This is a genomic window from Verrucomicrobiota bacterium, from assembly GCA_016200005.1.
GTDB lineage: Bacteria > Verrucomicrobiota > Verrucomicrobiia > Limisphaerales > PALSA-1396 > PALSA-1396.
Genome location: JACQFP010000064.1, coordinates 115,344 through 167,989, shown reverse-complemented (window position 1 = coordinate 167,989; position 52,646 = coordinate 115,344). Strand labels below are relative to the sequence as shown.

Annotated in this window: 55 protein-coding genes and 1 tRNA gene (1 of these 56 only partly in view); 26 read left to right on the top strand and 30 right to left on the bottom strand. The window is 57.9% G+C overall.

Annotated features, from left to right (window positions below):
• Nucleotides 1-175: 175 nt before the first annotated feature.
• The 9 genes from HY298_22110 to HY298_22070 form a co-directional block, all read right to left on the bottom strand.
• Complete coding sequence (locus HY298_22110) at nt 176-448, bottom strand: redoxin domain-containing protein (protein ID MBI3852958.1); 273 nt, start codon at nt 446-448, stop codon at nt 176-178.
• A 39-nt stretch (nt 449-487) separates the two neighbouring features.
• On the bottom strand, nt 488-1,324 hold the full coding sequence (locus tag HY298_22105; protein ID MBI3852957.1) for a redoxin domain-containing protein: 837 nt from the start codon (nt 1,322-1,324) through the stop codon (nt 488-490).
• Nucleotides 1,325-1,363: 39 nt separating this feature from the next.
• Nucleotides 1,364-3,385, bottom strand: a complete 2,022-nt coding sequence (locus tag HY298_22100) for a SelB C-terminal domain-containing protein (GenBank protein MBI3852956.1) — start codon at nt 3,383-3,385, stop codon at nt 1,364-1,366.
• Entirely contained in the window at nt 3,382-4,785 is a 1,404-nt protein-coding gene (locus tag HY298_22095; protein MBI3852955.1) for an L-seryl-tRNA(Sec) selenium transferase, read from the bottom strand. Before HY298_22095 ends, HY298_22100 begins: the two co-directional genes overlap by 4 nt.
• The gene (selD, locus tag HY298_22090; protein MBI3852954.1) at nt 4,782-5,834 is read right to left on the bottom strand and encodes a selenide, water dikinase SelD; all 1,053 of its coding nucleotides are present in this window, start codon (nt 5,832-5,834) and stop codon (nt 4,782-4,784) included. The genes HY298_22095 and selD overlap by 4 nt, the downstream gene beginning before the upstream one ends.
• 122 nt (nt 5,835-5,956) lie before the next feature.
• Nucleotides 5,957-6,053, bottom strand: a tRNA-Sec gene (locus HY298_22085).
• 158 nt (nt 6,054-6,211) lie between these two features.
• Nucleotides 6,212-6,385: a SelT/SelW/SelH family protein gene (locus HY298_22080; protein MBI3852953.1), complete on the bottom strand. Its 174-nt coding sequence runs from the start codon at nt 6,383-6,385 to the stop codon at nt 6,212-6,214.
• 275 nt (nt 6,386-6,660) lie between these two features.
• Nucleotides 6,661-7,752: a hypothetical protein gene (locus HY298_22075; protein ID MBI3852952.1), complete on the bottom strand. Its 1,092-nt coding sequence runs from the start codon at nt 7,750-7,752 to the stop codon at nt 6,661-6,663.
• Entirely contained in the window at nt 7,736-8,740 is a 1,005-nt protein-coding gene (locus HY298_22070; protein ID MBI3852951.1) for a DUF3179 domain-containing protein, read from the bottom strand. Before HY298_22070 ends, HY298_22075 begins: the two co-directional genes overlap by 17 nt.
• A 226-nt stretch (nt 8,741-8,966) precedes the next feature.
• On the opposite strand from HY298_22070, the gene HY298_22065 reads away from it, so the two are divergent.
• The gene (locus tag HY298_22065; protein MBI3852950.1) at nt 8,967-13,553 is read left to right on the top strand and encodes a ThuA domain-containing protein; all 4,587 of its coding nucleotides are present in this window, start codon (nt 8,967-8,969) and stop codon (nt 13,551-13,553) included.
• Between the two features lie 66 nt (nt 13,554-13,619).
• Here the strand turns inward: HY298_22065 and HY298_22060 are convergent, their stop codons facing one another.
• The 6 genes from HY298_22060 to HY298_22035 all read right to left on the bottom strand — a co-directional run bounded on the left by HY298_22060 (nt 13,620) and on the right by HY298_22035 (nt 17,073).
• A complete protein-coding gene (locus HY298_22060; protein ID MBI3852949.1) occupies nt 13,620-13,778 on the bottom strand; it encodes a hypothetical protein in 159 nt (52 codons plus the stop codon).
• Nucleotides 13,775-14,314 carry a zeta toxin family protein gene (locus HY298_22055; protein MBI3852948.1) on the bottom strand — a complete coding sequence of 180 codons (540 nt, stop codon included), beginning with the start codon at nt 14,312-14,314 and terminating at the stop codon, nt 13,775-13,777. The genes HY298_22060 and HY298_22055 overlap by 4 nt, the downstream gene beginning before the upstream one ends.
• Before the next feature lie 124 nt (nt 14,315-14,438).
• Nucleotides 14,439-14,729, bottom strand: a complete 291-nt coding sequence (locus tag HY298_22050) for a hypothetical protein (GenBank protein ID MBI3852947.1) — start codon at nt 14,727-14,729, stop codon at nt 14,439-14,441.
• Between the two features lie 161 nt (nt 14,730-14,890).
• Nucleotides 14,891-15,325, bottom strand: coding sequence for a TPM domain-containing protein (locus tag HY298_22045; protein ID MBI3852946.1), 435 nt, complete (start codon nt 15,323-15,325; stop codon nt 14,891-14,893).
• A gap of 4 nt (nt 15,326-15,329) precedes the next feature.
• Nucleotides 15,330-16,094, bottom strand: a complete 765-nt coding sequence (locus tag HY298_22040; GenBank protein MBI3852945.1) for a TPM domain-containing protein — start codon at nt 16,092-16,094, stop codon at nt 15,330-15,332.
• Nucleotides 16,095-16,428: 334 nt separating this feature from the next.
• Nucleotides 16,429-17,073 (bottom strand): LemA family protein, encoded by a 645-nt coding sequence (locus HY298_22035; GenBank protein ID MBI3852944.1) that lies wholly within the window; start codon nt 17,071-17,073, stop codon nt 16,429-16,431.
• A gap of 232 nt (nt 17,074-17,305) precedes the next feature.
• Here HY298_22035 and HY298_22030 point away from each other — a divergent pair, with 232 nt between their 5' ends.
• Nucleotides 17,306-18,043, top strand: coding sequence for a hypothetical protein (locus HY298_22030; GenBank protein MBI3852943.1), 738 nt, complete (start codon nt 17,306-17,308; stop codon nt 18,041-18,043).
• A gap of 132 nt (nt 18,044-18,175) precedes the next feature.
• Here HY298_22030 and HY298_22025 read toward each other — a convergent pair whose 3' ends face one another.
• Nucleotides 18,176-18,475 carry a hypothetical protein gene (locus HY298_22025; GenBank protein ID MBI3852942.1) on the bottom strand — a complete coding sequence of 100 codons (300 nt, stop codon included), beginning with the start codon at nt 18,473-18,475 and terminating at the stop codon, nt 18,176-18,178.
• Between the two features lie 8 nt (nt 18,476-18,483).
• On the opposite strand from HY298_22025, the gene HY298_22020 reads away from it, so the two are divergent.
• From HY298_22020 to HY298_21995, 6 genes are all read left to right on the top strand, one after another.
• A complete protein-coding gene (locus tag HY298_22020; GenBank protein ID MBI3852941.1) occupies nt 18,484-18,810 on the top strand; it encodes a putative toxin-antitoxin system toxin component, PIN family in 327 nt (108 codons plus the stop codon).
• A 91-nt stretch (nt 18,811-18,901) separates the two neighbouring features.
• Nucleotides 18,902-19,138, top strand: coding sequence for a ribbon-helix-helix protein, CopG family (locus HY298_22015; GenBank protein ID MBI3852940.1), 237 nt, complete (start codon nt 18,902-18,904; stop codon nt 19,136-19,138).
• A gap of 150 nt (nt 19,139-19,288) precedes the next feature.
• Entirely contained in the window at nt 19,289-19,642 is a 354-nt protein-coding gene (locus HY298_22010; GenBank protein ID MBI3852939.1) for an AbrB/MazE/SpoVT family DNA-binding domain-containing protein, read from the top strand.
• A complete protein-coding gene (locus HY298_22005) occupies nt 19,639-19,830 on the top strand; it encodes a hypothetical protein (GenBank protein ID MBI3852938.1) in 192 nt (63 codons plus the stop codon). The genes HY298_22010 and HY298_22005 overlap by 4 nt, the downstream gene beginning before the upstream one ends.
• The gene (locus HY298_22000; protein ID MBI3852937.1) at nt 19,808-21,214 is read left to right on the top strand and encodes a hypothetical protein; all 1,407 of its coding nucleotides are present in this window, start codon (nt 19,808-19,810) and stop codon (nt 21,212-21,214) included. Before HY298_22005 ends, HY298_22000 begins: the two co-directional genes overlap by 23 nt.
• Before the next feature lie 15 nt (nt 21,215-21,229).
• On the top strand, nt 21,230-21,883 hold the full coding sequence (locus tag HY298_21995) for an isoprenylcysteine carboxylmethyltransferase family protein (GenBank protein MBI3852936.1): 654 nt from the start codon (nt 21,230-21,232) through the stop codon (nt 21,881-21,883).
• 39 nt (nt 21,884-21,922) lie between these two features.
• Here the strand turns inward: HY298_21995 and HY298_21990 are convergent, their stop codons facing one another.
• Nucleotides 21,923-22,735, bottom strand: a complete 813-nt coding sequence (locus HY298_21990) for a DeoR/GlpR transcriptional regulator (GenBank protein MBI3852935.1) — start codon at nt 22,733-22,735, stop codon at nt 21,923-21,925.
• Between the two features lie 85 nt (nt 22,736-22,820).
• Here HY298_21990 and HY298_21985 point away from each other — a divergent pair, with 85 nt between their 5' ends.
• The 6 genes from HY298_21985 (at nt 22,821) to HY298_21960 (ending at nt 26,347) form a co-directional block, all read left to right on the top strand.
• Nucleotides 22,821-23,501, top strand: coding sequence for a phosphate propanoyltransferase (locus HY298_21985; GenBank protein ID MBI3852934.1), 681 nt, complete (start codon nt 22,821-22,823; stop codon nt 23,499-23,501).
• Nucleotides 23,502-23,799: 298 nt separating this feature from the next.
• The gene (locus tag HY298_21980) at nt 23,800-24,087 is read left to right on the top strand and encodes a BMC domain-containing protein (protein MBI3852933.1); all 288 of its coding nucleotides are present in this window, start codon (nt 23,800-23,802) and stop codon (nt 24,085-24,087) included.
• A 41-nt stretch (nt 24,088-24,128) separates the two neighbouring features.
• Nucleotides 24,129-24,410, top strand: coding sequence for a BMC domain-containing protein (locus tag HY298_21975; protein MBI3852932.1), 282 nt, complete (start codon nt 24,129-24,131; stop codon nt 24,408-24,410).
• Between the two features lie 27 nt (nt 24,411-24,437).
• Entirely contained in the window at nt 24,438-25,625 is a 1,188-nt protein-coding gene (locus tag HY298_21970) for an acetate kinase (GenBank protein ID MBI3852931.1), read from the top strand.
• Between the two features lie 43 nt (nt 25,626-25,668).
• Complete coding sequence (locus HY298_21965) at nt 25,669-25,953, top strand: BMC domain-containing protein (protein ID MBI3852930.1); 285 nt, start codon at nt 25,669-25,671, stop codon at nt 25,951-25,953.
• Between the two features lie 82 nt (nt 25,954-26,035).
• Nucleotides 26,036-26,347 (top strand): EutN/CcmL family microcompartment protein, encoded by a 312-nt coding sequence (locus tag HY298_21960; GenBank protein MBI3852929.1) that lies wholly within the window; start codon nt 26,036-26,038, stop codon nt 26,345-26,347.
• 89 nt (nt 26,348-26,436) lie between these two features.
• On the opposite strand, the gene HY298_21955 is transcribed toward HY298_21960, so the two are convergent.
• Nucleotides 26,437-26,649, bottom strand: a complete 213-nt coding sequence (locus HY298_21955; GenBank protein MBI3852928.1) for a hypothetical protein — start codon at nt 26,647-26,649, stop codon at nt 26,437-26,439.
• A 65-nt stretch (nt 26,650-26,714) separates the two neighbouring features.
• Here HY298_21955 and HY298_21950 point away from each other — a divergent pair, with 65 nt between their 5' ends.
• From HY298_21950 to HY298_21915, 8 genes are all read left to right on the top strand, one after another.
• The gene (locus tag HY298_21950) at nt 26,715-28,214 is read left to right on the top strand and encodes an aldehyde dehydrogenase EutE (protein MBI3852927.1); all 1,500 of its coding nucleotides are present in this window, start codon (nt 26,715-26,717) and stop codon (nt 28,212-28,214) included.
• 3 nt (nt 28,215-28,217) lie between these two features.
• Complete coding sequence (locus HY298_21945; protein ID MBI3852926.1) at nt 28,218-28,496, top strand: EutN/CcmL family microcompartment protein; 279 nt, start codon at nt 28,218-28,220, stop codon at nt 28,494-28,496.
• A 139-nt stretch (nt 28,497-28,635) separates the two neighbouring features.
• Complete coding sequence (locus tag HY298_21940) at nt 28,636-28,938, top strand: ethanolamine utilization protein EutN (protein ID MBI3852925.1); 303 nt, start codon at nt 28,636-28,638, stop codon at nt 28,936-28,938.
• The gene (locus tag HY298_21935; protein ID MBI3852924.1) at nt 28,935-29,999 is read left to right on the top strand and encodes a class II aldolase/adducin family protein; all 1,065 of its coding nucleotides are present in this window, start codon (nt 28,935-28,937) and stop codon (nt 29,997-29,999) included. The genes HY298_21940 and HY298_21935 overlap by 4 nt, the downstream gene beginning before the upstream one ends.
• Before the next feature lie 145 nt (nt 30,000-30,144).
• Nucleotides 30,145-31,071 carry a lactate/malate dehydrogenase family protein gene (locus HY298_21930; protein MBI3852923.1) on the top strand — a complete coding sequence of 309 codons (927 nt, stop codon included), beginning with the start codon at nt 30,145-30,147 and terminating at the stop codon, nt 31,069-31,071.
• 97 nt (nt 31,072-31,168) lie between these two features.
• A complete protein-coding gene (locus HY298_21925) occupies nt 31,169-32,461 on the top strand; it encodes a hypothetical protein (protein MBI3852922.1) in 1,293 nt (430 codons plus the stop codon).
• Between the two features lie 175 nt (nt 32,462-32,636).
• Nucleotides 32,637-33,401 carry a DUF4197 domain-containing protein gene (locus tag HY298_21920; GenBank protein ID MBI3852921.1) on the top strand — a complete coding sequence of 255 codons (765 nt, stop codon included), beginning with the start codon at nt 32,637-32,639 and terminating at the stop codon, nt 33,399-33,401.
• 157 nt (nt 33,402-33,558) lie between these two features.
• Nucleotides 33,559-34,659, top strand: a complete 1,101-nt coding sequence (locus HY298_21915; protein ID MBI3852920.1) for a response regulator — start codon at nt 33,559-33,561, stop codon at nt 34,657-34,659.
• A gap of 19 nt (nt 34,660-34,678) precedes the next feature.
• Here HY298_21915 and HY298_21910 read toward each other — a convergent pair whose 3' ends face one another.
• The 8 genes from HY298_21910 to HY298_21875 form a co-directional block, all read right to left on the bottom strand.
• Entirely contained in the window at nt 34,679-35,551 is an 873-nt protein-coding gene (locus HY298_21910; protein ID MBI3852919.1) for a YggT family protein, read from the bottom strand.
• An 85-nt stretch (nt 35,552-35,636) separates the two neighbouring features.
• Complete coding sequence (sucD, locus tag HY298_21905) at nt 35,637-36,536, bottom strand: succinate--CoA ligase subunit alpha (GenBank protein ID MBI3852918.1); 900 nt, start codon at nt 36,534-36,536, stop codon at nt 35,637-35,639.
• Between the two features lie 54 nt (nt 36,537-36,590).
• Complete coding sequence (locus HY298_21900) at nt 36,591-37,085, bottom strand: hypothetical protein (protein ID MBI3852917.1); 495 nt, start codon at nt 37,083-37,085, stop codon at nt 36,591-36,593.
• 8 nt (nt 37,086-37,093) lie between these two features.
• A complete protein-coding gene (locus HY298_21895; GenBank protein ID MBI3852916.1) occupies nt 37,094-37,465 on the bottom strand; it encodes a VOC family protein in 372 nt (123 codons plus the stop codon).
• Nucleotides 37,466-37,474: 9 nt separating this feature from the next.
• Complete coding sequence (locus HY298_21890; GenBank protein MBI3852915.1) at nt 37,475-37,852, bottom strand: hypothetical protein; 378 nt, start codon at nt 37,850-37,852, stop codon at nt 37,475-37,477.
• A 125-nt stretch (nt 37,853-37,977) separates the two neighbouring features.
• Nucleotides 37,978-38,358 carry a retroviral-like aspartic protease family protein gene (locus HY298_21885; GenBank protein ID MBI3852914.1) on the bottom strand — a complete coding sequence of 127 codons (381 nt, stop codon included), beginning with the start codon at nt 38,356-38,358 and terminating at the stop codon, nt 37,978-37,980.
• 12 nt (nt 38,359-38,370) lie between these two features.
• Nucleotides 38,371-39,576 (bottom strand): ADP-forming succinate--CoA ligase subunit beta, encoded by a 1,206-nt coding sequence (sucC, locus tag HY298_21880; protein MBI3852913.1) that lies wholly within the window; start codon nt 39,574-39,576, stop codon nt 38,371-38,373.
• A 26-nt stretch (nt 39,577-39,602) separates the two neighbouring features.
• Entirely contained in the window at nt 39,603-40,742 is a 1,140-nt protein-coding gene (locus HY298_21875) for a citrate synthase (protein MBI3852912.1), read from the bottom strand.
• A 201-nt stretch (nt 40,743-40,943) separates the two neighbouring features.
• Here HY298_21875 and HY298_21870 point away from each other — a divergent pair, with 201 nt between their 5' ends.
• Nucleotides 40,944-41,942, top strand: coding sequence for an N-acetylmuramoyl-L-alanine amidase (locus HY298_21870; protein ID MBI3852911.1), 999 nt, complete (start codon nt 40,944-40,946; stop codon nt 41,940-41,942).
• 179 nt (nt 41,943-42,121) lie between these two features.
• Here HY298_21870 and HY298_21865 read toward each other — a convergent pair whose 3' ends face one another.
• Complete coding sequence (locus HY298_21865; GenBank protein ID MBI3852910.1) at nt 42,122-43,102, bottom strand: hypothetical protein; 981 nt, start codon at nt 43,100-43,102, stop codon at nt 42,122-42,124.
• Between the two features lie 192 nt (nt 43,103-43,294).
• Between HY298_21865 and HY298_21860 the strand changes: the two genes are divergently transcribed.
• Entirely contained in the window at nt 43,295-43,837 is a 543-nt protein-coding gene (locus HY298_21860) for a cob(I)yrinic acid a,c-diamide adenosyltransferase (GenBank protein MBI3852909.1), read from the top strand.
• 84 nt (nt 43,838-43,921) lie between these two features.
• Here HY298_21860 and HY298_21855 read toward each other — a convergent pair whose 3' ends face one another.
• From HY298_21855 to HY298_21845, 3 genes are all read right to left on the bottom strand, one after another.
• A complete protein-coding gene (locus HY298_21855) occupies nt 43,922-46,255 on the bottom strand; it encodes a right-handed parallel beta-helix repeat-containing protein (GenBank protein ID MBI3852908.1) in 2,334 nt (777 codons plus the stop codon).
• A 22-nt stretch (nt 46,256-46,277) separates the two neighbouring features.
• Nucleotides 46,278-48,638 (bottom strand): hypothetical protein, encoded by a 2,361-nt coding sequence (locus HY298_21850; protein ID MBI3852907.1) that lies wholly within the window; start codon nt 48,636-48,638, stop codon nt 46,278-46,280.
• A gap of 296 nt (nt 48,639-48,934) precedes the next feature.
• Nucleotides 48,935-49,864 (bottom strand): prolyl oligopeptidase family serine peptidase, encoded by a 930-nt coding sequence (locus HY298_21845; protein ID MBI3852906.1) that lies wholly within the window; start codon nt 49,862-49,864, stop codon nt 48,935-48,937.
• 358 nt (nt 49,865-50,222) lie between these two features.
• Between HY298_21845 and HY298_21840 the strand changes: the two genes are divergently transcribed.
• On the top strand, nt 50,223-50,651 hold the full coding sequence (locus tag HY298_21840) for a hypothetical protein (GenBank protein ID MBI3852905.1): 429 nt from the start codon (nt 50,223-50,225) through the stop codon (nt 50,649-50,651).
• Nucleotides 50,594-52,646, top strand: the 5' portion of a protein-coding gene (locus HY298_21835; GenBank protein ID MBI3852904.1) for a hypothetical protein. It continues 266 nt past the right edge of the window; only the first 2,053 of its 2,319 coding nucleotides appear in the window; it begins with the start codon at nt 50,594-50,596; its stop codon lies beyond the right edge, outside the window. The genes HY298_21840 and HY298_21835 overlap by 58 nt, the downstream gene beginning before the upstream one ends.

Genomic DNA, 52,646 nt, shown 5'->3' with positions numbered 1-52,646 from the left:
TCTCCTTAACGGGCTCGCAAGCACCAAGCCTTAGACGGTCACGCTGCGTCCGCACAGCCAAGATGAGCGTCACCCTACCAGGTTCATGGCGCCGAAGCTCCAACTTTGCGTTGGTGGAGTTCTCCTTACGTCGGCTGCTACCATTCCCGTACAATCAGTTTGATCACGTCGCCGTTCAACGTCTCATTTCCTTGAGCAGTGCGTCCACGGCCTCGTCCATTTCTTTCTCGCGGACATCCTTGAAACGGATGACGCCCTTGGCATCGAGAACGTAGGTCGTCGGCCAACTGTGCACGTTCCATTTGCTGGCAATCGGGCCGCTCGTGTCGCCACCGTCCCACCAGGATCGCCAGGTCATGTTCTCCTTCTTGATGACCTGCTTGAGATGTTGCTTGGGATCGCTGTTGACGCCGAGGAGCGCAAACGGTTTGGCTGCCAGTCGTTTCACGAGCGACCGCTCGTGCGGGTACATGGCCCGGCAAGGCCCTCACCAATCGCCCCAGAAATCAATCACCACCACCTTGCCGCGATACTCGCTCAGTTTGAAATGCTTGCCCTCAACATCTTCGCCTTCAATCTCGGGCGCCACCTTGCCGACGCCGAGATTGCGGATTTCAAACAACTCCGCCGTGGCGAGATCAGCCAACGTGCCGCGATAGCCTTTAACGTCGGCATATTTCGCAACCACCAATTCAAACAGCTTCTCGGGTTCCTTGCTCTCAGCTACGGAAGCATTCATTTTTGAGCGGCGATTGAGAAACTGCCCCAGACTCAACGTCGCCTGCCCTTGCGCTTCGTGATGAGTATTTTCTTCCATCACGCCGCGCAGCAGTCGTTCCGCGGCCTTGGAATCGGAGTAAACCAGACTCTGGCAAACCGTGCCGATCTTCTCGCTCTGCAGGTGTTCGCGATTCAGGATGTCCAAAGCTTTATCGAATGCCGGGCCAGCACGGCCCCGCGTGGCGACCCAAACCAGCGCGTCAACGGCTGCCGGGTCCTTGGGATTTTTCTCTGCCAGCTCCAAAAAACGTGCGGCAAACATCTGCGAATCCGGATATTTCACCGCCACCTGCTGGCGCTCTGCGTCGGTCTTGGCAGCGCCATACGCTTTGAAGTACTCCTGCTGTGCTGCTTGAAACTCTTTTTCCAAAGTCGCATACGCCGCGCCCGCAGGCGAGGCATTGACTGGCGTCAGAAACACCAGCCAAGTAGCAAGGGCGAGAAGCGACAAGAGCCTCCCCAAAGCTGGCCCGGATAACGAGCGAACATTGTTTCGGGTATTGAAGCGGAGATTGCGAAGGCTGATGGAATGTGTGGCTTCCATGTGCACGACCCTAACCAACCGCGAATAGAAGGCAAACCCTCATTTCGAAATGTTTTGCGGCCGCAACACGCGTTGATCACCCTGTCGCTGGGTTAATCCGTCGCGGTCCAGTTTCTCCAGGAGCGGCACGACGACGCGGCGGCTGGTGCCGAGCGCCTGACGCAGTTCACTCACAGTTGCTTTGTGGTGTTCGCGCAAATAATTTCGGATGATCTCCGTCGCCCCAGCCACTGCCTTAGCGCCCATCACGAGTTCAGCGTTCACTTCAATCGCTTCGCCACTTTGAATGAGGAAACGCAGCGCTTGTTGTGTCGGCGCGTCCTGGGCCAATTCTTTGCGCGACGGCGGATCCAATGGTCTGTCCTCCAGGACCGCTCGCAACTTCGCGCCGGCGGCTTGGAGCGCCGGTGGCAACGCGGGCCGATGCGTCGCACGTTTGATGGCGACGCCCACCGGTACAAATTCTGTCCGGCACAAATCCGCCACGAGCGCGTCGAAAACTTCCGGCAAAGGAAGTTCACCCCCTAGCGCAGTCCGAAGCGAACTCAGCGGCAGGCCAGCATGGTCGGAATGCGCCTTGTGCTCGCCGTCAATCGCGGTCGTGGCTCGTTGGCGGATCGCATTCCACCATCCGGCGTCCGCAACCAGTTCACCGGCTGGAATAATGTCACATTTGGCTGCCAGCTTCTCGACCGCCCCGGCGATTTCCGCTGTACTGAAGCGTGATTTGAGCAGGAGGGAGGAGCGCCGCGCCACACCGTCCCGCTTGAGTTGCGTTTCGACACTCGCGGCAACGTCGCGCCACGATTCTGCCCGCCTGGCCAAAAACTTTCGCTGCCTCTCGCTGCGACCATTACTCCGGCTGGCGTCGGCGTCGAGCACGACCCCGCCTGCAAGTGTCGCTTGCTCCGCCCAATCCCGCACAATGAAACGATCGCCTAGGAAGGCGAACACCGGCGAATCAAAGCGGAGTTGAGCCAGTGCGCGTTCACCGGGCGATAATTGCTTCTGATCGGGAAAGTAAATCCGCGCCGACCCCTGGCCGCTTCCGTGATGAACGCGCACCAGGGCGCCATCCTTGAGAGGCCGCTTGGCCAGACTCTTGCCGTCGGTCAGCCGCGACGATTTTTCCAGCCACACATCGAGCGTATCGTTGGTTGCGCCCAGTTCCGGCAGGGTAATCACGTCGCCGCGGCGCACGTCTTCGATGCCGACGTCTACCAGGTTCAAGGCCGTGCGCGTGCCCGGTTGGCTGGATTCAACGTCGCGATTGTGACTTTGAATGGTGCGAATGCGCGCCGGTTTACCGGCGGGTTGGATGACCACCATCTGCCCGCGACTCAATGCGCCGCCCGTGAGCGTCCCGGTCACCACCGTGCCGACGCCGCGCAAGGTGAACACGCGGTCCACCGGCAGGCGCGGCTTGCCGATGTCGCGTTGAGTTGGTGTCTCGGCCAGCACCCGAGGCAGTGTTTCCTTCAACTCGTCCAACCCGCGACCCGTCACAACAGAGGTGGGAACAACGGGCGACTCAGCGATGGGCGTGGCGTGAAGCTTTTCGCGCACTGAATTGATGACCCCAGCTTCGTTCGACTCTACCAAATCAATTTTAGTGAGAGCGACAACAGCGCGGGTCACGCCGAGATACGTGAGGATTTGCAAATGCTCCTCCGTTTGCGGCATCCAGCCGTCGTCCGCCGCGACGACGAGTAGCGCGAGGTCAATCGAGCCGACGCCCGCGACCATGTTCTTCACGAAATCCTCGTGGCCGGGCACATCGACGATGCCGCAGGAGAAAGTTGAGGGTTGAGAGTTGAAGGTCAGGCCGTTTGGAGTTCCGCTTTTAGGTGGTTCTGCGGACGGACCGCCTGAAGGCGGAACTCCAAACGTGAGGTTGAGAGTTGAAAGTTCCAGGTGTGCGAAGCCGAGGTCAATCGTGATGCCGCGCGCCTTTTCCTCCGGCAAGCGCTCGGGATCGGTTCCCGTCAGCGCCTCGACCAGCGCGCTCTTGCCGTGATCCACGTGTCCGGCGGTGGCAAGGATGAAGTGTTTTCCAGTCATTGACTCGGACTGCTCGCAACGGCACGAGGTGCTTGCACAACTTCGTCATCCTGCCGAGGAAAAATTGTCCGTAGATCGAGTTTGAATCGTCCGCCCGAAATGTAGCCGATGACGGGTGGTGTGCCGGTGCGAAGTCGCGCGGCGAATTCCGGCAACGCCATGTTGACCGGCACAAGATCAATCGTGACGGACGGAATGACCGAGCGCGGCAACGTGCCGCCGCCGATTTGCGCTTTGCCTTCACCGATACTTACCTTGAGCGGAAGACCGTTGAGCGCGGTGATGATTTTCTCAGCGCGAGCGCGCAGTTCGTCGTTCGAAACCTGGAGCATGGCCAGCACGGGTAGTTGGAGTTCAGGCTTCAGCCTGTCCGGACAAGCTGAAGCTTGAACTCCAGCGGAAAGATAAACATCCACCGTCGTTTGTAGCGCGGCTAAGATGAGCTTGTCGCAACGCAACGCGCGGAAGAACGGCTCGCGTTTGAGCGCCGCGACCAGCTTTGCTTTGCCCGCGATGACGCCAGCCTGCGGGCCGCCTAGCAGTTTATCGCCGCTGAACGTGACGAGGTTCACGCCGCGTTTCAACACTTCAGCGGGCGTCGGCTCGTGCTCGATGTCTGCCAGCTTTTCCGTCTCGATCACCGCGCCGCTGCCGAGGTCTTCGACAAAGGGCAGACGTTTCTTGCGCACCAGTGCGGCGATCTCTTCGGTCGAAGGCGAATCCACAAAACCGCCCATGAAGAAATTGCTGCGATGAACTTTGAGGATCATGGCAGTTTCACGACTGATGGCTTTGGCGTAATCGCTGAGCGTCGTCTTGTTCGTGGTGCCGACCTCGCGCAGCGTTGCGCCGCTGGCTTCGAGAATTTCGGGAATCCGAAACCCGCCGCCAATCTGAATCAATTCGCCGCGGGAGATGATGACTTGCTTGCGCTCACCCGAAGTGAAATGGCGGAGAATGAGCACCAGCGCCGCGGCGCAGTTGTTGACGACGGTGGCGGCTTCCGCGCCGCAGAGCAACGCGAGATTGTGTTCGAGATAAGCGGCGCGCCCGCCGCGTTCGCCGCCGGTGAGGTCGTATTCCAAATTGTTGTAATTGGCGGCGATGGTTTGAAGAGTCTCGACGACTGCCGGGCCGAGCGGTGCGCGTCCCAAGTTCGTGTGGAGGATGATGCCCGTGCCATTGATGACGGGTTGAATGCGCGCCGTGCGTAAAGTGTCGAGAGCGGAGCGGACACGCGCAAGCACGGCGTCGAAGTCAGGGATTTTTTTCTCCGCGCGCAGTGCATTCAGTTCCCGGCGAACCACGCAGACGACCACAGGACGCGGCAGGTCGGCATCGACGAGCGCTTGGAGGACCTTCTCGACGGCAGGGATGGCACGCAACAACGATGCCTTCATGATTTGACGTGAACTCTGCATCTTGCAGTGGGCACGATTTTCCCGATGACGACGGCGCACGGCGCGCGGCGTGACTTCAAGAGTTTAAGCACCTTCTCCAAATGTCGAGGTGTCACGCAGAGCAACAAACCTCCGCTGGTCTGCGCGTCGGTAGCGAGAAACTTTTGCTCGTCGCTGACGCCATCCCATTCGGTGAATTCATTGGCTGCTTTCAAATTTTCGTGGCTGCCGCCGGGAATGCAGTCTTTCGCAATCAAATCAAAAACTTCCTTGCCAATGACCGGCAATTGGGCGGCGTCGATTTCTGCGCCGACACCGCTGGCTCGGCACAATGAACCGAGATGACCCAGCAAACCGAAGCCGGTCACGTCTGTGCCGGCGCGAACCAAGCCGCGTTCGGCAAGCTCGGTACCGATGGTATTGAGCCGGCACATGGAGCGGATGGCTTTGTTCGCAAGGGCAGGGGAGGTCAGGTTTCGTTTGATACCGGTGGTCACGATGCCGGTGCCGAGCGGTTTGGTGAGCACGAGCAGGTCGCCGGGTTGCGCGTTGGCATTGGTGATCATGCGTCGCGGCGAAACCATGCCGGTGACCGACAATCCGTAAACGGGTTCGGGATTGCGAATGCTATGGCCGCCGACGAGCACGCAGCCGGCTTCTTTTGTTTTCGCCGCCCCGCCGCGCAGAATGGCGTTGATAATCTTTGGCGGAACAAAATCAGTTGGAATGCCCATAATGTTCAATGCCGTGAGCGGACGGCCTCCCATCGCATAGACATCGGAAAGCGCATTGGCCGCGGCAATCTGTCCGTACACAAAAGGGTCGTCCACGATGGGCGTGAAAAAGTCCACCGTTTGCACGAGCGCGCGATCGCGGTCGATGCGATAGACGCCCGCGTCATCGGCGGTGGCCGCGCCGACGAGCAGGTTCGGATCGCGCAACTGCGGAAGCTGACGCAAAACTTGCGCCAGAGCCTTTTGGCTGAGTTTGGAAGCTCAACCGGCACAGGACGAAAGCGAGGTCAGTTTGAGAATCTGTTCACGCGACATGCGGCTCACCTCCCTTCGGATTTACGATTTGTGATTTGTGATTTACGATTTGAAGAGTCAGAGGAGCCGCTGACCCGAATTTTTCAAAACGGCAATCGCAAATCGCAAATCGTAAATGAAAATGGCGGAGAGGGAGCGAATCGAACACTCCTCCCGACGCGCAGCGCCGGAACGACGGTTTTGAAGACCGCGAGGGCCACCAGGCACCCTTCACTCTCCGGGAACGCAGGCTGAACATCCAACATCCAACGTCCAACGTCCAACTTCGAAGTTCGCGCAACTTGTTTGGTTGAACATTCGATGTTGGATGTTCGGTATTCGATGTTTCTTTTTCGACTGCAAATAGGCCGAACTTTGTGGAACGGAACGGAAAAAAATCACCGCATGGCGCGGACGGCTTTGACGATGGCGTCGGGGTCGGGGAACTGCCCCGTCTGCGACTTGGAATGGATTTTCTTGCCATTGACAATGACCTCAAACACACCGCCACCGGTCGGCACCAGTTTCAACGAGCGAATGTCCTGCTTGAGCCGCAGAAGCTTTTCCGTCAGACCGACGGCTTGTGGCTCGTAGTTTCAGACGCTGCAATATTCGATTGTAATCTCCAGGCTCATGATTCTTTAACTGGCGAAAAACTAGGTCAGTCTGCAACGGTCGTCAAGAACCGCGACGGTGGACGACGTGTTCAGGGTCACATCCCAATTCTGCCACCGTAGCGCCGACTTCCAAGTCCGCTGTGTCGCGGGTTTCCAAACCCGCAGGCTGTGCGAGTGCTTGCGCCCTGCCGACTGGGAGGTCGGCGATACAGCCGGTTTGGAAACCCGCGCTACTGGGCGGCCGCGTTCGCGTTGACGATTCGCGGCTCCCAACTTTGATCGATCTTCATCAACGAGACAACGTAGCCGGCGGCACCGGCTTCTTGGCTGCGGGCGACCTGCGCACTTATTTGTTCCGGGGTCACGTCCCAACCTTGCAGGACGGCGATCAAATGATTTTCGGGAACAGCAGTGCCGTTGCGTTTGGGTGGCATTTCCGAAAACGAATTCAACGCGTGTTTGATCCACCCGGCGGTCGGACCGTAGAGCGGCAGGTCGCGTTGGAATTCACGATAGGGCAGCAAGGCGCCGATGCTTTCGGCTGCTCGCGCGAGCGGCATGAGTTGCGTGGTGAATTCGCGCCAGCACGTGCCTTTGAAGCAGCCAACGCCCGCGCACAACCCGTCGAGGTCGTGTTCCTCGCACTCCGGCGTCCAGACGGGAACGATCTTTGCCTTGGGCAAGAGTTTTTTCACCGAGGCAACAAACCGCGCGGCCGCATCGTTGGGGAGACGGGTTGCGGTTTTGATCGGGCCATAATCCGTCGTCCAACGACAAAGGGGATGCCCGCAACCGCACGCCGATGGCGCGCCTTGAAGGTCGTTGAGGAAAATTCCTGTCGGCGTCGGTTGGTCGGCGAGCAATTGCTTCACGCGTTCCAAGTGGACCGGGAAAGTTTCCTGATAAAGCATCGGCACCCACGGATAGTTTTTGACCACCTCGTTCGTCTTAGTCGCTGGCAGCTTCGGAAAGAAGCGTCGCCATTCCGGATGGCCTTGCAGACTCGCCATCCATTCGGGATGCGCATCAGCAAGCGTCGGATTGCGAGCGATCTCGATCCAATAGTAAAGATCGAGACCAGATTTTTCGATTCGCCGCGCCGCTTCTTCTTCTGGCTGGCCGCTCCCATCGACCAGATTGAGCGCGGCGGCGTTGTATCCGTCGCGCTTGAGGTTGCGCAATCGTTCAGAACTGGCTTGGGCCGCGCTGATGAGAACAGCCTTGAGTTTGGTGGGCGTTGCAGGCGCTCCGTTGACTGCGCTGCTCAGAAACGCGAGAACGAGAAGACCAGCAAACGCGCTCTTGCTACTTCGATGGAACATAAACCAATGTGTCCGGATATTCGGCGACCCACGCGAACCAATTGCACTGCACGCTCCTCACCCACAGCAGCTCCTGACCCTTCAGTGGCCCGTCCACTGCGCGCCCGGCCAGTGTCCAACGCGTTCCGGTTTCCTTGTCCTTGAACGGCGCCGTTTCCGGCGAAACTGAATCCGCATAGAAAGTCAGTTGCCGATCCTGGAGCTTGGCATTGAACGCGATGGCGCTCTTCGTCGGTTCATACCAAAACACGGCGATGGATTCGCCGCCGAGTATGTCAGTGAAACAAGCGCGCTCGCCGGCGCCGTCCAACGGGTAAGCTTTCGTCAGTTCTCCAAGTTCCACGCCCAGAACGCGCATCTGTGGTTTTAGACGTGCATCCACTGTCCCCATCGTTTCCTTTGCTTCGGCGCTCAAAGCGGATGGAAGCTCAGCGGCGGGATATTTCTTACCGTCGAACAAATCATAAGCCGTCGATTCCGGATGAAGCATCAACCAGTAACCCCAATCCGTCAGCAGGCTGGGAATGCGCTCCAGCCGTTCGCCCTTCTTCGGTCCATCAATTGCGCGTCCGCTCAAGGCCGACCACAATGTGCCGTCGCGGCCCTTGACGATCATCGCGCCGCGCCGCCAGCCGTAAAATTCGTAACCGTAATCTTTCTTGAACGCGCTCACGTAGCCGCCATCCGGATCGTAAAAGAAAAGTCCGTAGGTGTCGTTGATCACGCGCGGCGCGGAGAGAAAAAGGCGGATGGGAATCGCGCCGCCGTTGTGGGCACCACGAATCCAAGCGATAACACGATCATCGTTCCGAATGAATCCTTTGCGGTTTTGGGTCGAAGCATAGGAGCAGGGTGGTTCCGTCAACGACTTGAACAGGCCGGGTTTGGGAAGAACTCCTGGCAACGATTCAGCGGCGAGCGCGGACATTTGAGCGAGGACTAACGAAACCAAAACGGCTGACCGAAAGAGAAAACGTCCGGATTTCATGGGCCAACTTTACGACCAATCATGCGGTGTTTCAAGGTTATTGCGGGACAGAAACAGGCGAGCTTGTTCGCCAAAATTAATTACCGGATGGCCCCTCACCCCTTCGCTCTCCCCATCCGATGGGGAGAGGGTGAGGTGAGGGGTTGGTCGATCAGCATCGTTAGGGCCTGGAGATGGATTGCAAGCTATCAGTGCTTGCGCTAAGGTTGTTGGCATCCGGGAACAAATGAAGTGCCGCAGTTTAATGGTGGTCGGTTCGCCTCTGGTGCAGACGCACAGGCTTCTTCTTTGCCAAGTCAATTGGGTTGCGCTGCTCTTTTTTCTCTTCTTCGGCTCGATACGCGCGCAGGCGACGCCTTACAAAGTTCTAGTGTTTTCCAAGACCGCGGGCTTCCGGCACGATTCGATCACCAATGGCATTGCCGCCATTCAAACTCTGGGCGCGACCAATAATTTTTCTGTCGATGCATCCGAGGATTCAACCGTCTTCACCGGCGCGAACCTGGCGCAATTCAAGGCGGTCGTTTTCCTCAGCACGACGGGAGATATTCTGGATGCGAACCAGCAGGCGGCGTTCGAGCGTTACATCGAAGCGGGCGGCGGCTTTGTAGGAATTCATGCCGCGGCGGACACTGAATATGGTTGGCCTTGGTACGGCGGATTGGTCAGCGCATATTTTGCCAGCCATCCTGCCGGCACGCCCGTGGCCACGATCAAGGTGGCGGATCAGATTCATCCTTCGACGACGTCGTTGCCGAAGCGTTGGGTGCGGACGGATGAGTGGTATAATTTCCAGACCAATCCGCGCGGCACTGTTCACGTGCTGGCCACAGTGGACGAGACCACCTATTCCGGCGGCACCATGGGCTTCGATCATCCCATCGCCTGGTGTCATGAATACGACGGCGGTCGCGCCTGGTACACGGCGGGAGGCCATACACCGGAGAGTTTCTCCGAACCCTTGTTTCTCGCGCACATCGTGGGCGGAATTGAATTCGCCGCGGGCGTGAAGCCGGCGGATTGTGGCGCGACAATTGATTCGAATTATCAAAAGGTCATTCTCGACGCCACTCCCGCCGACCCGATGGAACTGGCCGTCGCGCCGGACGGCCGCGTGTTTTACATCGAGCGTGGCGGCAAACTTAAAATTTACAAACCGCAAAACTCTTCCATCGTGATCGCCGGACAGATCGCTGTGTCCACAACGATTGAGGACGGCTTGCTGGGCTTGACGCTTGATCCCGGTTTCGCGACGAACAACTGGCTTTATCTTTTCTATTCCCCGGCAGGCTCGACGCCCGAACAGCACATCTCGCGTTTTACGATGGTGGGCGACACGCTGGACTTGAGTTCCGAGAAAATCCTGCTGATCGTTCCCACGCAACGCGACGAGTGCTGTCATTCCGGCGGCTCGCTGACCTTTGGGCCGGGCGGCAATCTGTTTGCCTCGGTTGGCGATAACACGAATCCATTTGATTCAAGCGGCTACGCACCGATTGACGAACGGCCCGGTCGTTCTGCCTGGGACGCGCAGAAGTCTGCGTCCAACGCCAACGACCTCCGTGGAAAAATATTGCGCATTCATCCGGAGACGAACGGAACTTACACAATCCCTGCGGGCAATTTGTTTCCCACTAACGGATCATCCGGCAAGCCCGAAATCTATGTCATGGGCAACCGCAATCCGTTTCGCATCGCCGTCGATTCAGCTACCGGGTGGCTGTATTGGGGTGAGGTCGGTCCGGATGCCAACGTTGCCAATGCGTCACGAGGCCCGGCGGGTTTGGATGAATGGAATCAGGCGCGGAGTGCCGGCAATTACGGCTGGCCCTACTTCGTCGGAGACAATAAACCCTACATCGATTACAACTTCGATACCGGCGTCTCCGGCGCTGCGTTCAATCCCAGCGCGCCCGTGAATAATTCTCCGAACAACACCGGCGCGACCAATCTGCCGGTGGCGCGGTCGGCCTGGATCTGGTACCCGTACGCTGCGTCCACAGAATTTCCTGAAGTGAACGGCGGGGGAGGGCGCACGGCCATGGGCGGCCCGGTTTATCTCTATCAATCCAATCTCGTCTCCTCCCGCAAATTGCCGCGCTATTACGACAACACCGTTTTCATCTACGAATGGTCGCGTAACTTCATCAAGGAAGTGAAGCTCGATGACAGCGGGAATGTTCTGAAGATCAATCCGTTCCTGCCGAGCTTCACTTTCACGCGTCCGATGGACATGGAGATCGGCCCGGACGGCGCGATTTACATGCTGGAGTGGGGCAACGGCTTCGGCGGCGGGAACACCGATGCCAAAGTCATCCGCATTGATTACGTCGGCGGCAATCGCGCGCCGGTGGCCGTGGCGAGCGCAACACCCGACAACGGCTCCGTGCCCTTGATGATCCAGTTTTCCAGCGCTGGTTCGTTTGATCACGATACGAACGATGTCATCACGTTGGCCTGGAGTTTCTTTGGCAATGGCTCAACGAATTCGACCGCCGCCAACCCGGCCTTCACCTACACAAATGCGGGCAACTACACTGCTCAACTCACCGTTACTGATTCACAAGGCAGTCAAACCATCGCCAATGTTCCAATCTGGGCTGGTAACAACAAACCGGTGGTGACGATTCAACAACCGCCGAACGGCGCGTTCTTTAATTGGGGCGAAGCGATCCGTTACCAGTTGGCTGTCTCCGATGTTGAGGACGGCAGCACGACCAATGGAACAATTCCCTGTTCGAGCGTGATTCTCGAGCCGTCGCTGGGCCACAACGATCACGCGCATCCGCAAGGTCAGTTCTCCGGTTGCGCCGGTCAAATCGTTGCGCCGATCAACACCGATTCCGACGCGGATAATCTGTTTCTTGTGCTGGCCGGCAGCTACACCGACAACGGTGCGCCGAATGTGTCGCCCCTGACTGGGCGCACGACTTATGTTCTCCAACCCAAACACAAACAGGCTGAGTTCTTCACGACCGGCAGCGGCGTGCTCACGCAACCGACGAGCGACCCCAATGGCGGCGGACTGGATATCGTTGGCATCGATCACGGCGATTACATTTCGTTCTCGCCGATGAATCTGACTAACATCAACGCCGTCATTTATCGCGTCGCTGCGGGCGGACTCGGTGGACGCATCGAGGTCCACATGGATTCGCCGGGCGGCGCACTGATCAGCACAGCAAACATTCCCGTCACCGGCGGCAGTTACACCAACGTGACCGCTGCCATCACCAATTCCGGCGGAACACACGAACTCTTCTTCGTTTTTCTCCGTAATTCCGGTGACGCCGGCTTGTTCGTCTTGAATTGGCTGGAATTTCAAGGCAACGGAGTCTCATTGAATCAAACTCCTTTCAGCGGAACGCCGTTGCCTATCCCCGGCACAATTGAAACGGAGAATTTTGACAACGGCGGCGAAGGCGTCGCCTACCACGACAACGATCCGTCGAACAACGGCGTCGAGTATCGCCTTAGCGACGGTGTGGACATCCAGAGCACTACCGATGTCGGCGGCGGTTACAATGTGGGTTGGGTCGAAGGCGGTGAGTGGATGGAGTACACCGTCAATGTCGCCACGTCGGGCCTCTACACGCTTGAAGCGCGGTTTACCTCGACGGGCGATGGCGGGATTGCGCACGTCGAGTTCGACGGCGTGGACAAGACCGGCCCGTTGGACTTTCCCGACACCGGCGGCTGGCAGAACTGGTTCACGATGGTAAAACTCAATGTGCCATTGAATGCGGGCCAGCAGGTGACGCGGCTGGCCATGGACAGCAACGGCGGCAGCGGTCTGGTGGCCAATTTCAATTACCTGCGTTTTACCTTCATCAGCAGCAATAACCCGCCGTCCGTCACCATCACCAATCCCGCAAACAGCGCGACCTTCTCTGCGCCCGCGAACATCACGCTCAACGCCACCGCCACGGACGCCGACGGTTCGGTCAGCAAGGTTGAGGTCTTTGCCAACGGCAACCCAATCGGTACCGATACAGCCAGTCCATTCAGCGTTCTCTGGACCAACGTGCCGGTCGGCTTTTACACCCTGACCGCGCGCGCGACCGACAACGTAGGCCTGACGGCAATGTCTGCCCCGGTCAACATCTCGGTCATCAACGGCGAGGCACCTTTCTTCGGTTTGCCGCAAAGCATCCCCGGAAAAATTCAGGCGGAAGATTTCGACGGTGGTGGTGAAGGCTTCGCTTTTCACGACACCGATACTGCGAACAACGGCGGTCAATATCGCAACACCAGTGTGGACATCGAAAACACGGCGGACACCGGTGGCGGTTACAACGTCGGCTTCACGGCCGGCGGAGAATGGCTGAAGTACACCGTCAACGCCACGGTGGATGGGATTTATTCCCTTGGCGTGCGCGTCGCTTCGATGGGGAACGCCGGCACTTTCCACATTGAAATTGAGGGCGTGAACAAAACCGGCACCATGACGATGAACGACACTGGCGGCTGGCAAACCTGGACCACGATGACAAAAACCAACCTCGCCATCAGCGCGGGCCAGCATGTGATCCGGCTGGCGCTCGACACCACCGGGGCCAACGGAACAGTGGGCAATTACAACTATTTCACTTTTGCCGCCACCAGCACCAACACGCCGGTCTTCCTCCAATCGGCTGTCACCGCGAACGGCACTTTCGCGGACGACGGCGCCGCCTCCATTAACTTAGGTGCTAAAACCATCACCATTCCGCAAACTACCACCACACGCTTCTATCGCCTCCGTTCCACAATCTCGACGCGGATTACGAACATCCAGCTCCTCGGCACAAATGTTGTGATGACTTATCAGTAAGCTTCGGTCGTCGGTTCGTCGCGAAAAATGTCGCGCCAGAAAATCGCCCGCCTTGCGGATACCCCTTCAAGGTTTTTCAGCGACGACTTTGCCCCCACGCCAGACATAGATAGGCGTGCCGTGCATCCGAGCGGTTTTGCGAGCGACTTTTGCCGCACGCCGAAGCGCGCGTCCAACCGCAGCCGAAAAATCCTTGGAGTCGTGCTTGTTATTTTTTGCTCTCATATCTTTCTCTCCAACAGTTCGGGCCTATCGCCGGAATTATCATACACTGTCCAAGCGTCGGTTTGCAACCGGTAGGCGGCCGCGAAATTCTTCCAACCGCGATCAAACCGTCGCAGGACATCGGCGCGTGGCACGTCATGGCCGCCTTGTTTCACGCGGGCGGCTATGCGGTGCAAGGCGAGCTGCGGTGAGGAAAGCCGGAGGAATATCATTTCGACTCGGTAGCCGGCCGCTTTCCAACGCTTGAGCCGGCTCAAGTAAGTCAATCCGCTTAATGTGCTCTCAAAGGCGAAGTCGAGTCGCCCTTTGGCGAGCCGGTCAAGTTCTTTGAGAAGCAAACGACCAGCAGCCAGCGCCGCCAATTCCGGACGAAGAGGGGACAAACCGGCAGCGAGCAGGTCGGCATTCACGAAATGAACCACACCCGCGTCTCTTGGCAGAAACTCCCGGGCGAAGGTTGTTTTGCCCGCACCATTTGGCCCAGCGATGACAATGCAGCGAGGTGATTTTAATTGCTGTCCTTTTTCTGAGTTCAAACCGTCGTCAATGAATTGGAAATTGAATTAGCATGCAAACCAAATCGTGATGGGACTTCGCCTAATGGTTCTCGTTGCGGCAGACACCGCGACTTTTTTTCAGTCAGCTAATTGAGGGTTGGGGTCAGGCCCTCATTGGTTCGTGGTCTGTGTGACCGTGAAATGAATCTGCCGATTCTGGACGGTCGTTTGGTGCGGCGTGACGCTGATGTTCACGTTGCTCCGCATCGAACATGGCGACTTCCTTCTCCAACGCGAGGGCAATCAAAAATGAACAAAAAAAGATTACGGCGAGCGGGAAGGTTACGTAAAGGCTGGGAACGCTGCTGACATCAATAATGTCGGGCACAAACAAAACCGCCATCACGGTGTTGGCAATCGTGAGTTCCAGTAAGACTTTTGTGAGCCTGCTCATACATCGAAGTCCTTGTCGATTTGACAATACCGGTTGAAGAAACGCTCAAAACTGAATCCGCGTCTTTGATCGGGGTTGAATATCTGGTTCGCCGTCTGTTCAAAAGCGGCAGGTTCAATCAGCAGTCACGGCGACGCGCCAGCGAATTTGACAACGTTAGATTAATCTCCGGCCACTTCCTCCGAGAGTTCGTTCCGGTCATCCGGTCTCCGCGGAAAATGTTGTGCGAGCAAATCGCCGGCCTTGCGAATGCCGTGCAGAATGGCCTGAGTGAATTCCGCTTTGCGAAAGTGCGTGGTCATTTCGTCCCTGACTCCCCGCCAAAATGCGTCGCCGCAGCGGCTGTGCACTCCCTGGTCGCCGATGATGGCAAAGTTTCTCGATCTCGGCGCGACGAAGATCAGCACGGCATTCTTCCGCTTGGTTTTGGTCATGCCCATCCGCAGGAACGCTCTTTGGGCCGCCGCCATCGGATCGACCAGTTTCTTGTGGCTGACCAGCACGCGGATCTCGCCGGAAGTCTTCCCCTCGGCCTTCCGGATCGCGGCGACAATGTCGTCGTGCTGAAGCTGGTTTAGAAATTCCTGTGCTCTCATAAACTTACCAACTGCCTCCCGCGCCGCCGCCGCCAAAACTTCCGCCGCCACCGGAGAAGCCGCCACCCCCGCCGCCACTCCAACCGCCACCGCCGCTCGAACCACTGCTCCAGCCCGACCATCCACCGCCGCTTGACCATCCGCCTCCGCTAAAGATTGTATGTCCGACACGGCGGATGAAACCAACAATAGCGAAAAGAACGATCAGACCAAATACGCCAAAGAAGAGCAGGAAGAAAAGCGCCGGAGTAGCACCGCTTGATTCCGCGACCGTCTGCCCCGTGCCTTTGTATTCACCGCGTGTCGCCGCAAGAATGGCGGCCACACCCGCGCTCAACCCGCCATCGAAATCGCCCGACTTGAAGTGCGGTTTGATCTCGTATTCGATGATTTGTTTGCAAAGCGCGTCGGGCAGCGCGCCTTCCAATCCGTAACCGACTTGCAAAAACATCTTGCGGTCTTGAATGAAAACAAACAGCACCGCGCCATTGCTTTTCCCTTTTTGTCCGACTTTCCACGCTTGGGCCACGCGCACGGTGTAATCTTCAATCGACGAGTCTGACTGCATCTTCGGAAAAACGGCGACCACGATCTGGCTGGAACTCGTCTTCTCGAAATCCTCCAGCGTTTTGTTCAGCCGATCTGCCGTTGCCGCTGAAACAACCTGAGCGTAGTCGTTGAAGTACCGTGCTGGCGCGGGCGGAATCACCTCAACCGCCGCGAGGCCGAATGACCAGAGCAAACCGACAATGAGGCAGAAGCGTTTCATCGGATTGAAAAGTAGAATTGCATGAAACACACTCGCCCTCACCCCGACCCCACGGCTGTTGAAATAAGGCCAAGGCACGCTAAAGCGTGGGCACCGAACGTGCGGAAACCCGCTGGGTGTCCACGCTCTAGCGTGTAATGGTCGTGCTCGCCGGCTAAAGCCGGGACTCCAAACGGCTTTTCCGTACAGACGCGGAGCCGTAGCAGCCGACGTGAGTCGGCTCTAACTCCCTTCGTTTGTTGATGGAGCGGACTCACGTCCGCTGCTACGAAGTTCATCGGGAGGGGAAACGTATCAAATAAACCTTTGTCAGTCGGTTTTGCGGCATTGATTGTCATTGTTTAACCGGAGCAGCCGACGGTGCCGGCTTCCCGAAATCAAATTGTACTTTGGGCGGTGTTTCCGAACCCGGCGTCGCGGTGAAGTACGGTTTCTCTTTGAAACCGAGCGCCGCGGCATAGAACATTTCCGGGAACGATTTGATTGCCGTGTTGTAAGCTTGCACTGCTTCGTTGAAGCGCCCTCGCTCCACGCTGATCCGGTTCTCCGTGCCTTCCAACTGCGCTTGCAGGCTGAGAAAATTTGAGTTGGCTTTCAGGTCGGGATAGCGCTCCACCACCACCAGCAGGCGGGACACGGCGGAGGAAAGCTGTCCCTGCGCCTTTTCAAATTCGGCGAGCTGGGCGGCGTCGGTGGGCGCGTTGCCGCCGAGTTGAACTTTGCCGACCGACGCGCGCGCGTCGGTTATTTCGATAAGCGTCGATTTTTCAAAGTTTGCCGCGCCGGACACGGTGGCGACCAGGTTGGGAATGAGATCGGCGCGCCGTTGATAGACGTTCTGCACCTGCGCCCATTGCTTATCGACCCCTTGCGACAGCTTGACGAGCCGATTGTAGCCGAAACCCGCGACGAGAATCAAAATCAATACGATGCCGCCGAGCACCGCCAGAATTCCGCATCCAATGCCAAGTTTTTTCATGGAATTAAATTTAAGTTTGAGCCGACAATACGATTCGCCGTGCCGCCGGGCAATTACAATACCGGCTCTTGATTATAGGATTTGCGCCACGCGGATAGTCCTTGATGGAAGTTCGCAAGTCTGGTTTCATAACCCCATGCTAACAGCCCCAGTTGTAGAAACCCATCATGCACGACGACGCGCACGCACTGCGGCAAAACAATAATATGCGGCTGCCACACAGTTGGATTCTATGAAAACAACACACATTGTCACACTGGCATACTTGGGAATTGTGCTCTCAGGCTGCAAGTCGCCTCAAGGAGTAACGCCAATTATGGCAACGGCAGAATACGCAGCCAAAGAGCCAATCGCCACGTCCCTCTTTCCCTCAGACCAAGCGATTTTGGGCGATGACGTGGTGGCGCGGATACTTTCAAGCAAACTAGAGCTTCCAGCGAAAGCGAAGCTGGCGCTTATGAAGTTTCCCGACACGGAAGGAACAAGGTATTACGGCAGATCTTACTGGCGTGACGAAGAGTATTTGAAGCTTCAGCAGGGGCAGGTGGACACGTTGTCGAAAGCCCTTCTCGCGTCAGATCAGATTGCGGAAGTGACCCCATTGCCTTCCCTCATGACGCCGAGTCGGGTGTCGATTCCAGTTCTCAGGGAGGCAGCGGTGAGGATGCAGGCTGACTTGCTGCTGGTGTTTCGAGTCGGGAGCGATACGTATTCACAATACAGGGCATTCGCCAAAGACAAGGCGAAGGCATACAGCACATGCGAGTTGGTGCTGTTGGACGTGCGTACGGGTCTAGTCCCATTCACGCGTGTCGTGAGTCGTGAACGGCTGGAACTCAAGCAGCCGGCCGACCTTGATCTTTCTGAGACGATGCGACGAGCCGAGCAAGCGTCTGCTGCCGAGTCTTTGAAATTGGCTGCAGAAGATTTGGTTAGTTTTGTAAAGTCAGTGCCTAGAAAAGGTGGCTAACACCTTTTGAACCCCCGCCCTTTTACCAATTGGGCTTTCATTTCACCAGCGAGAGTGATTTCTTCCATTCCCCACTTGACGCAAAGTGAACTCGAATTCATTTTGAATGCATAACCCCGATTGTCGGAGGAATCATTTATGAAAACCAATGGCAGCCCTGATCAGAACGGGAACGAATCCCGTTGCGAAATCCCCACGGTCTCGCGTCCGGAGGAACGCGCGGCGGCGGAACAACGAAGAAAATCCTTTCCCTATCGCTTCCCACGCGACCGCCGGCCACGGGGCGGTAAATGTCTTTTGTAGATTGCGGCAACCAGCCGCGCCTTCCCTTCGCGTTTCAGAAATTTGAAGTTCCTTTGCGCGCCGCGCACCGCTATTTTGATGGCGATGTCTTCCATTACGAAAACCGAAGAGTTCAATTTGATTGAACAAGCCGTCAGATGAGAGTCGTCCTTGATACGAACGTGCTTGTAGCAGCCGCCCGGTCACGACGGGGCGCAAGTTATGCGCTGGTCAGCTCAATTCCTTCAGCTGGATTCGAGCTTTGCCTTTCGGTGTCGCTTTACATGGAGTGGCAGCAGGTGCTGACGCGCGATGAAAACCTGTCGCCTGGCCGCACGGTGGAGGAAACCCGGAACTATTTGCGTTATCTCGCCGGCCAGTCGCATTTGCAGGAGATTCATTTCCTGTGGCGGCCTTTTTTGCGCGACGCGGATGACGACATGGTTTTGGAACTGGCTTTTGCAGGGGTTGTCGCTATCTTGTGACGCATAACGTGAAAGATTTTCACGGGGCAGAGCAGCTTGGTGTCACAGTGATCTCACCCCGCGAATTCCTGAAACTGACACAACAAAAATCATGAGCACTCTGACTGTCCAATTACCGGAGTCGTTGAAGAGAACCATCGAGGCGCTGGCCGCGAAGGAAGGATATTCGGCCAGCCAGTTTATGGCCAGTGCTGCCGGTGAAAAGCTGGCGGTCGTCCTCACGATGGACTATCTGCGCCGGGAGGCCGCTGCTGGACGCCGGGAAGATTTTGAGAAATACCTGGCCGCTTCGCCGGATGTCCCGCCGATGCCGGGTGATGAGTTGTGATGGTCGCCGTCGCGCGAGGTTACGACCGGAGTTTTACGAAAAAGCGGACGGGAAACCATTCGCTTTTTGTTTGGGGCGTGTTCGGTGAGTCGCCGCGAGTTCGAGAAAATTGAAGTTCCTTTATGTGGCGCACACCGCTATTTGGTTGCGATGTCTGCCATTACCATTTGCCTTGGCGTCTTGGGCGACTTGACGCTGATTCAGAAACATCGGCTTTGCAAACGGCGGTCGGTTGGGTATCTTCCCGTCATGAAAGCGGTCCTGGCTGAAGACGGTAAAATCATCATCCCACACGAGTTGCGCGAAGACGCCCAACTCAAGCCCGGCGACACTTTGGATGTCCAGCTTTACAAGGGCACGCTCGTTCTCCGCAAGCATCAGCCCCTGACGCGCGAGCAATGCGCCGCGTTGCTCGAACGCAGCCGGTCGCAGCCAAAGCCCACGACGGAAGATGACCTCGCCGTCGAACAGGCGATTCAGGAAGCGCGCGCGCAGCGGCGATGACCGTTGTTCTCGACACCAACATCGTTGCCAGTGCGACTTACTGGCGAGGCAAGCCGGCTCATTGTCTCGAAGCCTGGGTGAACGGGACTTCCATTCCCCACTTGACGCAAAGTGAACTCGAATTCATTTTGAATGACACAACCCCGATTGTCGGAGGAAACATTTATGAAAACCAATGGCAGCCCTGATCAGAACGGGAACGAGTCCCGTTGCGAAATCCCCACGGTCTCGCGTCCAGCGGAGCGCACGGCGGCGGAACAACGAAGAAAATCCTTTCCCTATCGCTTTCCACGCGACCGCCGGCAACTGGGCGGAAAGTTCACGGTGCAGGAAAACGCGCGGCGTCTGTTGCTCTTCTTTTACTTTGAACGGCGGCTGGCCCAGGCGTTGGGCGCATGGACGTTGAGCATTCCTGAGTTCGAGGTGAAGGTTGAAACAGGCCGGCACATTTTTTACCACGCTGATGCCGCGCGCCTTCTGCGCGAACGATTGAGCGAACAGGAAATGCGCCCAAAGGACATCGATGCATTCCGCGACGCGGAGATTGACCGGTTCCTTGACGAGCTTCTCAGCGCGGCTGATACGCCGGAGCTTTTGGCCGGTATGCACCAAGTCATCGGCAAGGCGCTCGAAACAACTTACCGTCATCACATTGATAACACCGATCCGGTCACTGACGTTCCCACCATCCGCACCTTGAAGCGAATCCTCACCGATTACGAACCGATGCGTGAATGGGCCGAGGGCGCGATCACAGCTTACATCGAGGGCGGAATAGAGGAGAGTCGATTGGCGACATGGCGCTGGCATCTGCAACGGTTATTGGGCAGTATCGGCGGGGTGACGGGAGTGGATGCGCGCAATCCCGAGCCGACTCCGTTGCGTATCGCGGAGAAACCATTTCTGCGCGGCACGGTGCCCAAGCGCGACACACGCTTCGACACTTTCATGAACACCGGCGACTACGATACGGCGGATGGCCAGCCGCGTTTCGAAAAGGATTCTTACGAAAGCCTTCGCCTGCGATTTATCCGGACGCAGCGGGATGAAGTCGATGCCATTGAGGCCTTCGGAACATTTCTTTGGGACATCCGGTTCATTGATTTTCAGGCGGAGTATGATCTGGCGCGCATCACCTGGGACGAAGCGCGGCACACGGAGATTGGTCACCGCGCGTTGCTCGCCGCCGGCTACGATCCGTTCGAATTGCGCAATCGCCTGACCAGTTCAACCTGTCGCGGTCCGATGGAGCCAGCCTACGCGATGGCGGAGATCAATTTGTTTGGCGAAGTTGGCGTGCTTAAAACCATCAACGGCTTGATCGACACCGCTCGTGACAAGGATGATTCGCTGCTGTTTCACATCGCCGACTTCATTCGCTCCGACGAACGAACGCACGTGCGCAAAGGTCAGCATATCCTGAAGTGCATGACGAATCTCGGCTCGCAGGAACTGGAACTGAAGACGCGCGAGTTGTTCACGGAATGTCTGGTGAGTCTCGGCGCGGTGAAGGCGGACATGGATTTGTTCATTGTCTCGCGCGAGGACATCGAACGTCTGGTTGGCGAATAGGCGGTCGCCAATCGGATGAAAATGTTTCTCCGAATCGCGGTTACGCTGTGCGTGATGTTTGCCGGGATGTTTGGTTCGGCCGGAACTTGGGATTTGCCGTTCGCGTGGGCGTGCCTCGGAATCTATGCGGCGTTCGTGGTAACGATTCTATTCAAGATCGACCCAGCGCTGCGGAAGGAGCGGCTCAAGCCTGCGCCCGGTGGAAAAGATCGCAACCTGCGTGCGGCCATCGCTCCATGCATCTTGGGGAGTTGGATTGTTGCTGGGCTGGATGTGGGCCGTTTTCACTGGTCGGACACAGTCCCATTCGGCTGGCGACTGGTGGGCTTGATCGGGTTGGCCGCATCGCTGGCGCTCTCGTTCTGGGCAATGATGGCGAATCGTTTCTTCTCACCGGTCGTGAGAATTCAAACCGAACGGGGTCATCATTTGATTAGCGATGGGCCGTATCGGTTCCTCCGACATCCGGGTTACCTTGGAATTATGGGCGGCCCAACGTTCGTCGCCTTGGCGCTTGGCTCTTGGTGGGCATTGCTTCCAGTAGCAGGGATTGTGTTCCTGATTGTCCGCCGCACCGAGATGGAAGACAAATTTCTGCGCCGTGAGCTCGAAGGTTATCCGGCGTACGCTGAACAAGTACGCTATCGTTTGCTGCCAGGGGTTTGGTGAGTGCCGATTGCAGGATGGCATCCCTGCGGAGGTAATTTGCTACTTCGGCTTCGGTGATTTCGTCCGGCTTTTCAGAATGACTTTCGGCCCGTCCGCCGTTGCGACGATCAATTCCACGCCCGCCTTCTTTAGGGCAGCCTGCATCTCGACCGGTGGTGATTGGTCTGTAACAATGGTGTCAATGTCCTTCAACTCGCAGAGATGACTGATGGATTGGCGGCCGAATTTGGTGTGGTCCACGCACATAATGATGCGCCTGGCGGCTTGCATCATGGCGCGCTGTATATCTATGAGCAGACCGTGGGAATTTCTGACTCCCTCCGGCGAGATGCCGCCGCAACTCATGATTGCCACGTCGGCGTGGACTTGGGCGAAGGACGCCACGGCCAGCGGCCCCACCAGCACACCGAGACGCGGATAAATCACTCCGCCGCTCACCACCACCTCCAGCTTGTGCGTGGAAGAGAACGCGTTTGCGACGGGCAGGGAGTTGGTGATGATGTGGGGCGTCTTGGCTTCCAGATGCCGGGCGACATGAAAACACGTCGTGCCGGCGTCCACAATGATGGTTTGGTTGGGGGAAATGAGCTCCGCGCACGCCTCGCCGATGGCTTCCTTCTCGGAAAGCTGGTGGGTGTCGCGGGCGGAAAACGTGAACTCGTCCGACTTGGGATTGGCCAGGCGCGCTCCGCCGTGGGTACGTTGGATGGAGCCTTGAGCTTCCATGATGTCCAGGTCACGCCGCACGGTGGAAACGGAAGCGTCCACCAGTTCGGAAAGCTCTTCCAACGAGGCGAATTCCACCTTCGCAAGGTGTTCATCGATACGCTTTTGACGCTCTTCGGTCTGCATTGCCTGTCAGAATCGTGGAATAGTATGATAATTATTGCAAGAAAATAGTTGACATAATTTCATTTTCTATCAAAATCTATCAACGATGTCTATCGCCTTGCAATCCAGGCCGCACCGGGCGGTGATCGAACATCTGGTTCGACAGGCCGTTTATGCTAGGCTCGGCAAACCCTTGCCGCAGCCCGCGGCGGCGCCCAATCCCCTGGTCGTCAACATCAGCGCCCGTCACTGCCACCTCACGCAGGACGCGGCGGAAGCGCTTTTTGGCAAAGGCTACCAGCTTCAAGTCCACAAATGGCTTTATCAGGAAGGCCAGTTTGCCGCGAAGGAAACGCTGACCCTGATTGGCCCGCGCAGCCGCGTGATTTCCAACCTGCGCATTCTCGGTCCCTGCCGGACTCTCAACCAGGTCGAACTCGCCTACACCGACGGCATTGCGTTGGGCTTCGAGTTGCCTCACCGAATTTCCGGCGATATCAAGGGCACGCTCGGCTGCATGTTGATGGGGCCGGCGGGATTCTTCGAGATGGAGCAGGGCGTGATTCGCGCGATGCGCCACGTTCACATGCACCCAACCGATGCTGAGTATTACGGCGTCAAGGCCGGTGACGGTATGAAACTGAAGATTGGCGGCCCCGCCGGCATTATCCTCGACAAGATGCTCGTCCGCGTGGACCAGAGCTTCAAACTTGAAGTCCACATCGACACGGACGAGGGCAACGCCTGCAATCTCCAACCCGACACGTCGGTTGAACTGATGACATAGTTAAGAACATGCCCCAACCCCAAGACATCGTTAAGTTGGTTCTGCTGAACGGAACGCAATCCGAGGCTTCGAGTAGTGGAAACAATGCTGCTTGGCTGTGTTTGTGCGAGAAGAAAGTTTTGCTTGTTGGCCACACTTGCTCAGACGATCTCGCTGAAAATGATCGTGTGGATTGCCGCTGTGGTCGGAGCTTTTTCGTGGTGGGCGAGGGGAAGAGATTTACGAAAGTTCGGGAAGTAAAAGAAGACGCGCGAAAGTAATTACCATTAACTCTCAACAATAAACTAAGAACGAACCTATGATCGAAGCAATTGGAATGATCGAAACGAAGGGCTTTACCGGCAGCGTCGAAGCCACTGATGCCATGGCCAAGGCCGCAAACATCTCCATCTCCCGGACCATCCCCATCGGCGGCGGTCTCATCACCGTCATCTGCCGGGGCGACGTGGCGAGCGTCAAAGCCGCCGTGGACGCGGGCAGCAAGGCTGCGGGGAAGGTGGGTGAACTTATCGCCAGCCACGTCATCGCGCGCCCGCACGATGACTTGATCAAGGGATTCCTTGGTGACAACGCCGTGAAAAAATAATAGCCGCCACGCAACCGCAACTCTCAACTCAAAATAAAACTATGGCTCAACAAGCAATTGGCATGATCGAATGCAAGGGTTTGTGCGCTCTCTTCGAGGCCACCGATGCCGCCCTCAAGTCCGCAAACGTCACCTTCACCGGCTGGGAAAAAATCGGCTCCGGCTACGTCACCGCGTTTTTTCGTGGCGATGTTGCGAGCGTCAAGGCCGCCACCGATGCTGGCGCCTCCGCGGCGTCGCAGGTGGGCACGGTTGTCAGCGTCCAGGTCATCCCGCGTCCCCACGACGGGCTGGTTACGCTCGGCCGCTGGCTTCAGGAGTAGGAGAAATCAGACTGCGGTGCGCCTCGCATGAAGGTTCTCGTCGCCAACATCGGTTCAACTTCGCTCAAGTGGCGGTTGTTCGACTTCTCGAACAACGCCGAACACCTTCTGCACAAGGGCGGAATCGAGCGTGTGACGGACTACCCTGAAGCAATTGATTACTGCCTTGCCGTGCTCAAACACGAGGGACATATCGAAAGCGAACGCGACCTCGCGGCGGGCGGTTTCAAAACCGTCATCGCCAAGGACGTCACCGGCTGTGTGCGAATCGACGAACACGTGCTCGACGCCATGGAGGCCTACAACGGCTTGGCACCGGCGCACAACCCGGCCTACATCACGGGCATCCGCCTCTTTGCGAAACGCCTGCCCGGTGTGCCGCTCATTGCATTGTTCGAAACCGCATTCTACCAATTCGCCCCCGAGGCGATGATGCGGTATGCGGTGCCCGACTCGTGGCATGAGATCGGCGTGCGCCGCTGGGGCTTTCACGGCGCCAGCCACAAGTTCATCGCCGAGCGCAGCGCGGAATTACTGGGTCGCGCTGACCTGGCGGAGCGCGCGCGCCGTCTTTACCGTGACGGTGGTAGATCGCCCGTCAACGGCGCTCCGCTGCGTGTGATTTCGTGCCATCTGGGCGGCAGCTCAAGCGTGACGGGCATTCTGAACGGCGTGGCCATCGGCAACAGCTTCGGCATGACGCCGCAATCCGGTTTGCCGCACAACAATCGTGTCGGCGACCTCGACGCTGCGGCGGTCCCTTACGTAGTGACGACGCTCGGCATTAGCGTTGAAGAAGCGCAGCGTCAACTCGCGAAGGAGGGTGGCCTCAAAGGACTGAGCGGCGGTCTTTCCAACGACATCCGCGATATTCAACAGGCCGCCGCCAAGGAAAACGCGAAGGCGAAGCTCGCCATTGACGTATTTGTCAGCGAAGTGCGGCGCTGGACGGGCGGTTACTTTTTCCAGCTCAATGGTGCCGACGCCATCGTGTTTACCGGCGGTATCGGTGAGAACCGCACCGAACTGCGCGAAGCGATTTGCGCGAACCTCGACCAGTTGGGCATCGTGCTCGACGCGGAAAAGAACAATTCCACACGCGCCACGGAAGGCGTCATCAGCACCGCAAATTCGGGGGTGAAGGTGATGGTCATCCCGGCCAACGAAGAACTCGTCGTCGCGCGTGAGGTGAAACAGCTCTTGCAAAACAACTAATCACAAATCTTTTAACCATCAACTCAAAACGAAAGATAAAACCATGGCACAACCAGCAATAGGAATGATTGAAACACGCGGTCTCGTCGCCCTTGTCGAGGGCACCGACGCAATGCTCAAAGCGGCGAACGTCGAACTCGCCGGTCCAATGACGCAGGTCGGCAATGCCCTCGTCACTGCGGTCGTTGTCGGGGACGTTGCGGCCGTCAAAGCGGCCACGGACGCCGGCGCCCAGGCCATTAAGGCCATGAAGGGCGAAGTCGTCAGCGTGCATGTCATCGCCCGCCCGCACAACGATGTGGACGCGGTGTTGCCGAAGAAAAAGTGAATCGTGATTCGTGATCCGTGATTCCTGATGGGCGTGCCCGTCCGGTTCGCGTTTCACGGAACACGCAACACGCATCACGCTTATGTTCCTCGCTAAAGTCGAAGGCTCAGTCGTTTCAACCAAGAAAGAGGCCAGCATCAACGGCCGCAAGCTGCTGCTGCTGCGCCCCCAATTGGTGGATGACAAAGACCCGGGAAAGTTCCGTCCCGGCGCGAACACCATTGTGGCTGTGGACTCCCTCGGCGCGGGCCTCGGCGAACTGGTCATGTTTTGCCAGGGCAGCAGCGCCCGGCTCGCCGGCGGCATGAAAGACGCGCCGGTGGACGCCGTCATTATCGGCATCGTGGACGCTGTGGATGTGCTGGGGAAACAAATCTACAACGCGAAGCAATGAACTGGAGATTCAGATGACGAAGACGCAAACAGTCCGGTGGTCGCGATCACAAATACTTGGGCGGCGGGTGTCTTCCGCGCAATGGCAGATCAGGAACGACGACCGTTCAAACGCCGCGAACGCAGACGGAGGAGTGAAAGAAGTTCGGCGAGATCAACCAAGCCCTCGGCCTCGCGTTTCTCAGCGGGCGTCAGGCGGCTGCCCTGGTCTTGTTTGTCGAGCAGATTGCGGAGGCGCTTCTGCACTCCTTTGGGCAATCGAAACTTTGCCAGATCGCCCGGCATCTCCACTTCAAGTTGGATGGCTTGGGACATACTTAATGCGATTATCTTGCTTCAAAAAAAACGTATTTCAAGACCAATGATTCATGAGCGCTGTGAATGAAACTTTGATTCGCGATGTCGTCGCCGAAGTACTTGGCCGCCTCGGTGGAGCGCCGGTTGTAACGAAGGTGGCTCCGGCCGCTGCCTCCGCTGATTCGTCATGCGGTTGCGGTGGCAAAGTCGCGAGCTCAAGAGCGCCAGCGCTGCGTGGTAAGTTCGGCGTGTTTGCGGATGCCAATGAAGCCTGTGCCGCCGCTCACGAATCCTTCCTGCAACTCCAGGAGAAGGGTGTCACAGCGCGCGTGAAGATTGTTGAAATCATCAAGGCGATGGCGGACTCGAACGCCGAGGCGTGGGGCAAGCTCGAACTCGACGAAACGAAAATCGGTCGCCTCGACCACAAAATAGAGAAGCTGAAGATCCTCAAACTCGTGCCCGGTGTTGAGTGGCTTCGCCCGGAGGCGCGCAGCGGTGACCACGGCATCACGCTCGAAGAATACACACCCTTCGGCGTTGTTGGAGCCGTCACGCCCAGCACCCATTCGATTCCTACGCTCAGCGGCAACATCGTGAATATCGTTGCCGCTGGTAACGCCGCAGTGTTCAACCCACACCCCGCGGCTTCGCGTTGCGCGGCCGTTGCCGTTCGCGCTTACAACGAAGCCATCTACCGCGAGACCGGCATCGAGAACATCGCCACGATCATCGAGAAGCCGTCGATGGAGAGTTTCGCCGCGATGTGCAAGCACGAGGTCGTGCGCCTATTGCTCGTCACCGGCGGCCCTGGCGTCGTTAAGGCTGCGATGCAGACCGGCAAGCGCGCCATCTGCGCCGGTCCCGGCAACCCGCCAGTGTATGTCGATGACACTGCCTGCTTGAAGCGCGCGGCCAAGGCTATCATTCAAGGCGCGGCCTACGACAATAACTTGCTTTGCATCGGCGAGAAGGAAGTGTTTGCGCTCGAAGTCATCGCCGACAAGTTGATGTCGCAGATGGAACAGAACGGCGCGGTGAAGTTGACCAATTCTCAACTCGACGCATTGACGAAAGCGGCGTTCACGTTCAAGGAAGGGCAGGCCGGTGGTTGCGCCCACGCGTCGGTGAACAAGGATTTCATTGGCAAAGACCCCGTCGTGCTGGCGAAGGCCGCGGGCGTGAACATCCCTTCCGGCACGCAACTACTTTTCGCCGAGACGGACGCCGATCATCCGTTCGTGGTCGAGGAACAGATGATGCCGTTCTTGCCGATCGTGCGTGTGAAAAGCCTGGAGGAAGGGGTGGCGCATTCGCTCGAAGCCGAGCACGGTTACAAACACACGAGCATCATTCACTCACACGACGTCGAGGCGATGACCGCGATGGGCCGCGCGCTGGACACGACGTTGTTCATCAAGAACGGTTCGTGCATGACCGGTCTCGGACTCGGCGGCGAAGGCTATTTGAGTTATTCAATTGCGACGCCGACGGGCGAGGGCGTGACGAACCCGCGCACCTTCACTCGCGTGAGGCGCTGTGTGATGGTGGACAATCTTCGAATCTATTGAGCCATGCTCCTCGCTCGCGTTGAAGGCAATGTGGTCGCCACTCGAAAACATCCGAGCTTCGAGGGGTGGCGGTTCGTGATTTGCCAGCCGATCAGCGACGCCGGCGAACCCGAAGGTGCGCCGCAGGTGGTCATCGATCCGCACGGTGCCGGTATGCATCAACGCGTGGTGATTTCCTCCGATGGCGCCGCCGCGCGCAACGCCGTCGGTGATCAAAAAAGTCCCGCGCGTTGGATAGTCATCGGGGTTGTCGATGAAATGAAAACGGGGGTGCCAGTATGAAAGCATCAACATCCAAACTCCAAGCTCCAGAGAAAGACCAAACTTCAAGCACCAAGTTGGCGTCGCGGGTGCATCTCTTGGAATTTGGTGTTTGGAATTTCTCTGGTGCTTGCATGTTGATGCGTGGAGCTTCTTTAACATGAAACTCGGCGCTGTCATCGGTCGTGTCACCTTAAACAAAGTCGTGCCAGAACTCGTCGGCGCGCGCTGGCTCATCGTGTCACCGTTCACACGCGAGCATTACCAGCGCGGCAGTGAAACACCCCCTGGGCTGAGCAAGGACCCAAGCCTGGTGGTTTACGATGCGCTGGGCGGTGGCGTCGGCCAGACCATCGGCTACGTCGAGGGACGCGAGGCAGCGCAACCGTTCGAGCTGCCAACGCCCATCGACGCCATCAACGCGGCGCTCGTGGACGATATTTTTTACAACCCTCATAAATGAACACCGTCATCAGCGCCCGGGACATCGAAGATTTGCTGGCCAAAGGCGGCGACTTGAAAAGCCTGCCTGCTGACGCAATCTATACGCCGTCCGCGAAGGACCTCCTCCGCGACAAGCACCGGCACAACGGCGGGGGTCGTTCCTCCGGCGCAGCGAGCCTCGCCACCATCACGACGGCGCCCGCCAAGCCGCTAAATTCCAAATCCGCAAAGGCCGAGTTGGAAGCGTTGTTCAACTCACCCTACTGCCACGCGTTGAAAGAACAGCTCTGCGAAATCGGGCGCCGCTTGTGGCAACGCGCCTATGTGGACGGCAATGGCGGCAACATCGCGATCCGCGTCGGCGAAGACATTGCGCTCTGCACACCCACCTTGGTGAGCAAAGGCTTCATGAAGCCCGAGGACATGTGCCTCGTGGATTTCGAGGGCAATCAACTTTGCGGCGCGAAGAAGCGCACGAGCGAAATCCTAATGCACCTCCAGATCATGAAGCGCCAGCCAAAAGCCGTGGCGACGTGCCATTGCCATCCGCCATACAGCACCGGCTTCGCCGTCGCCGGATTAGTGCCGCCTACGTGCATGATTCCGGAGTACGAAGTGTTCTCGTCGGTCGCCGTTGCGCCGTATCGCACGCCCGGCACGCCGGAAATGGGCAAGCTCGTCGCCGACCTGGTGGACAAACACAACACGATTCTGATGGCGAACCACGGCGTCGTTTCCTGGAGCCACAACAATGTGGAGGACGCGTACTTCAAGATGGAAATCCTTGAGGCGTATTGCCGCACCGTCCTGGTAAGCGCGCAACTCGGCAAACCGGCGCAGACTATGACACCGGAGCAGCTTCAGGACTTGTTGAAGATCAAGCAAAGTCTCGGCATTCCCGACCCGCGTTTCGGACTCAAGGAATGCGAGCTGTGCGACAATGACGAGTGGCGCCCCGGCGTTACTTGCGCCGTGCCCGGCACTCAGTCGCCCGCCGCCTCATTCGACACGGAAGCCGAAGCTGCCGTGAAAGCGATCACGGATCAAATCTTAGCGCAGTTGGCTGATTCAAAATCGTGAAAGTGAAAGCACCAAGCACCAACATCCAACCTCCAGAGAAGCACCAAGCATCAATCCTCCTAGAGTCATCCGGAGAGCGATGCTCCGAGTTTGGAGTTTGGAGTTTCTATGGTGCTTGGAGCTTGGAATTTGGAGCTTGTTTCGCATGAAAGTAACCATCATTGGCGGAGGCGGTCGGGTAGGAAGCTGCGCGGCGTTCGCTCTGCAATGCGGCGGGCTGGTGGCCGAACTGCAAATCCTCGATGCCAACAAGGACATGGCCGAGGGCGAAGCGCTCGATCTGTTACACGGCAGCGCGTTCGCGGGTGACCAGAAGATTTATGCCGGCGATTACGCCCGCGCCGCTGACAGCGATATCTTCCTGATCACTGCTGGACTGCGCCGCAAACCGGATGAATCGCGTCTCGACCTCATCAATCGGAACGTTGCGCTGTTCGTTCAAATCCTCGACAGCATCAAATCCGCGGGCATGAAAACGGACGCGCATGTTTTCGTCGTGTCGAACCCGGTGGACATCCTTACACAGCTCGCGGTGCAACGGCTTGGACTTCCGTGGCGGCAGGTTTATGGCTTGGGTACGATGCTCGACAGCTCGCGCTTCAGTTCATTCATCGCAGAGGAACTCAAGCTTGCTCCCACGCAGGTGAAGGCTCTCATTCTCGGCGAACACGGCGATTCCATGTTGCCGGTCTGGTCGAGTGCGACGGTCAACGGACTGCCGCTCGCCGGTCTGCCCGAATGTTCGCCGGGTTTCCAGAGTGCCGTCTTCGAGCGCACCAAAGGCAGCGGCGCGGAAGTGATCAAGCGCAAGGGCGGCGCGGGTTGGGCCGTCGGGATCGCCATCCGGGACGTCATTCATGCCGTGCTGTTGAATAAACGATCGCTGTTGCCGGTATCGTCGCTCGTCCAGGGCGACTACGACATTCGCGACATCTGCTTGAGCGTCCCGTCTGTGGTGGGCCGCTCGGGCGTTCAAAAGCACGTTGAAATTAAGCTTTGGCCGAAGGAGCTGATGGCGTTGCAAGGCTCGGCGCGGGCGCTGAAGGAGACGTTGGCGAAAGTAAAAGCGTGATGGAACACCAAATTACCCAAATACCCAAGTACCCAAGTAGCCGAGCGCAAGCCTGGGTGTTTGGGTATTTGGGTCCTTGGGTATTTGTATCCCTCCCATGAAATCCCTCGATAGCAAACTCGCCGAAATCAAAGCCAGCCGCTCGTCGCGCTCGTTCATCATCGCCGACGCGAAGGATGCGGACATGGCGTTTGGGGTGCGTTCGCCGGGACCACGGGGTTATCTGGCGCGACGCGGCGCGCAACCGGCGCACTTTTCCCCCGAAGTCTGGAGTCGCGAGGAGTTCGGCTATCGCAATTTGCCGGAGTTTCTCGACATCATTCGAGAGGTGGTTCACCAGGGCCTCGTGGACATCATGCTCATGTCCGCCTACGTGAATGAGCAACTCACGATCCGGGAAGGGTTGTTCAAAAAATCGCACGTCACGCCCGCCGCCCGCGCGAACGACACGACCGACGTGTGGGCGGTGCGCCACGGTTGTTACACGCGCGAGCCGAGCCAGCCTTTTCGCAGCGCGAGCATCGATCATATCCAATGCGGCGAAGTGGAGTGCGAACGGGACGGCTCTGGTGAGTTCCCCGGCGCGAACCTCGGCCTTTACTCGATCACCTTCGTCAACGATCTCGATCAGGACCGCGAGGCGCTGCTCTGGTACAAGGAATTTCGTGAAGAGGCGGAGCGGAAAGGTTTCCGGCATTTCCTTGAGGTCTTCGACCCGAACGTTGCCAGTGGCATCGCTCTGGAAAAGCTCGGCGAGTTTATCAACGACAACATCCTCCGCACGCTGGCGGGCGTGCCCGGGTCTGGCCGGCCAATCTTCTTGAAGATTGTCTATCACGGCCCGAAGGCGATGGAGGAACTCGCGCAGTACGATCCGAACCTCGTGGTCGGCATCCTCGGCGGAAGCGCGGGCACGACTTACGACGCCTTCAAGCTTATCCACGACGCGCAGAAATACGGAGCGCGCGTCGCGCTGTTCGGCCGCAAGATCAACCACGCCGAGCATCAACTGGCTTTCATCGAAATGCTGCGGCTTATCACCGACGGCAAGGTCTCGCCGGAGGAAGCCGTCCGCGCCTACCACGGTGTGCTTCAGGGCAAAGGCATCAAGCCGCACCGCTCGCTCGATGACGACCTCAAGCTCACCGACCAGGCGATGAGTTATGACGGGAGCGTAGCGCGGCGCGCGACGGTGGAGGTACGAAACGAAGTACGCTTGGGTAGCCGCCGAGGTAACGAGGCGGACAATGCGAGCAGCGAGGTCCGTCCCGTTACCTCAGCGGCTACGAGCTGGCCCAAGCGCGCGGATGGCTCGCCGAATTTTGACGGGATGAATGCAGCCCAACGCCATGCCTATCACCGGGCGCGCTTGAATCGGACTTTGCCGTGACCCGTTCGCGGGGCAACTTCACGTTGCCTTGAACCACGCCGTTAACGTGGCTGGCCGAAGCGCCACAGCATTCGCATTTGCGTTGAAGCGACAGGTGTGGTCTGTTCTTGTGTCGCGGTGAAACAGGAACCCAATGACAGCCAGTCTCGCTCAATCATTTACTCAAAGAACGACCATGCGTGCCTTGATTCTGCTCACGCTTGCTACAATGTTTTTGTCAAATCCGGCCCGGGCCGATCTCCTGGAGAAACTGGGAATTAAGACCGGCAAAGTCACCAATCAAACTTCAAATCTACCCGCCTCCACGTCGGCACTCTCGCAAGAACAGATGGCCGGCGGGTTGAAGGAGGCGCTGGGTAAGGGCGTGCAACAGGCTGTGGGGTCACTCGGCAAGGAGGGCGGCTTTCTCAACGACCTCAGCGTGAAGATTCCCATGCCGGAGAGTTTGAAGAAGGTGGAGAAGACGTTGCGCACTTTGCGCCAGGACAAACTGGCTGATGAATTTGTCACCACCATGAATCGCGCCGCCGAACAGGCCACGCCGCAAGCCGCCGCGGTTCTGGGTGATTCGATCAAGCAAATGTCCTTGACCGATGCCCGGGCCATCCTCACCGGCACCAACAACGCCGCCACGCAATATTTCCGGCGCACCAGCGAAACCAATCTTTACGAGCGGTTCCTGCCCATCGTGAAGAAGGCCACGGAACAAACCGGCGTGACCAGCAGTTACAAACAGATGATGGCAAAAGCGAATTTCGGTGGCGGCCTCGGCAATTCGCTGCTCAACAAGGATTCAATGGATATTGACGCCTACGTCACGCGCAAGGCGCTGGACGGCCTGTTTATCAAAATTGCCGAGGAAGAAAAGCGCATCCGTGAAAACCCGGTGGCCCGCACGACCGACCTGTTGCAAACGGTTTTTGGGGCGGTCAAACCTTGAACCGGTCGGGCCGCGGCATTTGGAGGCCGTTATTATCATCAACTATTCCGCAAACTGCCGTACCACGGGCCAGGAGGCGGCCCGTTCGCTTCAAAACCAAGAATCAAAGTGGACAAAACCAAACCTGGCGGCATATTTTTACGCCAACGGTGAAACTATGAAAAAAATTCTGGTCATCGATGACGAAGCAGAGTTGCGGGAGATGATGGTGGCGGCCTTGCATCAACGGGGGTTCGAGGTCGTGGAGGCCACGAACGGCATCACCGGTGTTGAATTGGCGCGGACGGAAACGCCGGACCTGATTCTCTGCGACGTGAACATGGATCAGATGAATGGGTACGCGACGTTGTCCTCGCTGCGCAATGAACCGGCGACCAATTCGATTCCGTTCATATTGATGACGGGCATGGCCGACAACTCCGGCATGCGTCACGGGATGGAACTGGGCGCGGACGATTACTTGCCCAAGCCATTCAGCATCACTGAACTTTACGCCGCCGTCGAAGCGCGGCTCAAGAAGGCGCAAGCGCTCCGTGAGGAGGCGGAAAAGAAACTGACCGATTTGCGCGACAACATCAGCCTGATGCTGCCGCACGAATTGCGCACGCCGCTCAATGGCATTCTGGCGTACGGAGAAATTCTCAGCGCAGATGCCGGAATGTTGCCGCCGGGGGAAATTGCGGAGATGGGAAAGACCATTCACGAATCGGGCAAACGTCTGGAACGGTTGATCGAAAACTTTTTGATTTATACGCAGGTCGAAGTCATGGCCACCGACTCCCAACGAGCCGTTACGCTGCGGATGAAGCGTACCGTGAATGCGGCGAACGTCATCAAGCGCTGCGCCGAAAAACAGGCGGAGATCACGGGCCGGCCGACCGATCTGGCTCTGGAGCTGACGGATGGATCGGTCGCCATTTCGGAAGAATACCTGACCAAAATAATCGATGAGTTGTTGATCAACGCCTTCAAGTTTTCCAAGGCCGGCACGCGGATTCGCGTCACCCTTGGGTTTTCTCCCGGCCTGGCGACGTTGACCATCAGTGATCGCGGGCGCGGTTTTTCCACGGAACAAATCACCAAGGTCGGCGCGTACATGCAGTTTGAGCGCAAGTTACACGAACAGCAGGGGCTTGGTTTGGGGTTGGCCATTGCCAAGCGGCTCACGGAGTTGCACGGAGGAACACTTTCCATTCAAAGCGCGCAGGGCGCGGGCACGGCGGTTACCGTGAAACTTCCCACGGCCCATGCGTCTTGAGTCGCGGAAGTCCGCCGGCTCAGAACGGGAGGCGCTGGTAAAGTTGCGGCAGCCCGGGAATCCGCAACCCCCCAAACAAGTCCAACCCATATTCGGCCAGGTGCGCCACAAAAAACACCAGCGCTGCTCCAACCACCGGAGAAAAATCCACCTTGCCCCAGCGCAAAGGAAGCCGGCGAAGCGGCGCGAGCAGATTGTTTGCTGTTGCATTCACGAAATTCCAGAAGGGATGTTCGCCCAGATACACGTAGCTGTTGAGCAGATGCAGCAGCAGCAAACCGACAAGCAAATATTTCCAGACAAGGTAGGTGGCCAGCCCGATGAGTGCCGCTTGTTCCAGGAGTTCGACCAGTGTCGGCGATGCCGGAATCAAGCCCAACCACGCGAATCCGCGGCTGCACACAATCCAAAACAGCGCGCCGGTCAGCAGGGGCAACAGTAATTTCAATTGCCACGGGCAGCGATCCAGGAAACCGAGATGAAGGCGCGCCAGTTTTTGGAGCGGATCACGGGGAATCCCGCGATTCACCACGGCGAGCAAAATCAACCAGAGAAAAAAAACGGCCAGCGCGACGACGAAACTGAGCAAAGAAAACAAGAACATGTGTCCCGGAAAATCACTGCGGAAGGCCAGCGCGATGGCGCCGAGTTGCAGACTGGGCGTCCAATTGACCGCCGCACCAATCTGCCAATAGAAAAGCGCGCGAACAGCCAGCAGCGACAATAAAGCCAGCGGATATTTCCACTGTGGCAGGCGCGCAGAACTCGTTTTCTTCAACATGCCCACCAGGGTGAGGGGCGCTGACTTGGCAATCGGATCGAAGCGCCGGGAACGCCAGTTGAACCAGAGCAGCAGCCCGGCGAGGTTCAGGATGAAATCGATTAGCCCCATGAACAAGTGTGAGCCGTAATCGGTCTAGCATGCTGCGCGCGAGCCGGCACGCTCCTTCACGTTTCACGTCTCACGCAGCATTGTTTCACATCATCTTCAACAACGTGTCCGCCATTTCGCTCGGCGTCGCGGCCACACCGATGCCCGCGTCTTTGAAAGCCGCAATTTTTGCCTGAGCCGTTCCTTTGCCGCCGCTGATGATCGCGCCCGCGTGCCCCATCCGGCGACCGGGCGGCGCCGTGGCGCCCGCGATAAATCCCGCCACGGGCTTCTTGCAATTCTTCTTGATCCACTCCGCCGCTTCTTCCTCCGCGCTCCCGCCGATTTCACCGATCATGATGATGCCGTGCGTCCCCGGGTCGTCGTTGAACAGTTTGATCACGTCGAGGTGCGAGGTGCCGTTGACCGGATCGCCGCCGATGCCAACACAGGTGCTTTGCCCAATCCCGCGCGACGTGAGTTGCCACACCGCTTCGTAGGTCAACGTGCCGCTACGCGACACGACGCCGATGTTTCCTTTCTTGTGGATGTAGCCGGGTGAGATGCCGATTCGGCAGCCGCCATGCGAATCCTTCCCTCCACCCGGTGTGACGATACCCGGGCAATTCGGACCGATGAGCCGCGTGCGTTTGCCTTCCATCGCACGCTTTACCTTCACCATGTCATTGACGGGGATTCCCTCAGTGATGGCGACAACGAGCTCGAGTCCCGCGTCCACGCCTTCAAGAATGGCATCAGCGGCGAAGGGTGGGGGAACGAATACCGCGCTTGCCGTCGCGCCGGTCTTGGTTGAGGCCTCAGCGATGGTGTCGAAAATGTGAACGCGCTGGCCGCCGTGCTCGAAAGTTTGCCCGCCCTTGCCGGGCGTGACGCCCGCGACGACTTGCGTGCCGTAATCCATCGAAAGCTGGGCATGACGCGCACCGAAGCTGCCGGTGATGCCTTGAATGAGAACTTTGGTGTTGGGATTGACGAGAATGGCCATGTGAAATTTACGATTTCAGATTTACGATTTACGAGGTCGGTGTTGTCATTCTGATTATCTCAAGTCGAACAAATACAGGACTGTCGCCCAGCCGCTGGGCATGACGTCCGGCGCGGTCTCCAGTTCTTTGCCGTACTTGACCGCCAACTTCAGAAAGTAATGCGCGTGGAAAAAAGCCTCGACGATGGGCCGTGTATGGCGAAGCCAGTCTCGGTTGTGTGACATTTCAATCTCGTGACCGGTGCCTTGCTCCACAATCTCCGTGAACCACCGGTTCATGGGCCGGTCTGGAAGAAGAGCCTGCAACGCTTTGCAGATTCCCTCGGTCAATTCCTGAAGGCGATAGACCTTGAAGGATTGATGGTAAAATCTATAAAAGCCGTCCTCCATGCACCAGTGACCCTCGACGTGCGCCAACATCTCTTCGAGTTGCGGCAACTGCTGCTTGATGTTGTGGAGCAGCTTGGTCGCGTTCTCCCGCTGCTCGCGAAACATGGCCGCGACTTTTGAATCCTCGGGAATGGGATTGGGCGGTTGCGACGGTTGCATAATGAGGCTCAACGTCCGGGATTCCGCTTGTGAATGCAAATCGTGTTGCCGTCCGGATCAAAGATCATGGCCATGTGGCAGACGGGAGTGGCCATCGGTTCGATGCGGAGCTTCACGTTGTGTTGTTTCAAATGCGCGATGGCGGCGTCAAAATCCTCGACCTCGAGGGCCGCCGTGCAGCCGTCAGGGCTGGGCTTGAACGCCGGGGCTGAGCCGATGGCCAGCGCATACGGGCCGAATTCGTATTCGGTCCACTGGCCGTGTTCACTGTCCGTGACGGTGGTGGGTTTCAAGTTCAGGACGTCCTCGTAAAACGCACGGGCGCGTTTCATGTCCGTGACGGCGTAACAACAAAAGGCGAGTTCGATGACTTTGAGCATAATTCAATATCATTCACAAACAGACCACTCAATCCCAGACATTGGGTGCTTAACGGCTAAAACCGCCGAGGCGATGTTGTTCACGCGTAGGTACGCACCATACATTTTCAATTGAGTCCAAGCGATCTCTTCTTGGGCCTCAGACTGAACAGGCATCTTCTCAACTTGGAGGACGTACGGCCACTCCGCCATGTCTTCAAATTGAACGGGATCGGAATTTCGGTAAAGCACCAGTTGGCCGACATCCGGCGGAATCAGGTAACCCACACAAGCTTCACGAGAATTCTCTTCGAGATCAATGGGGGCAGGCTCTTCGGAAGTGCGAAGCTCGTTAAGTCTGGCAGCCAACCGATACATATCCATTTCAGTCTTGATCAAGAGCAGCATGTCGGAATGCTTCTACATGGCCACAGCCTTCACCACTTTCTGCGCCGCGTCGGCCATCGAATCGCCGGTGATCAGGGTAAGGCCGGATTCAGCCAGAGTCTTTTTGCCGGTGGTGAGATTGGTGTTCATGCGGCCAGAATCGGCCCGCCAGCGACAAGTTTCTTGGCGCGAGGGTCAACGCGCAGATTCATGCCTTCCAGCGTGCGCGCTCCAAGAATTTCCAAATCGCCAGGTTCGCCAAAAACAACTTCGTCGGTTGTTACGGCATCGCCAACGTGAATCACCGCAAATCCAATTGGCCGCGTGATTTCCTGTCCGGTGGCGGTGACGAAACGATAGCTCTTGTTTTCCCGGTTCACTCCCGCCTTCTTGAGCGTGTCGGCGCTGATCCAACTGAATTCCGCTCCGGTGTCCACGAGCACCTTTGGGACTTCGATCGTTTTATTCCGGTCGAAATGATTCCCGACCCGGCAGCTTGTATAAAATGTTCCCATACGATTCTTCATGTTGGCAGATTATCATTTCTCAATCGCCTTCACAACCTTCTGCGCCGCGTCCGCCATCGAATCTCCAGTAATGAGCGTGAGGCCGGAGTCGGCCAGGGTTTGTTTGCCGGCGACAACGTTATTTCCTTCGAGGCGGACCACCAGCGGAAGTTTCAATCCAGTTTCCTTCACCGCCGCGACAATGCCCGTGGCGATGACGTTGCAGTCCATGATGCCGCCGAAAATGTTCACGAGGATTCCCTTCACGTTCGGGTCTTGCAGGATGATCTTGAACGCCGCCGTGACCTGTTCCTTGCTCGCGCCGCCACCCACGTCGAGAAAGTTTGCCGGGCTGCCGCCGTAATGCTGGATGATGTCCATCGTCGCCATCGCCAGGCCCGCGCCGTTGACGAGGCAGGCGATGCTGCCGTCGAGTTTGATGTAATTGAGGTTGAACTTGCTCGCCTCGGTTTCGAGCGGCGCTTCCTCGGCGAGGTCGCGCATGTCCTGGATGTTTTTGTGGCGATAGAGCGCGTTGTCGTCCAAACCAATCTTCGCATCGACGGCCATGAGCGTTTCCTTGCCGTCGTCACCCGCAATGATACAGAGCGGGTTGATCTCGACCATGCTCGCGTCACATTCCCACCAGGTTTTGTAAACGCCCAGCAACAGTTTGACGGCGGGGTTGATCAAATCACCTTTCAGGCCGAGCGCCGCGGCGAGTTTGCGCGCCTGGTAGGGCATCATGCCGACAGCCGGGTCAATGGTTTCCTTGACGATTTTCTCCGGCGTTTTGGCGGCGACTTCCTCGATGTCCACGCCGCCCTCCGTGCTGACCATCATGAGTGGACGCGACACCGCGCGATCAAGCAGCACCGCGAGATAAAGTTCCTTTTTGATGTTGGGTGCGGCGGCGATGAGCAGCTTGCTCACGAGCCGGCCATCCGCGCCGGTTTGTTTTGTGACGAGCACCTGGCCGAGCATCGCTTTGGCTTTTTCGAAAACATCGTCCGCCGTTTTGCAAAGTTTGACGCCGCCTTGAAAACCGCTTTTGAACGTGCCCTTTCCGCGTCCGCCGGCATGGATTTGGGATTTGACGACAACGAGCTTCTCCCCAGCCACGAAAAGTTTTTCGGCAATCGCTCTGGCCTGTGCGGGTTGATCGCAGACATCGCCGGCGGGCACCGCGACGCCGTATTGGGCCAGCAATTGCTTGGCCTGATATTCGTGAATGTTCATGTCAAACAGCGAACGAGAATGCGGTTCTATCGTTGGTCAATTGGCACAACCTTCAATCCGACCGGGCCGGTATAGACGCTCTGCGGCCGAATCAAGCGGTTGTCCGCGAGTTGTTCGAGCACGTGCGCCGTCCAGCCGGCGGTGCGGGCGATCGCAAAAATCGGCGTGAACAAATCAGTCGGGATGCCGAGCGAATAATAAACGGTAGCAGAATAGAAATCGACGTTGGCCTGAAGATGTTTTTCCTTGAGCATAATTTCGGCGATGCGTTCGCTCATCTTGATCCACTTGGCTTCGCCGAGTTCGGCGCTCAGGATTTGCGCCATGCGTTTGAGGTGCGGGGCGCGCGGATCCAGCGTCTTATAAACGCGATGGCCGATGCCCATGATTTTTTTCTTCTGCGCCAGGGCGTCAGCGATGTAGGCATCCACCTTGTCGAGCGAGCCGATTTCCTGAAGCATTTTGATGACGCCTTCGTTGGCGCCGCCGTGCAACGGACCTTTCAGAGTGCCGATTGCGCTAGTGATGGCCGAATACATGTCGCTCAACGTCGCAATGGTGACGCGCGCGGCGAATGTGGAAGCATTCATGCCGTGGTCGGCATGCAGCACGTAGCACATGTCGATGGTGCTCTGTTTTTCAGTGGACGGTTTTTCGCCGTCGATGAGGTAAAGAAAATTGGCGGCCTCGCCCAGGGAATGATCCGGTGGCAACAGTGGTTTGCCCTGGCGCGCCCGGTGAAAGTAGGCGGTGACGATGGGAATCTGCGCAATCAACTTGCGCGCCTTGTGCCTCTGGGAATCGTGCGAATCATCGTCGCACTCCGGATCGAAACAGCCCAGCGCAGAGATGGCGGTGCGGATGGCGTGCATCGGCGGCGTCGTCCTGGGCAGGGACTTGATGAGGTCAACAATGCCCTTGGGCAGGTCGCGTTCGGCGGCGAGTGCGGCCTTGAGTTCACCCAGCTCCTTTCGGTTGGGCAGATGGCCGTGGTGAAGGAGGTGAACCACTTCCTCGAAGCTCACCTTGCCGGCGAGTTCGTTGATGTTGTAACCGCAATAGATCAATTCACCGACGTCGCCTTTGACATCGCTGAGGCGAGTGTTGGCGGCGATGACTCCTTCGAGACCTTTGGCGGCGGTACTGGCGTTGGCGGGACTAGTCATGGGTATTCACAGCTTTCTCGATTGTGTTTGCTCAAAAGACAGAGGGCCAATCTAGGTAACGAGCTTTGGGGCGTCAACGGTTTTCACAGTTTCGACGCGTTGTTTGTGAGCGAGGGAGAGTCACCGGGTCCTGGCTGGTGCGCGCTTGCCAGGGCATTTGCCTTGAATTGACCTGCGGAGAAATGTACATTGCGCGCGTTCATGAAAGCCGTGGTCACATCATTGTGCTGCTTGCTGCTCCTTCTGACGGGAGCAACGGCGTGTGCCCAACGTCCGCCGGGCAGACTGGAGCACGTGCACATCTCCGGCAAGGAATATGTCCGGTTGAGCGATTGGGCGCGGCGAAACGACTTCGAGATCCGCTGGGTCAAACGGGATGAGATTGTGCAGTTGACCAAGGGAGCGTCCCGCTTGGGTCTTACCGCGGAATCCAAACTGGCGCAGATCAACGGCGTCAACGTCTATCTGTCGTTTCCCATCGTGGCGCGGAATGGCGGGATGTACCTTGCCCAACAAGATTTGCAAAACACGCTGCAGCCCGTGCTGTTTTCGCCGCGGAACAGTGCCGGCGCAAAAATTCGCACGATTTGTCTCGATCCCGGCCACGGCGGCAAGGACGCCGGAACGCGCAACGGTTCGCAGCAGGAAAAAAAATATACCCTCCTCTTGGCGCAGGAGGTGCGCGATCAACTGAATCGCGCCGGCCTCAAAGCCACGCTCACGCGCACCACGGACACGTTGATTGACCTGCCGGTGCGACCCGACCTGGCCCGACGCCGCGGCGCTGATTTATTTGTCAGCCTTCATTTCAACGGCGCCAACGGTTCCAGAAATGAAATCAAGGGGATCGAAGTTTATTGTCTAACCCCGGCTGGCGCCAGTTCCACCAACGCGCGTGGTGAAGGCGGCGGCGCCGGCCCCGCTCCGGGCAACCGAAATAACGACAAGAACATGCTCCTTGCGTATCGGCTGCACAAATCGCTGGTGAGAAGTCTGCCGACGGAAGACCGCGGCGTGCGCCGCGCGCGTTTCGCCGTATTGCGCGAGGCGGAAATGCCGGCCGTGCTCATCGAAGGCGGTTACCTGTCGCATCCCTCCGAGTCGAAAAAGATTTACGATCCCACTTATCGCCGGCAAATGGCGCGCGCCATCGTTGATGGATTGATGGCTTACAAACAGCAGGTGGAAACCGGCGGGTGAAACCTCGGATGACCGACGCGGCAATCAAACCACCCGCGAAAGATTCTCGGAGTATTCAAACCGCCCCTCATCCGGCCTAAAGGCCACCCTCTCCCCCTCCGAGGGGGAGAGGGAAGGGTGAGGGGGCGCCGCGAAACACCAAGGCTGCTATTGTGCCGAGAGTCATGCGGTAAGTTGTATCATTCCAGTTCGATCTTCCACGGGCCGAGCAATTGCAAGTCGTCGATCAAGAAATCACGCGGCCCGGTGCCGATGAATTCGATGGTGAACCAATCCACGTTGGCCAGCGGCAACGTGGGAAACGACGTGAACGGAAGCTCGACCTTCTGCCATCGGTTATTGAGCTTCGCCTCGATGGAACTGACCGAGACGACCTGGTTTGTGGCAAAGGCATTTGCGAACAGGGTGAAACGAGCGTGGCCGATTCCCTCGCGCATGCGCAACCAGAGCCGCAGACCGGTCGCGCCGTTTTGTAGGATTTGCCAGCCGCGCACGCGCGTGGTCGCCACGGTCACGGAGCGTTTGCCCGCCGGGAGCGACACCCGCAACGCAGCGAGACCATTCTTCGAGGTCGGATCGGTTTTCAACGAGGGTGAATCCGGCGCGCTCGCCAATGAACTCCAGCCGTCCGTGCCTGTTTCAAACCCTTCGAGGAACGGCCAGAAGACGCGTGAAGGTTCTTCGAGACCGGCGGCGCGTGGCCGGCAAAGGCGCATCGGCGAAACATTGTTCGAACTTGCGGTCCGCATCTCGACAAAATAAACCACCGGTACATCGACATCGCACACGGGAACGCTGGCTTCCCAATTTGTGCCGCGCAAACTCATGGGGTAGGAATGCCAGTCGCGCACCGGCCAGTGACCGGGTTCATCCTCGCTGGCCTGCGCGACAACGCTGACGTTCGTGTTGAGTTGTGGTGGGGACCAAAGAACTTTCAGCCGGCCCGCGTTCACCTCTGCCCGCAACTTTTCAAAACCGCTCAGGCGAATCCGGTTGGTGTCAACGACCGACGGGAATTGAACAAAGTTGGAGAGCCACACATCGGCGGGTGGAGGATTGGTCTGCGCCTCACTCTGGACGGTCAGCCAAGAGCAACTCAACAACAATGACAAGATTTGTTGCGCGTAAAATTCGCGGACAATGTTTGATAATCGCAGCAAAACAAATGTTTCAAAAAATCCGCTCACCCGACTTTGCGGCCACCCTCTCCCCATCCGATGGGGAGAGGGAAAGGGTGAGGGGCGTTTGGCAATGGTTGCAGTGACTTCCAACTTCGCACGCGGGTCTGTTTGCGTATCAGGACGCACCACTTTGAACCTTGAACTTTGAATCTCAGACTTCATCATGCCGCCGTGGGCATCGTCACCAAGACTGGAGACAAAGGCACGACCGGACTGATGTATAACCGGCGCGTCTCCAAATGTCATCCCCGCGTCGAAGCGTATGGTTGCGTGGATGAATTGAACACCGCCCTCGGCCTCGCGCGCGCCACTGCGGAGCACGATTTGTTGCGCGAGAACCTTATCACCATTCAAAAGGACCTGATCATTCTCATGGGCGAACTCGCGACAGCGGTGGACGACCTGCCGCGGTATGTGAGTGACGGTTTTTCGCTCGTCACCGCGGAGTTGACGGCCAAGTTGGACAAGCTGGTCCAGGAAATCGAAGTCCAAAATATCACTTACAAAGGCTGGGCGACACCTGGTGGGAGCGTCCACTCCGCGGCGCTCGACCTCGCGCGCACCGCCTGTCGCCGCGCGGAACGCCGCGTCTGCGAGTTGCACGACACCGACCAGCTCCAGAACGCGCAGATCATCGTTTACTTGAACCGGCTGGCGGATTTGCTCTGGCTGTTGGCGCGCTGGGTGGAGGTCAATCCAGCCGGCGCAAGCTGAAGCTTGAACTCCAACTGAATACGGCTTGCGTTGGAGTTCAAGCTTCAGCTTGTCCGCTCCACCGCGGTTCGGCTGCGCCGATGGCTACTCCTCAAGCTTGGAAAAGTCCACGCGCTCAAGGCCGGATTGCTTGGGCAACTCTGTCGGATAAGTCTTGACCCCGGGCGCTTCCTGCCAGCCGTTGCCCACGCCAGTGCCGTCCCACGCGACGTCGCCACCGGGAATTTTCTGGTCCACGTAGGTTTTGGCGGGAAGACGGCCGTTGTCGCGGTAAAGATTGTCGTGGATGAAGTTGTTGTCGGAATTGGGTTCGATGTCGAGTTGGATTTTGTCCTTCGGTGCAACTTGCGAAGTGAGATAACTGATCATCTGGATGCCTTGCGAGTTGTTGCCGAAAATCTCGTTCTGCGTGACTTCGGTGTGATCGGCGGCCATGATGAACATTCCCAGCCCGGGTGGTAGAAATGAAACTGTCGTGCCGGGTTTGCCAAAGTTGTCGTGGTTGTTCTCCCAGCTTCGGTTGTTTACGACGCGCGTATGCGAACCAACTTTTGAAGGGTTGTTGGGCAGCAGGAACACGAGAATGCCGGCGGTGTTGTGGTGCGCGCTGTTGTTGGCGACGAGCGCGCGGACGGAATTCTCGATCTCGATGCCCGCGACGTTGTGAAAGACCTCGTTGTTGCGGACAATGATGTCGCGGCTTTGGCCGACGTAAATCCCGGCGTCCTTCGCGCCACTGACGACGCAGCCTTCCACCAGCACGCCGGAGCATTCGACCGGATAAACTGCGTATAGGCCCGGATTCTCCACGATAAGGTCGCGGTAAGTAACGTGGCTGGCCTTGTTATTGACGACGCCGTTGCCGGTGTAGTTGCGGATGTGAAAGCCTTGAATGAGGAAATGGTCACCGGAACCTTGCACCGCATCGCCGAGTTTATTTTCGCCGTCGAGGACGGGGCGCTCCCCGTTCACATGAACGCCGATTAAACTGATGCCGGCCTTGTCAACCATCACGGACTGGTTATAGACGCCGGGAAAAACTTCGATGCGGTCGCCGCTTTTTGCGCGATCGACGGCGGCTTGAATGGACTGGCCGGGCTTGACGGTGATTGTAGGAGACGACGTGAGGAGTCTCTGATTTAAGTCTGACCTCTGACTTCTGACTTCTGGCTTCTCGATTTGAGCCTCCTCACGTCGGCTACGATTCTCAACCACCATCTTGGGCGCAGGCGTCGGTTTGGATTTCACGGCCAGCACCGGCAGGCCCGACGGCACTTTGGTCGGTGCATCGGGGAGAAGAGACGTATCGGTGAGAGCTTGGAGGAACGCGACGAGGTCGGCGGTTTCTTCCGGCGTGATTTCAAACGTGCCAATCTTGTCGTCGATGGCCAGGGTTTGATTTGGGAACTGATGCCCGCCGCCCTTCGAGTAGAATTTGATAACGTCCTCCAAGGTGGCGAAATGCCCGTTGTGCATGTACGGCGCGGACAGCGCGACGTTGCGCAAAGTGGGAACTTTGAACGCGCCTTCCGGCCCCTGACCCGGAACCTTCGCGCGTCCAAGATCGTGTGGCTGACCTTCCTGATCAGGCACGCCGATGACGCGGAAACTGCCGTCCGAGAAATTCGGAAGTGCATGGCACTCGAAGCAGCGGGTTTTCAGCGATCGAAAAAGTTGCAGCCCGCGTTTTTCGGAATCGTTCAGCGCGTAAGAGTCGCCGGCGGCGTAACGGTCGAATTTGGAATTGAAGGAGAGGATTGTTCGCTCGAACGACGCGAGGGCTTTGGTGACGTTACGGAACGTGACGGCGTCCTCGGGTTTGCCACCAAACGTTTCCTGGAACAAACGAACGTATTCCGGGACGCGCAGGAGTTCCTGGACCAGTTCGCCGGCGTTTTGGTTCATCTCGTGCGCGTCCTGGATCGGGCCTTCGGCCTGTTGCTCCAAATCTTTGCCACGGCCATCCCAGAATTGCCGGGGGCTGTAAGCGGCGTTCCAGATCACGGGCGCACCGCGCGCCAAGACGTCGCCGCCGCTGCGCTCCGGGCCAAGCCCTTGACCATGCAGGCCCATGCTGGTGTGGCGGCCATCGGAGAAACCGAAATCGGGATGGTGGCAATGCGCGCAGGAAGTCGTGTTGTCGCCGCTCAGGATGGGATCGAAGTAAAGCAGTTTGCCGAGTTGGACTTTCGCCGGGGTGATAGGGTTCTCCTCAACCGATTTCATTTTCGGGTAAGGCTGCTGCAAACCGGTGACGCGCGGCTGGCCTTCCCGATAAGGTTCATTGGGCTGGTAAATGCCGTCGCGAAACGTGTAACCGGGAATTGGATCACCCGTTTTAGCTGCAAGGGCTGACGGCAGAATTCCAACCAGGAAAGTTGTGGTCATCGCCAGCTTGAACGACATCATCTTCTTCATTGTGACCCTCCGATTCGTCGCATCACTTTTTCATGAGCCAGACTTCGGCGACCTGGCAACCGCGTCCGTTGTCGCCCAGGCCCGGCTCGCGGTTCCAGTTCAGCGTCAGTTCACCGCGTTTCGTGGCTTCCCGCGAAACATCGAATTCCAGCGGACGACCTTGAAATCTCTTTTCCATGAACGGGTGAATTTCAAACTTGTCGTTGGCCAGCAGACGAATCTTTTTGCTGGCCGAGTCACTGGCATAGTTGACGCGGACTTGGTATTGTGCGTTGCGGTCCAGGCCGGTGTAACGGAGTTTGAGCGGCGTTTCAAACAGTGTGCCGGCATTGTTCCACCACGAGAGACGGCCGTTCTTGTAGCCGAAATCAATCATCGACGATTCCATGGAGCGCGGGTCTTTTTCAAAACCCGGGCCGCGGACGAGATGCGGTTGGCGCCGCACGTCACCGAGGTCGTCGTAAAACCCACCGGGGCCGGGATCAGTCCAGGTAAGAATCTCATCAATTCGCTTTAGCCGGGCCGCCTCGTCGGGCAATTCACGAATCTCGGCGAACTGTTGCTTCAGCCAGACACGGCTGTTCAATGGCACGTCGATATTGTCCAGATTGGCGCCGCGCTCCACCGCGATGGCTTTGTAAAGCGGGACACTGAGTTGCATCTTGATGCTCTTGAAAAGTGCTTCGGCCAGTTCGAAAACGCGCGCATGCCATTCAACGGAAACGCGGTTGGTCTCCGCGCGATCAAGCATCGCCTCCGCTTCGGACATCGTCGCCGCCAAACCGGATTTTTTCCCATCGCAAATCCGGCTCATGGCTTTCTCTTCGAGGTCGGTCTCGTAGATCAACCGGCTGCGCGTGTAAGCGTCGTAATAAGCCCGGTAGAGCGCCTGCTGAAAGCGCCAGTTCTGTTGCAGTTGCGGCGGGGCGGATTTTTCCATCGCTTGAAAATGTTGGAGCGTCGCATAAACATTTTCATTGGTGAGCAATGCGCCGCGCCAGTTTCGTTCCAATGCGAGCAGGCCTTGCGCAAAGTCCGCCTCGTAGCGTTCGCCGATGAAGTAAAGACTAAACTCGCGCAGAACATTCGTGACGTTGGCGCTCGGATTCCAGCCGAGCGCGCTCCAGATGGCCTTGTTCACATCGTCGTTGCAACCTTCGGAGTAAGTCAGGAATCCGATCGTGTAAGGTTGGGCATAGCGGAAGATGGCAGCCTCGCCGAGCGGACGGGGGTTGATCGGCTCGCGGCCTTCGGTGGCCGGGAAAGCGGAGTCCCAATCGGGGACGGGATATTCGCAGCGCCAACTGTGCGTGATGTCGGGATAATTTCGAATCGGATATTGTTTCGGAATCATCGCCCGGAATTTCGGCAGTCCCACGCGGACTTGCGGACCATAGACCACGCCACTGAGCCAGGCGGGCTTTTGGGTCTTGAGAATATCAAGAAACTCATCCAGCCAAACCTGGTTGAAGCTTTGCGGTGAAACCCACATCTGCGCCTTGGGATGAGTGTGATGCAGCGACGCGGTTTGTTTTTCCAACAGCGCCATCAAATATTTTGGTTGCGTGTGGCCCGGATCGCCACCGGGAACAAAAATGGCATCGATGCGGGGCAACTTCTTGAAAACTTCGCCCCACTCATTGAGCGCAAACTCGACAGTCTTGGGGTTGGAGTAATCGCGATCCATCGCCGGATACCAGATCCACACGTCCATTCCGTATTCGTCGGCCAACCGCGACATCTGCACCATCATCTCCATCGGCGGCAACGGAAAGTGCGGGCTGGTCGAGGCATCGTCGGAGCGCGGTGGAATCAACTCGATGGCGTTACAGCCAAAGATGATGAGGTCGCGAATGTATTGTTCCCACGTTGGCACATCCCAGCCATCGTACGAATTGGTCTTGGGCCGATAACCGAGTTGGTGCCCGCGCAATCGTTGCTTGGGTGCAGTCGCGACGTTGAAATCGTCGGGCAACGAAATCCTCCCCGGACTCATGCGTAACGTGCGGAGCAAATGACCGACACCGAACATCACACCGCGGGCATCGTTGCCAATGATGAACACGACGGGAGCGCCTTTGCTTTTCTTGATTCGAATCCGATACCCTTCCGCTCCCTTGACGCGGTGATCGCGCGAAAGCTCCTTGGCGTATTTCTCGCCAAAAAAATCCAGCGCCGCCGCCGGCCCGACCGCAATAACCGTCGTTGCGGACGACGGCCAGCTTGAGGAACTTTCCATGCGAATCTGCGTTCGCTTCTCCACTTCCTCCACCAACATCGTCACGGCTTTTCGTTCCGTGGCGGAAAGGTTGGATGGGAAGAAGATGACCGCTTTGCTAAGGTCAAGCGCGGCGGATTGGAAAACAACCAGTCCGAAAACCAACGAGGTAAGAGCGTGCACGAGAAAGCCTGACGGCCGTAGCCGCCGACGTGAGGAGGCGGATTCAATTTTCGCGGATGTTCCAACCCAGCTCGATTCAGTTCGAATCGGGGAGCACGCCCGCCCCGGGCGTAGCCGACGACGCCCTCGTCGTAGGCATTCGCGTGTGTGCGACGGAACGGTTGGGTGTCGACGCCGCGCGAAGCGTTCGGCGCGAAGGCGCGCCGAACCGCAGCCGGGGCGGCTGCGCTCCCCATACGTCTCAACTGAATCATTCCAACCGAGCAATGCGGTGCGAATCATTTTTGGATCGAGGCGTCTGCCTTTTTGGTTTCCGCCAGATGCGCGTCGAACCAATCGGCCATCGTCTTGACTTCCTCGTTCAACGTGGGCCAGGCATGGCCGCCGCCTTTCTTCACGATGAGTTCAGCCGACCCGCCGGCGCTCTTGATGGCCTCGACCATCTTCTGCGATTGCTGCAACGGCACGATGGGATCCGCGTCACCGTGAATGAACAGGAAGGGAATGTGCGTGGCTTCGCCCGCTTTGTAAACGGGCGAGATGGCTTTCGCGCCTTCCTTGATTTCCTCCTCGCTGTGGCCCTTCACGCCGCCGAGGTAAATCAAATCCCCCACAATACTCAGATTGGCCGCCTTGCCGCCCCAATCGAGAAAATCCGTGGGCGGAAAAAAGACCGCGGCGGCTTTGACGCGCGTGTCATGACGTTGCAACGGATTCTTGGCGTCCGCCTGACCGTCCTCGGGCGTGACGGCGGCGAGCGTGGCGAGATGGCCGCCCGCCGATGCGCCTGTGATGCCGAGTCGGGCTGGATCGAACTTATATTCGGCGGCGTGTTCCTTGACGTAACGAATGGCCAGACGCAGGTGTTGCTCCATTTCATTGACCGTGTAACGGGTGCGCGAGCCGGGCCGGATGGCGAACACCGTGTAACCGCGCGCGCAAAATATTTGGTAAATCTGTCCGCGCATGTGATCGCGAATCTTGCCGCGATCCGAGTAATAAGATCCGCTTGCGACATCGACAATGCCCAACCCGTTCCCCTTGCCTTTGGGGACGAACACATCCATCAACAGGCCGGTGCCGTGAACTTCGCCGTAAAGCTGATCAATTCTTTGTTCGTAAGACAGCGGCTCTTCGGCGCGCGTCGCCGGGGCCGTCAGCAAGGTCAGACCCAGGACCAACCCCCATTTTCGCATATCATTCTTCATACAGACCTTTCCTATGTCCCGGATTCACGGGACTGATTTTGACCACAAACAGTTTGGCGGGTAGAGCAAGACCGGGCTTTGTCTCCGTGGCAGCAGTCAAAGCCTCTGGTTTCGATGGCTGGCACGTGAACCGGACGAAGTAAACTTCCTCAACGCTCAAAAGTCACTTAAAAAATTGACAGCGTCCTACACGGCCGGCCGACCAGAATTCGCGAAGCGGACGTCGCTTGTTGGGCCACGCACTCGTGGCGGGCTTGGGAAGCCCATTGCGCCCGCACGCGACAAACCGCCTTCGCAACCGCCGCTCGCCCCGGTCACTCTCGCCACGGTCGGAAAGCCGGGAACTCAATACGCGTCGGTGAATTGCACTGCTGCCAAGCTTCTGAAAGACCCGCGCGACGTGATGGAGCGCGCTGCCTTGGAAGAGTTCATCGCTCAGGAACGTTACGGCCTCTCGCTCGGCGATTGGCAGTCTCTCACCGGCACGCTCACCTTCGGCAGCGGCGCAATCAAACAGGAATTGGACGACAGCGTCCGGCAATCTCAAGTGCTCCGGACAAAGGCTGGTTTATTTTTATGGTGCAAGTGTAAACGGCAGTCGCTTGAATGTCGGCGGCGCTGGTGCGGCTGGCGGTGGTCGATCGGTCAAAGTGAACTGCCGTTTCGGTTGCGGGGCGCGAAGAAGAGTTTTCAAATCAGGAATCTGCCGGCCAACTGGATGAGATCAACATGCAACAGATCAAGCAACCCATCGGGCCTCGAAACGAGGCGCACCTGTGTCCGGTAGTGTGTTTCCTGTCTGCGTTGCTGGTGGCGGGCGCCACCGCTTGCGCCGCACCCGTCGGCACCGCCGCGCAACGACTCTGGCAGCCCGTCCGCGACGACGTTTATCTCCAGGAAATCGGACGCAAAGTAACCACGAGCGCACCGCTGACTTCGGTGGCGGTTTTCCAAGGAATCGTTTACGCCGGTTCGGCGAAAGGTCTTCATCTGTTGAAGGGCAACGAGCTGATCGAAGTGAGCGAATTGCGCGAGCCGGTCAGCCGGCTCGTCACGACCGGCGGAGCGTTGTGGGCGATCACGAGTCCGGGGTTGCATCGCTTTCAGAACGGAGCGTGGAAAAAGATTTCCGCCGAAGGGATGAGCGACGTTTGCGAACATCTCGGCGAAGTGGTGGCGGCGGGCGGCACTCGCTTGTGGCGCGTCAGAGGCGATGCGCTGGAACCGCTGACTTCATCGCCGGGTCCTTTCGCCATCACGCGGGTCGTTTCCTACGGCGAGACGCTTTATGTGCATGGCCCGGGGCGGCTCACCATTTTTGATGGCACTCGATTCGGCGCGCGCAACGTTTGGAACTGGCCGGTGGAAAAGGTTTGGGACTGGGGCGAATTGCCGTCGTTGAACACGCGCGACGTTTTGAGCCTGGGCAACCGGCTGTACATCGCCACGGATCGCGGGCTGGGCGTTCTGCGCGGCATGTCGCTCACGGAACTGCGCGGCGCACAGGGCTTGTGTTACGAAGACACGACCTGTCTGGCGCGCGGTTTTGGCGGTGACCTTTGGATCGGCACGACGCGCGGCGCGATTCGCCACACGGGCGGTCAATTTCATTACTTTGCCGGCCAGCGCTGGTTGCCTGACGACCGGGTGAACGCGATCGCGAGCACCGACCATGCGGTGTTCATCGCGACCGATCAGGGCCTGGGCGTCATTGAATACGAACCTTACACGTTGCTGAAGAAGGCGGCGTTTTACGAACGACACCTGGAGGAATGGGGCCAGAAGCGCTTGGGGCTGGTGCATAAGCTGGAATGGGACGAGAAGCTGAAGGAATTCGTGCGCGAAGCTGGCGACAACGACGGTGGTTATTCGTGCGACTATCTCGCGGCTCAAGCCTATCGCTACGCCGTCACGAAGGATCCCGAAGCCCGGCACGAAGCCGCGAATACCTTCCACACCATCCGCTGGCTCGAAGCGATGACGGGGATCAAAGGTTTTCCCGCCCGAGGCGTCTGGGCGAAGAACGAGCGCGGGCATCAGGCTCAACACGGTTCCGGCGAAGCCGCCGCCGAGTGGCACGACACGAAGGACGGTTTGTTCGAGTGGAAGGGTGACACGTCGAGCGACGAGATTTGCGCGCACTTTTACGCCATCGCCATTTTTCTCGAACTGGCGGCGCAGGGCGAAGAAATTCAGCAGGCCAAAACCTTTCTGTCGCGCGTGGCCGGGCATCTGATGGAACACGGCTGGCGGTTGATTGACCTAGATGGCAAGCCGACCCGCTGGGGCAATTGGAACCCGGAGTATTTCAATTCCGCCGGAGAGGGCAACGCGGCGCGCGGGTTGAACGCGCTCGAAATTCTCTCGTTCATCAAAACCGCCGAAGCGCTCACGGGCGAGCCGCGATTCGCGCAGGGCTATCAGGAACTGGTGAAGCTCGGCTACCCGGAATACACGCTGCGGCAGAAATGCACGTTTCCGCCCGGGGACGTTTTGCAGTTTCTCGATCGCCTCGCGTTTTTCTGCTACCCGAGTCTGTTGAAATACGAAACGGACCCCAAACTGCGTTCAATCTACCGGCGCAGTTTCGAGCGCACTTGGGAAATCCAACGCATCGAGCAAGCGACCTGGTTCAACTTCATCTACGGCGCGTTGACCGGGAACGACTGCGAAGCGGAACCCGCCGTGACCCACCTGCGCGAATGGCCGCTCGATCTGGTGCTTTATTCGTTTCAAAATTCGCAGCGGGCTGATCGGCAGACGCCGCCCGGCTACGTGGCTT

What these genes read in the sequence shown, in the direction of transcription:
- HY298_22105 (MBI3852957.1), bottom strand. Translation starts at nt 1,324, where the DNA reads ATGGAAGCCACACATTCCATCAGCCTTCGCAATCTCCGCTTCAATACC.
- HY298_22100 (MBI3852956.1), bottom strand. Translation starts at nt 3,385, where the DNA reads ATGACTGGAAAACACTTCATCCTTGCCACCGCCGGACACGTGGATCAC.
- HY298_22095 (MBI3852955.1), bottom strand. Translation starts at nt 4,785, where the DNA reads ATGAAGGCATCGTTGTTGCGTGCCATCCCTGCCGTCGAGAAGGTCCTC.
- HY298_22075 (MBI3852952.1), bottom strand. Translation starts at nt 7,752, where the DNA reads ATGTTCCATCGAAGTAGCAAGAGCGCGTTTGCTGGTCTTCTCGTTCTC.
- HY298_22070 (MBI3852951.1), bottom strand. Translation starts at nt 8,740, where the DNA reads ATGAAATCCGGACGTTTTCTCTTTCGGTCAGCCGTTTTGGTTTCGTTA.
- HY298_22065 (MBI3852950.1), top strand. Translation starts at nt 8,967, where the DNA reads ATGAAGTGCCGCAGTTTAATGGTGGTCGGTTCGCCTCTGGTGCAGACG.
- HY298_22060 (MBI3852949.1), bottom strand. Translation starts at nt 13,778, where the DNA reads ATGAGAGCAAAAAATAACAAGCACGACTCCAAGGATTTTTCGGCTGCG.
- HY298_22050 (MBI3852947.1), bottom strand. Translation starts at nt 14,729, where the DNA reads ATGAGCAGGCTCACAAAAGTCTTACTGGAACTCACGATTGCCAACACC.
- HY298_22045 (MBI3852946.1), bottom strand. Translation starts at nt 15,325, where the DNA reads ATGAGAGCACAGGAATTTCTAAACCAGCTTCAGCACGACGACATTGTC.
- HY298_22040 (MBI3852945.1), bottom strand. Translation starts at nt 16,094, where the DNA reads ATGAAACGCTTCTGCCTCATTGTCGGTTTGCTCTGGTCATTCGGCCTC.
- HY298_22035 (MBI3852944.1), bottom strand. Translation starts at nt 17,073, where the DNA reads ATGAAAAAACTTGGCATTGGATGCGGAATTCTGGCGGTGCTCGGCGGC.
- HY298_22030 (MBI3852943.1), top strand. Translation starts at nt 17,306, where the DNA reads ATGAAAACAACACACATTGTCACACTGGCATACTTGGGAATTGTGCTC.
- HY298_22020 (MBI3852941.1), top strand. Translation starts at nt 18,484, where the DNA reads ATGAGAGTCGTCCTTGATACGAACGTGCTTGTAGCAGCCGCCCGGTCA.
- HY298_22015 (MBI3852940.1), top strand. Translation starts at nt 18,902, where the DNA reads ATGAGCACTCTGACTGTCCAATTACCGGAGTCGTTGAAGAGAACCATC.
- HY298_22010 (MBI3852939.1), top strand. Translation starts at nt 19,289, where the DNA reads ATGTCTGCCATTACCATTTGCCTTGGCGTCTTGGGCGACTTGACGCTG.
- HY298_22005 (MBI3852938.1), top strand. Translation starts at nt 19,639, where the DNA reads ATGACCGTTGTTCTCGACACCAACATCGTTGCCAGTGCGACTTACTGG.
- HY298_22000 (MBI3852937.1), top strand. Translation starts at nt 19,808, where the DNA reads ATGAAAACCAATGGCAGCCCTGATCAGAACGGGAACGAGTCCCGTTGC.
- HY298_21995 (MBI3852936.1), top strand. Translation starts at nt 21,230, where the DNA reads ATGAAAATGTTTCTCCGAATCGCGGTTACGCTGTGCGTGATGTTTGCC.
- HY298_21990 (MBI3852935.1), bottom strand. Translation starts at nt 22,735, where the DNA reads ATGCAGACCGAAGAGCGTCAAAAGCGTATCGATGAACACCTTGCGAAG.
- HY298_21985 (MBI3852934.1), top strand. Translation starts at nt 22,821, where the DNA reads ATGTCTATCGCCTTGCAATCCAGGCCGCACCGGGCGGTGATCGAACAT.
- HY298_21980 (MBI3852933.1), top strand. Translation starts at nt 23,800, where the DNA reads ATGATCGAAGCAATTGGAATGATCGAAACGAAGGGCTTTACCGGCAGC.
- HY298_21975 (MBI3852932.1), top strand. Translation starts at nt 24,129, where the DNA reads ATGGCTCAACAAGCAATTGGCATGATCGAATGCAAGGGTTTGTGCGCT.
- HY298_21970 (MBI3852931.1), top strand. Translation starts at nt 24,438, where the DNA reads ATGAAGGTTCTCGTCGCCAACATCGGTTCAACTTCGCTCAAGTGGCGG.
- HY298_21965 (MBI3852930.1), top strand. Translation starts at nt 25,669, where the DNA reads ATGGCACAACCAGCAATAGGAATGATTGAAACACGCGGTCTCGTCGCC.
- HY298_21960 (MBI3852929.1), top strand. Translation starts at nt 26,036, where the DNA reads ATGTTCCTCGCTAAAGTCGAAGGCTCAGTCGTTTCAACCAAGAAAGAG.
- HY298_21950 (MBI3852927.1), top strand. Translation starts at nt 26,715, where the DNA reads ATGAGCGCTGTGAATGAAACTTTGATTCGCGATGTCGTCGCCGAAGTA.
- HY298_21945 (MBI3852926.1), top strand. Translation starts at nt 28,218, where the DNA reads ATGCTCCTCGCTCGCGTTGAAGGCAATGTGGTCGCCACTCGAAAACAT.
- HY298_21940 (MBI3852925.1), top strand. Translation starts at nt 28,636, where the DNA reads ATGAAACTCGGCGCTGTCATCGGTCGTGTCACCTTAAACAAAGTCGTG.
- HY298_21935 (MBI3852924.1), top strand. Translation starts at nt 28,935, where the DNA reads ATGAACACCGTCATCAGCGCCCGGGACATCGAAGATTTGCTGGCCAAA.
- HY298_21930 (MBI3852923.1), top strand. Translation starts at nt 30,145, where the DNA reads ATGAAAGTAACCATCATTGGCGGAGGCGGTCGGGTAGGAAGCTGCGCG.
- HY298_21925 (MBI3852922.1), top strand. Translation starts at nt 31,169, where the DNA reads ATGAAATCCCTCGATAGCAAACTCGCCGAAATCAAAGCCAGCCGCTCG.
- HY298_21920 (MBI3852921.1), top strand. Translation starts at nt 32,637, where the DNA reads ATGCGTGCCTTGATTCTGCTCACGCTTGCTACAATGTTTTTGTCAAAT.
- HY298_21915 (MBI3852920.1), top strand. Translation starts at nt 33,559, where the DNA reads ATGAAAAAAATTCTGGTCATCGATGACGAAGCAGAGTTGCGGGAGATG.
- HY298_21910 (MBI3852919.1), bottom strand. Translation starts at nt 35,551, where the DNA reads ATGGGGCTAATCGATTTCATCCTGAACCTCGCCGGGCTGCTGCTCTGG.
- sucD (MBI3852918.1), bottom strand. Translation starts at nt 36,536, where the DNA reads ATGGCCATTCTCGTCAATCCCAACACCAAAGTTCTCATTCAAGGCATC.
- HY298_21900 (MBI3852917.1), bottom strand. Translation starts at nt 37,085, where the DNA reads ATGCAACCGTCGCAACCGCCCAATCCCATTCCCGAGGATTCAAAAGTC.
- HY298_21895 (MBI3852916.1), bottom strand. Translation starts at nt 37,465, where the DNA reads ATGCTCAAAGTCATCGAACTCGCCTTTTGTTGTTACGCCGTCACGGAC.
- HY298_21890 (MBI3852915.1), bottom strand. Translation starts at nt 37,852, where the DNA reads ATGCTGCTCTTGATCAAGACTGAAATGGATATGTATCGGTTGGCTGCC.
- HY298_21885 (MBI3852914.1), bottom strand. Translation starts at nt 38,358, where the DNA reads ATGAAGAATCGTATGGGAACATTTTATACAAGCTGCCGGGTCGGGAAT.
- sucC (MBI3852913.1), bottom strand. Translation starts at nt 39,576, where the DNA reads ATGAACATTCACGAATATCAGGCCAAGCAATTGCTGGCCCAATACGGC.
- HY298_21875 (MBI3852912.1), bottom strand. Translation starts at nt 40,742, where the DNA reads ATGACTAGTCCCGCCAACGCCAGTACCGCCGCCAAAGGTCTCGAAGGA.
- HY298_21870 (MBI3852911.1), top strand. Translation starts at nt 40,944, where the DNA reads ATGAAAGCCGTGGTCACATCATTGTGCTGCTTGCTGCTCCTTCTGACG.
- HY298_21855 (MBI3852908.1), bottom strand. Translation starts at nt 46,255, where the DNA reads ATGAAGAAGATGATGTCGTTCAAGCTGGCGATGACCACAACTTTCCTG.
- HY298_21845 (MBI3852906.1), bottom strand. Translation starts at nt 49,864, where the DNA reads ATGAAGAATGATATGCGAAAATGGGGGTTGGTCCTGGGTCTGACCTTG.